The sequence below is a fragment of the Coleofasciculus sp. E2-BRE-01 genome (assembly GCF_040221695.1).
GTDB lineage: Bacteria > Cyanobacteriota > Cyanobacteriia > Cyanobacteriales > Coleofasciculaceae > Coleofasciculus.
In genome coordinates this window covers 57,672-114,604 of the sequence record NZ_JAVKEA010000146.1, presented here as the reverse complement: position 1 = coordinate 114,604, position 56,933 = coordinate 57,672, and the positions used below count along the sequence as shown (strand labels likewise).

Genomic DNA, 56,933 nt, shown 5'->3' with positions numbered 1-56,933 from the left:
AAAGTTGGCTCAGTTGTTGCTCAATAACATCGAGATCGAAAAATGTGATTCTGGCTTTTTCGGAAAATTCAACTAATACATCAATATCGCTATCGGCATTAAAGTCTTCTCTCAAAATTGAGCCAAAGAGAGAAAGCTCTACGATTTGCCAGTGTTGACATAGTTGTTTTAGGGATTCATCGGAAATGGTTATACCATGAGGAATAGGGATTTGATGAGCTACTGTGGATAACCTTGAATCATTCATAATGAATATTCCGTACTATACCGTCTTAAAAAGGACTGTAGCCAAAATCATATTTTACCGCCAAATCCATTACTCTGAGTCTTTATAACAAGTGAATCATTTTGTGACTGTAGTATTATTTTCCGCATTGTTAGGGGAGAAGGGGAGGAACCGCAAATCCTCAACGGTTGGTCATCTGGAGTTGGTGGATGAGGGGTTTGTGCAGGTGTGCGAGTTGGTGGCAGCTAATTTGTAGGGGGTTTGATGGTTGCGGTATATTTAGATGTATGTTGTCTCAATCGCCCTTTTGATGACTGGGCGCAGGAACGGGTTCGGCTAGAGGGAGACTCAGTTTTAACTATTCTGGAACGAGTTCGCACCGGAGAATGGCAACTCATTTCGAGTGAAGCGATCGCAGTGGAACTGGAAAAAGTGCGAAATCTGGAGATGATGTGTTAATGTCGGTTACGCGGGAGAAGTTTTTGCAGGATTTACAGAAAATCAGAGATATTTAGAAAATGAGGTGACAAGAAACGGGGTTTCTGACATCATCTCTATTTTTTCTGGAAGACTTAATAAGGTTTTGGATAGATTTATATTTTTCAAGGTAATATGATGAGCTGAGTAATTTCCGAAGAGATTGTTAAAGCCAGTGGATTCTCTGAACAAGAGTTGATTATCGAGTTGGTATTATTACTGTTTCAGCAGGAAAAAATTAGTTTGGGTAAGGCAGCAGAGTTACTGAATATCTCTCAGGTTAGATTTCAAAAAATTCTATCAGATAGGGGTATCAATATTCATTATGATGTGGAGGAGTTGCAGGAGGATATACAGTATTTAACGGCTAAGGGATGGCTATGATCGTTGTGAGTGAGACTTCTCCTTTAAGTGGGTTGGCGATCGCCGGTTATCTTGGGTTATTAGAACAACTCTACGGACGGGTATTGATTCCTTGTTTATTCACAAAGATTTGTCGCGGGGATGGGGTAAAATCGGAATGGTATCCTCTACCCCTTGTGTGGCTATGGATGAACAGAGATCGCAGGCTTATCTATCCCTGATTCAAGAACTCCTCGACTGTCCAGGTGAGGTATCCGGTGGAGATCGTCCAGTGATTAATGAATGTCTTTTGAAATGATGAGGTGATGGTAGATGCAAGCAATTAATATACAAATTCCCATCGAATTAATTGAGCAAGGTGAGACGGCAGTTTTGGAACAAATTGCCATGCAACTTTATGAAAATAAGATATTTACCTTTAGTCAAGCCCGTCGGTTGTTGAATTATTCCGTGTGGAACTTTCAAAAACTGTTGGGAGAAAATCATGTTGTTCGGCAATACGACCAAGATGATTTAGCAGAGGATATCGAAGCGATTCAATCAGGATTGTGGGATGGTTAAAGTCATTTGTAATGCTACGCCTTTGATTAATTTTGCAAGTATTAATCGCTTAGATATATTAAAATACCTGTTTACTGAGATAGTCATTCCCCAAGCGGTTTACTCGGAAACCGTTGAATCAGGATTTCCTAACTCTGAAACCATTGTTAATGGAATTGAAGCGGCTTGGCTTAAAGTTAAGTCGGTGCAGGAGATGCCAGAATCCATCCCTTTAGAATTAGATGCTGGGGAAAGGGAGGTGATTGCTTTAGCACTGAGCAAACAAACAACTAGGGTTGTATTGGATGAAAAAAGAGCCAGAAAAGTGGCTCAATCTTTAAAATTGAATGTGATTGGCACTTTAGGAATTTTGATTTTAGCCAAACAAAACCAGATTATCCCCAAGGTGAAACCGCTATTGGATGCAATGATGACAGAAGCCCAATACTGGGTTAATGAATCTCTGTATGACAATGTTTTGCAAGCTGTTTCTGAGGATGAAATCGAGTAGGGTGGCCCACTCTACCGATTACTCTCGGTGGGGGAAAAGAAACTGGGTTTCTAGCAGCATCTCTGTTTTTTCACAGTTTGATGTCCATAATTCTACGCTACGGCTCTTGGCTCGTTTGTCAAGCCTTCCCCACCTGAATAGTTACTGCGGATGTATTGTCGAATGACGGGCTGTAGGCTTAAATTGGATGAGGGTTCTAATAAACTGCGTCGTTTGAGAGATTGGATGGCTTTGAGAAACTCTCGATCTGAGAGGAGATTGGGGGGTTTCTGGTTGAGGTTGACTGGGGAGTCTTGGTTGGCTAACCAGTGCAGCAGGGTTTTTTCGGCGTTCCCAAGGCGTTGGTAATGGAGCTTGAGGACGGCTTCTAAGTCTCCTAAAAAGAGAGTGGGATAGGAGAGGAATTGCTGAACGCTACCGTTGAATAAATCAAGAATTGTTGAAGCGGTAAGGTTTAGCCACAAGGGATTGTTGTTATAAAGCTGAGTGAGTTCGGACCAGGTATTCGGGTCTTTGAGTTGGCGATCGCGGAGGATTTGGTTGGCGAGTTGAGGAGACCCTTGAACAGGGAGGGTTTTACAGTAGCGGGTTTCACTTTCTAAGGCGGCGATTTCGAGGGGTTGTTCCCAACTCAGCAGCAGAATACAACTTTGGTGAGAGAATGTCCCGAGTTCATGAATGAGTTGACCATAGCCTTGATACTCTCGACGGTAGGTTCCGACAAATTCACCAGGGGTTAGGGTCTCTTGCAGGTTGTCTAGGATGATCAAGCAGCGGTGATGTCTCAGATGGTCTAGGAGCGATACGTTCGGGGTGGGGGTTGCGGCGACAAACTGGCGGATGTGGTTTTGCAGGGTTTCCAGGTTAGGGAATTTGCGATGGTTGCACCAGAGGATGTGAGTAAAGTGGTCTTTTATCTGTTCGACGAGTTGTCGAGCGAGGGCGGTTTTGCCAATTCCGGATAATCCGGTGAGGGTGATGATGCGGCTGTGTTCGCTGAGTATCCAGTGTTTGAGGGTGGTGAGTTCGTCGTGACGGGTATGGAGGCGATCGTATTCGGGGGCTTGGCTGAGATCGTGGCGGGGTGTGGTGTCTGACTCGTTGCTAGTGGGCGATCGGTTGGTTGAGGTGGTTAGCTCGTTGTATAAATCGCTACAGACATTATTTATGTTATTGCCAATATGTACTGACTCTTCGTAATAAGAGAATATTCGGTTTTCGATGAGCGATCGCACATTCTTCTTTTTTACGTCTTCTTTCAGCAGTTCTGACAGCAGTTTCCATAAGTCGGACGCTGATTTCCTGACATGATCGCTCGTACAGTGGTATTCTTCAGCGATTTCCTTATATCCTTTACCTTGCCATGCTCCCTCTAAGATAGCGCGTTGCAGTGTATCTAAATGTTTTCCCGTAGCCATTAAAAGCAGGCGATCTGTCCACTGCAACGCTTCCTGAATCCCCATAGCTGCTCAATTAGGTTGTTGTTTTGTCTATCTTTGCCCCCATTTTGCCACATTCTTTACCTTTTTAGCTACAAAATATTACCTTTTGTCACAATTTTATTTTTTAGTTTGATTTAAAAGCCCCCCTAAACTTTACTTGTGGGGGTTGGCAAACGGAAAATAATTTGAGAAGATATAGGGAAGTATTTCAATCAAATTACGCTAGTAACAGCTATTCATAGACAATCCAAGATAGCTATATTTAAAAGTCTATGTAGTTAACACGTAAACGATAAGAGCAAGTTTGCTTTCCTAAAAACTAACTTGCCCTCATCAAGAGTCAGTTAAGGCTCAAAGAAAGTGGGACACTACTTTTTACCTTTGTTCTGAGCGTCAATAAAGGCGCGATCGCGACGACCAGCCTTATAACCTTCCTCACGTTTTTTGGAAGATCCATTTGCGGCGGCGCAATCACCGATACTGGTAAGCCAGTCTCCGGAAGATCCTTCACCTTTTACCCCACGGTTATAGCCTTCGTTGTATGCATTACTCATTTTACTTACCTCACTGTAGGTACGTGTTGAATGTGGTCTTGAAACTTAAAAGCGTTTTAAGCTCACACCACATTTATAGCTGGTTTCCCTAAGCAATGAAAAGATTGCAAATTTGCAACTCCTTTTATGCAAGTTTGCAACATGGTAACAATACAGGAATTTTAGAATGACTAAAGAATCAGGAAGGGCATTTCGAGAATTGTTCGAGCAAAAAGGATATAGTCGCAATAAGCTTGCAAATGAATCAGGAGTTGATTTATCAACAATAAGCAGGCTTGCCAGCGGTAAATTGCATTCAACCGGTCTGGAAAACTTAAAAAAAATAGCTCGATGTCTTCAAGTCACAGTAGATGAACTATCAGAAGTTTTTACCAACCCTAAGATATATACTTTTAAACGAACATCTAGGTTTGATGAATTTTTAGTCACTTGGGCTGCCAATGCTGATTTCTTATACAGTGCTCCTGCCTGTGCTTTTATAAGTGGTGAACACTCAGTCGTATTCGGACACCCTGCTGTCTATTTACCGTTGCCACTAAGGCTCTACATTAAATTAGAACCAAGTCATCAAATAGAAGGGATTTTTATTGATGACTTTAAATGCCCTGACCCAAAAGAGGAGATGAACATCCTAAATACAGAATTAATACAAGCTTACGGTAGTTGCTCAATTGAGTATCACAAGCAAGCATTAACATCTCTATTTTTATCAGTCATAAAACCTTTTTTGAAAAGTAAATGTGAGAGCCTAGGTTTTAGGATTAATGTACTTAGTAGTTTTCCTGTGGCTGTTGGTTTAGACTCAAGTGGTGCTTTTTCAGCTTGCATAGCAAAAGCTTTGTTTTATGAATTCATGGATATAGAAAAATTTAAGGTTTATTTTGAATTACTAGATCAAGAAAATCAAGAAGTAGCAATGCTATTAGCTTGGGCTATAGAGAACTGTTTTCATGGAGGCTGCTCAAGTGGTGCAGGTGCAGCAGTTTCATTTAATGGAAGGCTAGGGAGACATCCTATACTTTATAGCATTTCTAAGCGATCATACTTATCCCATAAACATTTGGATGGATGGAGTTCAGTAAGTATCAGTCAATCAGAACAAGGTTTTCGGCTCCTATCCAAAATTAAAAGGTTTGTTTTTGACCCAGGGGAATGTCTAGAAGGTTTACCTGACTATCCTGAACCTCCTCCTTATAATGTCACTATTCTTTATTCTGGTGTTCCGAGTCGAACAGAAGCTGTTTTGACAAGAGAGGTACGTTCTTATGTTAAAGAATCAACAGAAAGAGTGGCTCATGTGTGTAATATGTTTGATAAAACCTTTAAGGTAGGCGAAGTTCAAAGATCTCTAGCGGTACACAGATATGAAATAATAGGAAAACTTTACTTAAACACTCAATTTGATGGTGATAAATCTGAGCAAATGTCCCGCGCTTATTTTGAGATGTTGTCAGAATCACTTGGTAACATCAGTATTTCGACATTCAACTCAATTCTCTCTGACTGGTCTTCTGTTCCTAGCTTTATGAATTCCTATCAAGCTTTACTTTGTGGAATGGGTCTTTCTCACCCGACGATAGAATCTTTGATTAACCAGCTTAAGTTTTTATCTATGGAAGAACAAATACGCGAAGATCAGCTAACATCTTACCTAGGATTTAAAATAACTGGAGCAGGAAAAGGAGGAGATATTCTGGCTCTCAGTCTACTCAACAAAAGTAGACACCAAGATTTATTTCAAAAAATAACAAAAAATTGTTGTGCAATACACTTTGACTCCTGTAAATTATCCGAAACTGAATGGAATTCTCCAGTGCAAGGTGTAAGAAAAGAAAATATATCATGACTTTATAGGAACGCCAAAATATGCCAATAATTAAAATTAATAGCATCTATATATGGTATGAAACTCAAGGCTGTGATAGTTCTCCATGGGTTATTTTTAATAACGGAATTTTAATGAATGCCAAAAGTGCTTGGGAACCTCAAGTACAAGTTCTCTCTAAGCACTATCGCCTCCTCAAATATGACTTTAGAGGACAAGGAGACTCTGAGCATCCTAAGGAGGAATATACTATGGAGCTACATGCAGATGACTTAGCAGAACTAATGTCAGCTCTAAAAATTAATAAGGCTCATATAGTTGGGCTTTCTTATGGGGGTATGGTAGCCCAGACTTTTGCTGTAAGGTATCCTCAGCTATGCTCTAGTCTTATACTTGCTGGTACAACAAGTGAGGTTGGGTATAAGTTAAAGCTCATCATCAAGACTTGGTTAAATTATGCTAATAATAATGATCCGGATGGTTTTTTCAATGCAACAGTTCCTTGGTTTTTTACATCAAAAACCTTCCTAGAAAAGCCTCATGTTTTAGGGAATACAAAAACACGATATACAGGATTGGACTTTGAGGCAGTAGCAAGACTTTGCCGTAGTTTTTTATCTGTGAATTTAACAAGCCAGCTCGATACAATAAAAGTGCCAACTTGCATTGTAGTGGGTGATCAAGATTTACTAACAGAACAGATTTATACGAATATATTGCACAAAAATATTCCCATAAACGAGCTTCATATTCTTTCCTCTTCTGGTCATGTAGTATGTTGGGAACAGGTGGAAGGGTTTAACACTGTGCTTCTTGGCTTCTTACTTAAACAAACAGCTACCTGACCTTTGTCAATCAGAGCAAAAGGTCTAGATTCAGTCTGGGATTGAGCAAGCTGAAACAAAATCCAATCTTCCGGAGTTAAGCCTTGTTTTTTAGCAACGTCTAGTAAAAATTGATAGGTGTGTTTGGATAGGCTGATGGTATGTTCTGACATGGTGCAGATCTCAGTCACTAAAATTTCCTGCTTAAATTTTACCAACCTGGAGGCGCGATCGCAAAGCGTTACGGATGCAATCGTGCAAAGTCTTAAGCCCTAGGCTCCAATAATTCCTCATGCACCGCACAGGGAATTAAAATTCTGCCATAAAGCTGAGGCATTAGGCTGAGTTGCCCGACCTTCGCCAAATTGGAAATAGGTGAAGTGTTGCTGACAAAAATCATGAACACTCCGTTTCCTCTAAGGTTTTGAGGTCTTCCTGAAACTCATCAATATCATAATGAACGCAAATACCTCGCTCAGAAATTAGTTGTTGAAACTGCATCCGATGCAATCCCAATAACTCACTGGCTTTGCCCAAACTAATTTTATCTTGCTGAAACAACATCAAGACAATTTCCAACAATAGCTCATTTTCAGAAAAGCCACTAGCCTTGACTAGCTCATCGGAAATCACTAAACTCATGGTGAACTCTCCCTGGCTGAAATCTCCTGCTTAAATCTTAACAGCCCAAGGTTAACACACATTGCAATCATTTTGTAAAGACAAGTGATCTGTACATCAAAATTTTACAAAAAAGGCTGATTTTGAATCAATGTTCAGCATTTAAAACTTAGTGTCAATAAGGGATATAATCTTTGTAGTGCGAGCATCTTGCTCGCTACCCATTCCCAATTTAAATGCATGACAGCTTAACTTACCAAAGTTCAGTAATGGTGCGTTACGCTTCGCTAACGCACCCTACAATTTTCGACAATTCGGCTACAATTTGATGGTTGAAAATGGGGCAAAATCTGAGCTTATAACCCCAAATCCACCGCCACCCGATGGGCGCAAGCAAACCCAGAAAACGCCACCGCATTCAACCCTTGTCCTGGAAATGTACTATCCCCCACACAATATAATCCCGGAATCGCTGTCCGATTAAACGGCATTCCCAATAACCCCCTTAACTTGCGGCGCGGAATTGGTCCATAGGTGCCATCCTCACGCCCCAAAAACCGTCGATGACTGCGGGCAGTTCCTACTTCCATATAATCCAAGCCTGCATCTAAACCAGGGAAAATTGACTCTAATCGTTCAATAATTCGCCCAGCCGCTTCTTCCTTTTTATCCTCATACTCCTTCGCCGATAATCCCTGCCAATTCTCCATCCAACTGGGCGTAAAGGTATGCATAATATGATAGCCTTCCGGGGCTAAGTCCGGGTCAAGTAACGTCGGAATAGACACAAAAATTGTCCCCTCATCCGCTTCCATCTTGTCCCATTCTTCCAATAAAATATGGTGACATTCTGTTCCGGGTGGGAAAACCTTTGCCTCAACCCCTAAATGCAAACTCAAAAAACTGGGCGATTTCTGATACCGTTGCTGCCACTTTTCCTCACTTGCAGGCATCTGTTCTGGGGGCAGTAATTTCTCAAACGTATCCCAGCGCGTCGCATTAGATACCACCCGCTTTGCCCGATACTCTTCCCCCGTGGCTAACCGCACACCTACGGCTTTACCCTGTTCCGTTAAAATTTCGCTGACTCTGGCGGAATAGTGAATCTGTCCCCCAGCTTTCTCCAATCCTTCAACTAATTTCTGGGCAATTTCACCCACACCCCCTTTAGGATAATTAATTCCCCCATAATGGCGGTCAGAAAACACCATCCCCGCATTAATCATCGGTGTCTTATCCGCAGGTACGACTGACCAACAGTAACATTCCATATCAATAAACTGGAGTAACTGAGGGTCATGGATATAGCGACGGGCAATATCTCCAGCATTCTGGGGCAAATATTTTACCAATCCTAAACAGGCTAAAGGATGCTGGAAAAACACCCGCATCAGATAGCGAGGTTCTTCTAGAGACAGCAATTCCATCGCGTTGAGGCAATTAAATACCTTCCAGCATTCATCATAAAATTGCCGAATTCCCCGTCGTTCGTGGGGGAAACGTTCTGTCAATTCGTGTAAGAATTTCTCATAGTCTCGATGAACTTTCAGGTCTAAGCCTTCCGGTAGATGATAGTGAATCTGAACGTCATCGGGAATCGTTTCCACACCAACATTCACCGCGTCTAAGGCTTTGGTCAACAGATTTGTGGTTCCTTCAGTACCAAAACCAAAAATCATCGACGCGCCAACATCAAAGCGATACCCTTCGCGTTCAAAGTAGCCAGCACTACCACCGGGAATCAGATAGCGTTCCAGTACCAGCACCTTCGCACCCTTAGCGACTAGCTGAGTCGCCGTCACGAGTCCGCCAATACCAGAACCAATGACGATGACATCAAATACAGAGGTTTCGTTCGGAGCGTGATCCGTGGATGAGGGAGATTGAGAAGCAATAGCCATGAATGATTAGACGAGAGAGGTCTTTTATAAGTTCGAGTTTAACTTTTCTCTATTCTCCCTTCCAGATGTGCTGTTTGTGTCTCTACATGAACCCCTGCACCCCTACACCCCTGCACCCCTGCACTTCCAAAAAAAAAGAGGGTGGTTCAGGCTGCTACCGCTTGCCCGTCCCACCTACCAATCCTTAATGAGAGGAGAACACTGAGGACTACTATATCCTTGTTGAAAATTAATGTCAACACTAATGCAAATAATTGGCAATAAACGGGCAAATACAGCATTTAGCCCGGATACCATCTCGGCAGTCGGGAAAAAAAAGCATTATCATGATTCAGTTTAGGTATTCCTTCGTCGTTATCGATTAATTCGCTATGGCTCCCCAATTACGTGTTTATGTTCCCCCTCATCCCCTAATCAAGCACTGGCTTGGTGTTGCCCGTGATGCAGCGACACCCTCCCCCCTATTCAAAAGTGCGATGACGGAGTTAGGGCGCTGGCTCACCTACGAAGCGATTCGAGACTGGCTACCGACGGAAGAGTTGATGGTTCAGACTCCCCTAGCACCTTGTCCAGCCACAATGGTGAATCCAGAGACTCCTTTAGTCGTCGTGCCGATTTTACGGGCGGGATTAGCCTTATTAGAAGGGGCGCAAACCTTATTGCCCTTGGCATCCATTTACCATCTAGGCATGGTGCGCGATGAAGGAACGCTAGAAGCAAAGTGTTATTTAAATAAATTGCCCCAACAATTTGATCCGGGTACCCATATCTTAATTACCGAACCCATGCTAGCAACGGGAGGTACAATGATGTCCGCGATCGCACAACTAACTCAGCGAGGTGCTGATCCAGCCTTGATCCGGATTATCAGCGTGGTTGCGGCTCCACCCGCCTTGCAAAAGTTAGGGGGCAATTATCCCACCTTAACCATCTACACCGCCACAATTGACGAAGAATTAAGCCAGCAAGGATTTATCGTACCCGGATTAGGAGATGCAGGCGATCGCGCTTTTGGCACATGAAAGTAGGGGGAAAGCTGGGGTTGTAGAGACGTGCCATGGCACGTCTGGGAGCAGGGGGAGCAGGGGGAGCAGGGGAAGATGAGGGGTAAACGAATGACGAATGACAAATGACAAAGGACGAATGACATAAGACGAAGATGTAGGCATCTGCATCAGCCAACCGTTAATCTGGAAAAGCAGTTGCGTTTTTTATTTCAAGGGTACGAAAGGAAAAATGAGTCAGCGCGATGGTTTTACAGGCGGACTTCTGGCGGGAATCGCTATAGGGGGCGTAGTCGGTGGCGTTATCGGAGCCATACTAGCCGGACAACGCAATAGTAGTGATGAAGATGCCGATCAGTCTTTACTCAAGTCCCGCCTTTCCGAAAAGAAAGCGATGAAGGGTAAAAAGTCTCAGCTCAACTCCGAGGAGAGCATTGAAGCGGCGCGTCGCAGTTTAGAAGACAAAATTGCCCAGCTTAATACAGCGATCGATGATGTGCGCCAGCAATTGGGTCCAGTGAATGGGAGTGGGAGTACGGAACTCACCGATAGGGAAGGTTCGCTCGATTCCTAAGCCGAAATGGAGTGATATCCGTTAAACTGACTAGAAAGGCACTATCATATCCGCCCTCTAAACTTAGTAAGGAAACATTTCAATTTATGCCTACAGCACTGGTAACCGAAAGCCTCTACAATTTCCTCAATATCTATCTACTGCTGATATTTGTCCGCATTTTGTTAACCTGGTTCCCCACGGTTGAATGGATGAACCAGATTGCTGGGTTCCTCAGCCCAATTACTGACCCTTACCTGAATATTTTCCGCTCTTTCATTCCGCCGATTGGAGGTCTGGACTTATCCCCTCTGCTGGCGATTATTGCCCTGCAAGTTGTCGCTCAATTGATTGTGAGCATCTAGGCTACGGCTGGGTCAACTACGAATTGGGAGTCAACCCAATGCTATCGGCGGACTTTGCCCGTAAAACCGGAGGCTTTGAATTGTTCAAGCTGCAATGGGGTTGGCTGATTAGCCGAAACCGTAATTCGCACTTCAAAATCACTAACGCCCGGTGGGACTTCATCAATAGCGCCCAACCGGGTACGATTTTGAAAGACGGGATTATGATTGGCATCGTAGATCCGACCAAAAATGTCAGCGTTGATCACGGGTTTACCTGACTTGTTGATCGCTTTGCCAGTGATGATGTAGCAATCGGCGGCTTGGATGGAACCGGGTGTGACCAATCCTTCGGAAAACTTGGAGGAACATTCGTGATAAGACAGGTCAGACAGTTCAACCTGAACGAAGGCAAAGGCGGCAGGGGCAATGACCCAACTGATTAGCCAAAATAGACAAGCAACGGCAACGGTAGTGAACCAACCTTGAATTCGCATAACCGATAGTAATAATTATCTTAACTAAATCATTCCATTCCTCAGCATAGCGCGAATCCAGCCGCAAACTGTCCTTAATTAGGCGGCTGAATTGTCTCCTGAGAGATTATCATGCAATTATTATGCTGCACGCTATCACCAGCCATAAGCCAGTCTGCTGATTGAGCCTGTTATGAATCCAGCCGAGATTGAAGCCGTCTTGCAACTCGCCTTTATCCAATGCGAAGCGGTTTTATGTCCCTTGACAGATCAGCAGAAACAAATTTTACGGCGGGTGCTGATGGATGCGATTATGGGTCAATCCTTACAGTCTTCGGCGATAGGGGATCAGACAACGGCTAATCCTCTGGATGAACTGACTCCAGATGAGCGATCGCGCTTTTTGCAATTTGTCACGGAACAAGAACGGCTGGGTTATTCCTGGAAAATCCAACTCCTCAATGACTGGCTGCATAATCGCGAATCTTCATCCGTCCAGTTTATTCGCGATCGCTATGGACCGCAATGGCTAAATCGGGTCAAGCGGGTGCATCTGGCGCAGTATTTAGACGCACAGAACCCCACAGAAGGGTTAAAGTTAAAAATCGGCGATCGCATCGAAGTGTCTAACGGACTCTGGGAATGGGTACAAAATAATGGACCCTGTAGTCGGGAGTGGTTTCCTTGTACAGTAGTGCAGATTTCTCAGAGCATAGAGGGTGATGGTTCGGGATGCAACTGTGTCGTGCGCTTCGATAATGGCATGGAATATGAGATTCAGGGGGTTTACGAATGGAATCACTATAACTGGCGTTGGATTAACTGATTTAACGTATTTGTCCAAAACAGAAAAATCATTTTGAGTTGAGTGCATATCGAGGGGTTCAATTCTTCCCCACACCCCACACCCTACACCCTACACCCTGCCTATTTTTCACGTAGCTTATCGCCCCTGAATGGTTTCTGGAATAGCATCAAATGCTGCTGGGGTAAGAACTCTTTAGTTTCCCGCCACTGCAACCCTACCGCATTCATTTCTTTACGCGCTTGTCTCTGAGTCATTTTATGCAGCGCTTTAATCGGAATCAAGGGATTCTCCCGGCGATATTCCACCAGTACAACTCGTCCACCCGGTTTTAGCGATCGCTATTCCTCTAATCGCTACATCAATGAACATTTCTGGACTTTGTAAACATAAGTGTAACCGTCCGCTTTCCATAAGGGGTAAAAATACTTCCAGTTGATGCTTTGTAATTTTCCTTTGACTGTAGTTAAGTCAAAGACTCGACCCGCTCTCACTGTCACTCGCCCAATATGTGTCCCTTTATTCTTCCCGGTGGGGACAATGGCGCGGACAATATCCCCTGTCTTAAATCCATGAAACTCTTTGGTGCGAGTTCTCACCCTATAACTGCCATCTTTTTTCCGGCGTGGAAAACCAAATTTATCGATTTGTGCCATTTGCCGATTTCCATGTCCCGTTGCCTTGATGACCAAGGGATTAATGTTGCCAGTGATGAGATTTTCTGGAGTCGATTGTCCCACACAAGCAGCATCCAACCAATGGGTTTTTGGTAAACCCAGGCGGGTGCGGTTAAACTTTGTTGTGCCACCCGTCCCGGCTTTAACAGGTAAGCCCGTAGCCGTCAGTTGGTGATACAACGCCCATCGAGTCGAGTTGACGGCCGTAGCATCCTTGAGGGGACTTTTGGCTTGAGCTAATATCTGTTGGAGAATCTCCGGTTTCTTTTTGAGAAACTGCTCTAAAAGTTGGGTTCCTTTTTTCCGGTTACATGACTCACAAGCTAGACATAAATTAGAGATTTGATTGCTGCCTCCTTTGGATTTTGGGTAGATATGTTCAATCTGTAAGGGAACGCCAGAAGCTCCACAGTAAGCACACTTGCGCTTCCATTTGTTCAATAGATACTCCCGGACTTCGTAACCAAAAAGTTCTCCTTGTTGATACTCAATACCAGTTATTTCCGGGTTATTCAGTCGCTGAGTATCAAACCGTACGAGTTCCATTGAAATACTGGAAATTGGAGCCAACTTTCTCAACCGATTTACCCAAGTTAGAGTGGTGTCTACCCGATGTTGGAGACTAGGAGCCAACCAACCGGCGGCACGTTGGCGGTTGAATCGCGGCTTACGATATCGAGTATGACGATGGCGGCGGCTACGACGAATAGCACGACGGTCTTCAATAGAAGCTTTTATGGCAAATCCACGATGAGTCAACTCAGCCCCAAATACGACTCGCAGACCTTCTAAGATGGCTAGTCCAGTTACTTTTGAACCGGGGTCAATTTTTAGTCGATGTTCCTTAACAATGGGCTTTTTTACCTCCCGTCTCATAATAATGGTGAAGGGATACCGCTTCCACACAGCTGCCCTGCCGGAAGAAAGTAGCTTTCTGGCTTTGGCGGGATGGCAAGTATTGAGTGGTTCCTGGTTTTGATTAATTACGAAAACTCGCATAATACGAAACTCCTATTGCTAGGGTAAATTGTGCCTCGTCAATGTTATTAAGGCTTGTGAGAGCCTAAGTCACTGGCTATACCTAAATCACCTGTTTAAACCTAGACGGCTTTTAGACTATAAGCTGGCTAGCACTTATAGATTCCATGACCCTAATAACGTAGCGTTTGCTGAGACTGGCTATCCATTACTGGAATGATCGTGTTGTCCACGGTTGTCCAGTGTTAGGCGGATAGCACAATTCCACTCATCATTTCTCTAGGATAGGCAAATTCGTGATAAGCATCGACCATCAAGGCTAAATCAACGGTTTCTTCCGGTAAATTGGGGTTAGTGGTACTGCCCAAGATTGGCTCAACATTGGTCACATTGTTCTCAGTTTTCAAGAATTCGATCATATCCAGCATCTCTGGCTGAATATCCACCGCCAGCACCTTACCCTGAGAGACGAGGGGACTGATACGAAAGCTAAAATAACCTGTACCTGCACCAATATCTGCCACAATATCTATCTGTGGGTTTTAGGTTCAAGCCTTCAATCACCTGCTGTGGCTGTTCTTTCGTCTGACGGCTAGGTCGTTCTAACCAAAGGGCTTCCGTGTGTCCCATGACTTTGGCATTTGGCAGTATGGAATTATAAGCATCCCAACCTGATTGTAATGACACAACCCACGCTAAACCAACCTCAGATACCCCAACGCCGTCACGCTGACCCCCCGGCGCTATGGAGAACGGTTATTCTAAGTTCTGTGGCGATTCATTTAGTTGGCTTGGGGTTGCTGCGTCTGGCGCTATTGGGGCGCTTTCAGGATTGGCGGTTGAGTCAACGACTGATTCCCATTGAGATGATTGCGATCGCCTCAAGTGCTACCATGCCAACTCCGGCAACTCAATCTCCACCTTCTCCAGTATCCCAAAAAACACCAGCGCAGAGTCCTGAGAGTCAAGCCGAATCAGCACCAGAGACAAATCGACCGACTCAGGCGCAGGCGATCGCAAACACCACTCAGGAAACCCCTCAGCCTTCACCCACAACGGTTTCCTCGCCCAACTCACCGAACCCAACCCCAACCCCGTCGCCAACCTCCACCACCTTTGAAGGGATGGGAGAAATGCCGTCTCCTCAGCCATCCGAGGAACTTCCCAACCCGACTACGCCTAGTCCGTCTCCTACCCCATCGCCAGAGGAACCCACAGAACCCACGTCACCGGAAAATCAGTCGGGTGGGGGCTTCATTGCTTCTATTAATGGACTCAGGATTGTGAGTAGCGGGGGTGGTTCTATTATCAATCCAGACAATCCAGGCGATCGACTTGCCGAAATCCAGGAAGAGAGAAAAACCCTCTCGGTGGATGACCTCGCGTCATTAGGCATTATTCTAGAGCAACCTGTGGTTGTCAAGGTTGTTGTTTTGATCACGGATATGGGCAAAGCCGAGGTTATACCTGATAAGACCCAAGTGCAACAAGGTACACTGAGGCCAGAGCAAGCCACGAAACTCGCCAACCAGATTATTGCGGATTGGGAGTTTTCACCAACGTACATGGAGGGTAAACCCGTGTACGGATCGTACTCCCTGACCCTAGAAATTGATCCCCTGGGGAATTGAGCCGATAATTTTGGCAAAAACTTGCCAAACTTGTGCTATCGTGGTTTATACTAGAAAAGTTATGAGCGCCTGCGGGCATAGTTTAGTGGTAAAACCTCAGCCTTCCAAGCTGATGATGCGAGTTCGATTCTCGCTGCCCGCTTCTTAATATTCTCCATTAAAGAGCTATTTGTCGCCAGCTTCAGCGATTATTGTCTTGGCACAATCCAAGTGTAGCAAGGATTTCAGACATGACACTAAATGTTTAAGGGGTGACATTTAACTGTTTAATGGCCAATAACCAGTGAATTGCACACCCTCAAGCGCTACTTATAGTCTGTAGACTCTTAGTCATCACCACCCGATTATTAGCGTCAGCAATCCTTAGCAGAGGTAATGATGACACTTCGCGAAAAGTTTGGTGCTGCTGTGAGGGCTAGGCGTGAAGACTTAGGCTTTTCCCAGGAACAGCTAGCCGAGTTAGCGGGTATGCATCGAACTTACGTTGGAAGTATTGAAAGAGGTGAACGAAATATTTCCTTAGAAAATATAGTCAAGCTCTGCGAGGCTTTGCAAATCAAGCCCAGTTCTCTGATGGGTTCATTGGATGAATTCGTAAACCTCTAGATATGATTGAGTTTTGTTTGAAATCACTTAATAGCCGATCTAGGTTTGCGCCAATTGCTAATCATCGCTGTCATCGTGAAAAAGGACATGATGGAAAGTGCTTAGAATATCCCTATTTGAAAGACCTTAAAAAAAGATACAAAAAAATTGCCGATAAAATTAAGCGTGATTCAACTAATACGACAGGTGCATCATGGGCAAGCGATGATGCTGGACCAAATAGGATTTTACGCTGGGCTATGCTCCTATCTGATGAAGAATTACTGAACTATGAGTTAGACATGAGCAAACTTAGACCGGGTATTGTGGCTAAACTGAGAGAAAAAGCAGCCACTTATGAGGATTGTATGCAGGTTGCCATGAAATTAACGTGGCTAGTTTATCAAATGCCCGATTCTCCCACGCCTCCAGATGAAATACAAAGATATTTAGAAAAAGCTTTTCAAGAAATGACTCCAAGTTCGACTAAGTGTGAAGTTTGCCTACTGCCTATTTCATTTAATTTATTCTCAACAGCACAAAGAGGGAAAGCTGCGATAGAAACATGCCACAAAAATCCAAGAGTTCACAATGCCGATAATGTAGGTTTTGCCCATAGAGAATGTAATATCGCTCAGGGAACTAAGACTTTGGATGAATTCTACGCTTGGATTGAAGGCATTTTAGATAGAGCTAGGCGCTTATAGTTCTGGTTCGGGTGTGTGGAATTTTTGAAGTTCAGACAATATAGATGCCCTAGCTGAAAGGAGACGCTCAAAATTGCTGATCTCAGTGATCCACTCCTCTGTTTGAGTTGGAATGAATATTTGCAACTGCCCTAATCTTTTTCCAATGCTTCCCAGCGTTGATTGAATAAATGTTAAATTCCTCATTTGCTGAAGTATCAAAGGCATGTTAAGGATATACAGTAGTTCATAACTGTTAAAGGGAGCTTGAGTCGTAACTGTAATAATTTTAAAGTGACTTTGAATAACACTTTTGATGTTATTGGAATGAAGAATTGCTGTACGTCCAATTCGGTATCTTCCGTCTACAACCAGCAATATGTCACCCGTTTTAAGTTTTTGGTACTTAGCGTATTTTTGAAAAATTTCCTCGCTAACAGCGTTAGTCGGATCTACAGAGACTTCCCAATTCGCAATGTCAGACGTTCTAATAAAGGGAATGTTGCCAGTCCCATAGGCTTGAGAGCCGACTTCATGCCCTTTCCTAATAGCAATATAGCCACTTTTAACAAGCTCATCAAAGGATGCCAAATCAGCCTGCATCTCAAAAGCTTTTTTTTGAATACTTTTACTTAAAGAAGCATCATAAAATCTTGGTACCCAATAATATGGATTATTGACTTCACAATTCGACCAATATTTAGAACGATTTTTATCTTTAAATTCGTGAGCAATAGTAATAAAATCATCTGGATATTTTTGTCCATTTTCTAGGGTTACCCGTCCTCGACGATCATGACCGCAATGTAAAGCGACTGCAATAGGAACTTTAATAGGATATCTAGTTTTATTGTGAGATTTATCCTTAAACTTTTGAAAAAAAAGAACATTGGTTTTTGTATCTGTCCCAGGTTGAAATGTTGTACGAGGGCAGTCCAGAAGAGCTGTGATAATACCCTCTTGATAAAGATAGTCCCAAATGTATCCAGTTTGCTTGTTACCGAAAACCCCTTCGGGTAATACGATTCCTAAAACTCCACCTGGCTTAAGGATTTTTACACATAATTCAATGAACAAAATTTGTGGATCTTGATTTTTACGAACTTTGTCACTTTGAATCCAACAATTCTTAGTAGATGAAAAGTACCAGTGATGACCCAGATCATATTGTTCCAGAATACTTTCTCTAGTGACTCCAATTTTTGCCCCAAATGGAGGATTTGTTAAAACTACATCTGCATCAAATATTTTAGAGCTAAATCCAGAAGCAATTAAATGATTTATGTCGAGTGAATCTGTTGTAAATATTGAGTAGTTATTGGGTGCAATAATTTCTAGAGTAGCTGTTGCAAGTCTTGAGATATCTTTATCCTTATCTAGACCAACTAACGAATAGTGACTATCTGACAAGAGTGTTTCAGCTGTAGTCTCGATCCAATAATTGTAAGTTTCTGATAGGAAGCTGCCCGTGCCACAAGCCGGATCGACAACTTTACTATATGGTTTCGGGTCGGCAATGCTTACCATGGTTTTCACTAAGCTTCTAGGAGTAAAGAACTGCCCTTTATCTCCTCTCAGTTTTGGTCCGATAAGGGCTTGAAAAGCCTCACCAATAATATAGGAAGGTGACTCAACTAAATTAATATTTGATAAAACTTTGAAACTGCTTTTAATTGATGAATCTCCAAGACTAAATCTGTCAGATTCATCCATGGCGGATGGATAGTTCTTCCGAAGTTCTGGTAAAAGCAACTCGTTCGCTGTACCTTTACCCTCCATATAAGTATCTAATATATTGGTAACGTTTCCTTTGTCAATTAGTAGTTTACAAAGAAGAATTTTTGATATGTCCTCAATGATACGTTCAGCACGGCTAGATGAGCTATTGGAATAGAGATGGTAGTAAAGCTTCTTAAAGGTCAAATAATAGCTATCTTTGTCAGAGTCGAAAGAGAAAAGCAAAATTTGCTCATATTTTACCGTTTTTGCCATTTGTACTACCTGCAACTCCCCAATGAACACTATGAGTATATTCGCACAATGTGTTGTATGCAAGCAATAGGCTGTGAAGCGTGCGGCATCAAGAAACTATACAGTGACGAATATGCTGTTGATCAGTAGTCGGATAAAAGTAAACGGTACGCTGATTAACTTGTGTAAAAGTACGCGATCGCTAAATTAAATATAGAACGATGAACCTAAAGCCATCCCCACCCATCCTCGATCGCCTCCTTGATCGCCTACGCCAAGCCCTCCCCGAACTCAAACAACGCTACGGGATTACCCAACACGGCATGAAATGCTTATTCGGCTAGGAAATTCGTTAGAATTGCCCCATATAAGGCAGTATGGTCTTATCTACTCTAGCTCATCTAACAATGGCTTGACTCGTTCGGGGGGAATGGAGCCACGATAAGCACCACAATAATACATACTCAACACTGCTTTGTACGCCCAGTGAGTCGGCGATACATCTGTAAACGGATTGGGTAACGTATCAGCGCGGTTGTTGGCACAAGCTTCTAATAGTTGCTCACGATTAACCTGTTCTTGGGATGATTGAACAGGTTGGGCGTTTTGGGCTTTTACCGGAACAACAAAACTGGTACTTGCCACAAGGGTTAGCACTGTCAAAAGTCTGAGTTTCATCGTGTTTGGTGGTGTGTGCTTGTCGTTCGTTTATTCAGCGACAATTTCAGACAGCCGATAAGGTTTTGGTAAATTCAATTGTCTGAAATTACGCTTATTTTTTCTCCACAAGCCGACGCACCAACATTGCTAATTGTTCTGCACTATCCGTCACCGCTAACGATGCCGCTTTTTCTGCCATTTGCTGGAGAATGTCCGGAGATTTGAGCAAATAAGATACCTTACTTTCGAGTAATTCGGGGGTGAGTTCAGATTGAGGAAAAACCAGAGCCGCCCCTTTTTGGGCAAAACTAGCCGCATTAAAGCTTTGGTGATCTTCTGCGGCGTAAGGATAAGGAATTAAAATAGCAGGGGTTCCGGTTATCGCCAATTCTGTTAACGAACCTGCACCCGCCCGACTAATCGCTAAATTCGCCCGTTGCAGTAGCGCTGCCATGTTGGTGTAAAATGGCAGTTCAATATAGTGGGGATGCTCTAAGGTGGAAGCCTCTGGGTCTTTTTCCCCGGTTAAATGGACTATCCACGCGCCCATTTCAAACCAAGTCTTGGCGCATTGACGCACGAGTTGATTCACACTCACCGCCCCTTGGGAACCGCCAACCACGACAATTAAGGGTACATCGTCAGGAATCGGTAAGTCTAACGGCTGAGGCTTATAGAAATCAGCCCGAACAGGTGTACCAACGGTGACGGTTTGGGCTTTGGGTAAATACTTGGAGGCGGCGTCAAATCCGAGCGCTACCTGATCACAGAAGGGACTCAGCCAGCGGGTGACTTTTCCGGGAATAGCGTTGGATTCATGTAAAATGACAGGCAATCCCTGTAACCGTGCTGCGATGATCGCAGGTCCGGCAATATAACCGCCTGTGGTAAACAGAGCATCAAATTGCCGAGTTTGGATCAGTCGCTGCACCTGCCGGATGGAACCCACGAGACGCCCAAAAACGCGAACCGTATTTAGTCCCAAGGGTTTCTGAAAGCCTTCAACCGAAATCGTGTGCAGGGGATAGTGTTGGGGAATCACCGATTGTTCCACCCGGTTCGGTACGCCCAGCCACTCAATTTGATACTCTGGTAACTGTTGAGCTAACGCCAGCGCCGGAAATAAGTGTCCTCCTGTGCCACTGGCAGCAATCAATAAGCGAATTGGAGTGTCAGCCAAGGTCGTTGTTCCTCCTAAAGGCGACTGTTATGTCGAGTTAAAATCGAAAATTGGCAGTAAATTGGCGAATATACCATCTTATCTGTCCAATTGGAAGCCAATTTCTTTATATAAACTATTTCCTACGATGCCCCTAATGCACAATCCGGTCAATATGTTTCGTCGCGTTTCCCGTTCCTTGAGCGTACTTTTCACGGGATATAGAAAACCTCTCTCCAAACCTCTCTCCGGCAAGGAGAGAGGCTTTGAATTCTCCCCAAGGTATGAAAAGTCAGGTTCCTTGAGTGCGAAAACCAAGGCGTATTCCCTGAACGGGTCAATGATTTTGCTCTTCGCCCTGGGTTTAACCCTGGGATGGGCAACGGCAGCAAAAGCCGAAGATCCCGCAACCGCCCCACCTCAGCTCAAAGAACTCCTGGCGCAAATCGATGCAGCCGCAAATCGCCGGGATGTGGAGGGTGTGATGCAGTTCTATAGCCAGGATTTCAAACATTCTGACGGTTTGACTCACGCTCAGATGGAGGAAGCCCTGAAGCAACTGTGGGAACGCTATCCTCAATTGACGTATCGCACCGAGTTACAGTCTTGGGACAATCAAGGGGATGGGATTGTAGCGGAGACAGTCACCACCGTAACCGGAACTCAGCCCAACAACGGTACAATGGTGAAACTCGAATCCATGTTGCGATCGCGCCAACGTTACGAAAATCAACAAATCGTCTCCTCGGAAATTTTGGCAGAACGTTCCCAACTGACATCTGGCGTCAATCCTCCCAACCTGCAAGTGATTTTACCGGAACAGGTGCGTATTGGTCAGTCGTTTAACTTTGATGCGATCGTCCAAGAACCCCTAGGGGATAATCTACTATTGGGAACAGCCTTAGAAGAACCGATTAATGGCGATCGCTACAGCCAACCCAGTGACTTGGAATTGGATTTACTATCCGCAGGCGGAATTTTTAAAGTGGGACGAGCGCCCTTAACTCCCCAGGATCGCTGGATTTCAGCCGTTTTGATTCGGGGTGATGGGATGACGATGATTACTCGACGCTTAAATGTGGTTGATCGGTAATTTGTCATTCGTCATTTGTCATTCGTCATTTGTCATTTGTCAGGGAACAGGGAACAGGCAATAGGCAATAGGCAATAGGCAATAGGCAATGGGCAATAGGCAATAGGTAAGGTAGAGTTTTGAGTTAACTTACTCATCTCCCCCAGCTTCCAGACGTTCCACCGGAACGTCTCTACAACCCCAGCTCCCTCAGCTCCCCCAGCTCCCCCATCTCCCCTTGCTCGCCCATTTTGGAGAACCAACGGTGCATCTAAAAAATCTGTTACCGAACTATATCAATGGCAAATGGTGTCCCTCCAGCGCCACGGAATCGCTTCATGTGGTTAATCCGGCTACGGTTGATGTTTTAGCCCAAGTTCCTTTGTCGCCTCAAGATGATGTAGATACGGCGGTGGAGGCGGCGGCGGTTGCTTTCTCCGATTGGCGGCGGATTCCCCCGCCAACCCGAGTCCAATATCTGTTTAAACTTAAGGTTTTATTAGACGAGAATTTGGACGAATTAGCCCACACGATTACCCTGGAATGCGGGAAAACCCTAAAGGAGTCAAAAGCTGAATTACGACGGGCAATTGAAAATGTGGAAGTCGCCTGTGGGATTCCGATGCTGATGCAGGGATACAACCTGGAAGATGTGGCGCGGGGGATTGATGAAATCATGATTCGTCAACCTGTGGGAGTCATAGCGATTATTGCGCCGTTCAATTTTCCAGGGATGATTCCCTTCTGGTTTCTACCTTATGCGATCGCCTGCGGGAATACCTGTATCGTTAAACCTTCGGAAAAAGTCCCGTTGACGATGCAAAAGGTGTTTGAGTTGTTAGAAGCCACGGGATTACCGAAAGGGGTAGTAAATCTGGTGAATGGGGCAAAAACCGTCGTGGATGCGATTTTAGAACACCCCACGATTCGCGCCATTAGTTTTGTCGGATCATCCCCGGTGGCACAGTATGTATACAGCAAAGGCGCTGCTCACGGTAAGCGGGTGCAATGTCAGGGTGGGGCAAAAAATCCCCTAATTGTCCTCCCGGATGCAGATATGGAAATGACAACTCGAATTGCTGCCGATAGTGCCTTTGGCTGTGCGGGACAACGGTGTCTGGCGGCGTCTGTGGCGGTTACCGTGGGGGAAGCACGGCATAGTTTTACCGATGCGATCGCGTCTGCGGCTCAAACTCGTGTCGTTGGCTATGGATTGGATGAAGGGGTGGAAATGGGACCGGTGATTAGCCGTGACAGTCAAACCCGAATTGAGGGATTGATTCAACAGGGCGCTGAAGAAGGCGCAAAGGTATTAGTAGATGGGCGCAAGGTGAAGATTTCCGGCTATGAGCAAGGGAATTTCATTCGACCCACAATTCTGGAAAATGTCAACCCTGATAGTTCTCTATCTCAAACGGAAATATTTGGTCCGGTGTTAAGTCTAATGCATCTGGACACCATTGAAGACGCGATCGCATTAGTTAACGGGGGTCAATGGGGGAATATGGCGTGTTTATTTACTACCAGTGGTGCTGCCGCGCGACAGTTTCGGTATGAAGCCGAAGCGGGGAATATTGGCATTAATATTGGCGTAGCCGCACCGATGGCATTCTTTCCCTTTAGTGGTTGGAAAAATAGTTTTTATGGCGATTTACATGGACAGGGGCGACAAGCTGTGGAGTTTTTTACTCAAACAAAAGTTGTGGTAGAACGCTGGTTTAAAGATTGGTCACGTCAGTTTTAAAGGAACCTTAAATTAATCATTATCGAACTCTATGTTAAACCGCCTTGGGTTTTAACCCAAGGCTCAAAGCTCAAGTCAGCTAAAGCTGACTGGGAGTATGTCAGGTTTACACAATAATCTTTACGTTAACCTGCTCGCGTTGGGTTTCGTTGCTCAACCCAACCTACAAAGGTGACATGCTCCCAAGCTGACTGACATAAGAGAATGAGTTGATGGGAGTTGATTATTGAGGATAATAACCATGAATAAAGACGAAATTCTGGAAGAAATCCATAAGTACAGAGAGGAGTAATTCGATCATTGCTGTCAATCGATAGATTGATCTCCTTGAAGCTAACAAAACGAATTGGAAGTAACTCCAACCAGCCTTGACTACTGCCTCTATTTTAGAGTAGCCAATAGTCGCGGTTATGCTTTATTCACTCTGAGGCGTCATGAGGAGGTAAAAGTTATGGCAACAACCGGGTTTCTGGGATGTGGAACAAAAACGATCACCAGGATTCTAAAGCGAACGGCTTCACCGCTTGCATCCTTTGAAAATCACTGTCCCTAGAAACAATAGTCAGTTGGTTTCGTAAGGCGATCGCAGCAATCCACAAGTCATTTTCCCCAATCCCTAAATTTTCAATCCGGGTTTTTCTGCGCTTGTTCTTTTCTTGGGGGCCAAAACGCTCTAATATTTCCGCCTTAAATTGAGCATAAATATCAGCAGTTTCTTCATCAATAAAATAGACATTAATATCTTCTAGAAACACCTTAACCTGAGCCAAGTTCCTAGCTTTTTGTCCAGAATTATACGCCATATAAAGCAGTTCTGCTTGTACAATCACGCAAGTCGCGACCTGTGCTTCCCCGACTTCAACAATGCGGTTGATGACCGTTGAATCTCCCTGAATAAACCGACTACAAGCGTTTGTATCTAGCAGATACACCATTAAAACTCCAGAGGGCGACGAGTCTCATAAACCATATTTAGACAATCCTCTAGGTCATCACCAGACCAAGTTCCGGCGTGTCTGAGGAAAGAGCGACCAGAACCGGAACGAAAGCGGAGAGGGCTTGTTGGAGATGGGGACTGAGTTGGGTCAAAAAGAACAGTAACCCGCACTTGACATCCAGCTAAAGCATCAGAATGGCTGACAATCTCTTCCCAAGTTCCCTCAATTTCTAGCCGTTTTGCTGTCATAGAATGTCCTGCTCAATATTACGATTAAATTCATTATAGGCTGCTTCCGCTTCTGATAATCAGACGCTGGAACTGTGGGACGTAGCGACGGGGAAAGAGTTAGTCACGTTTACTGGCGATGGTGCGATGAATTCCTGTGCAGTTGCTGCTGATGGGGTGACGGTGGTGGCGGGGGATAGGTCGGAGCGGATGTATTTTCTGTGGTTGGAGGGGTTGAGGGGTTGAGAAACTGGGTTTCTTAACCCGATTGGGGTGAGGAGACAAAGGGCTTGTTTGGCAAGCTCATCCTCACCGCAGATATTCAATCCTCGTTGAGTTTATCATGGAGGGTGATAAAATCTCGAAGCGGGATAAATTGAGGAAAATTACCGATGCAAATTACCATCGACCTACCGCCAGACCTCGAACAAGACCTCATCCATCAAGCCACACAATCTAATATTCCCCTGCCTACTTTAATTGTGCAAGTGTTACGCCGCACCATACAAACGCCACCCATTTCAGTGTCCCAATGGCCAGAGGCGATTTTGTCTTATCAAGGAATCCCTGATTTCCCCGCTTTCGAGTCCTATCGGGATGAACTGCTTCCCCCTCGCGAACCGGAAATTTTCTAATGCAATACCTCCTTGATACCTGTGTCATCAGTGACTTCATCAAAGGCGAACCAGGTACTCAAAGCAGAATCACGCAAACGATCCGTTATCGGTTATTTTTTCAATTAAACCCCGTTTCCTCAAAGACTGTACCGCCTTCAAAAAATCAGAATCAGACAACGCTAACTCGGCAGGTTTATCGGAAATGTCTGCCGCGTTTTGGTTCGCTAACCACAGCGTTACCATTTTCTCAGATTCAGATAACCGTTGATACTGTGCCTGCAATCTGGGTTCTAAGTCTCCCAGAAAGAGAGTGGGATAGGATAAGAAGCGATGAATGCTACCGTTAAATAAATCTTGGATGGTAGAGTTTCCAGAAGGCAAAATATTAGATACAGCACAACAGGAGCTAGACATGACACTCAATGAACTCTTGCAAGCCAAAACGGTGCATCACTGTATCTTCAGATTGCTTAATATCGTCAATTGAGAAGGAGAAGCATAAAATTACAGCAGCAGTTGCATTGAAAACTCGTCACACTAATTTGTCTGAGTTACCTGAGAATGCCAAGCTACTTGCAAAAGTTAAAGCCTGGGATTTTAGCCCAGAAATGCGGCGGTTTCAAAAAGAGTATCCTAATCTTCATTCCAGAGAAACTCCGATGGGTAATACTAAGATTTCCGCCTGATTTTACTATCATTATCCTGATCGCAAAGGTAACAGTTCTTCTTCTCTCACCAGTGCGGCAGCATAAGCGATCGCAGAGCGTTCCTTTTTGGCAATTCATCTTCAACTATACTCAAAAGAGTTAGTTGGAAAGGATGTCAATTGATGTCAAACATTTATATACTTGCGCCAAACGATTGGTTAGGGATAGGACTTAGACTCGGTACTGCCTTACTCGCGGGAGGAATTATCGGCTTTGAACGGGAAATTAAAGATAAACCCGCCGGATTTAGAACCCATATCCTAGTTAGCTTTGGTTCTGCATTCTTTGCCTTGATACCCATATTAATTGGTGTTGCTGAACAAAGTGCAGACGCACTTCCTCGCGTGATTCAAGGCATTATCGGTGGCATAGGATTTTTAGGTGCAGGAGTAATCGTACAAGAATCTCAGCCGCAGCGACAAGGATATAGAATTCGGGGACTGACTACGGCGGCGGCGGTTTGGGTGTCATCAGGGTTGGGAGTTGCGGCGGGCTGTGGGTTATGGGGTTTGAGTTTAATTTCTGCTCTATTCATTTTACTGATTTTGAGACTGTTTAAAAAAATTGAGCCGAGTAGCTAAAGTATTGATTGAGTCAGAGCAGTTGGTGAATTGTAGGGGCGGGTTTAGGGACTCAATTTAGATATCTACCAATAAATATTCAACAAAACCCGCCCTCTCCACTGGTTATCAATGCATTGAAAATAAGGGACTAAAACATTCCGTCAAAGCCCCAAACTGATGACCCCATATTTTCATCATCGGTTCCTAGTATGATTCCTCCGGCTGTACCCGGTACGAGTTCAATCGCTTCTACTTTGTGATAATTTAAATGATAAATAGGAACCAATGCCTGATTTTGATGAAATACGATACGGTTATCCTGTAAACTAAAACCACCCGCCACGTAAACGGCAGATTGGAAGGGTCCATCGTTACCATTATCTGAAGCCGAGGTAATGTAAACAATACCAGCCGAATCAACCTTGAGATCAGAAATATGGCGAACATTACTCTCTGGAAACGGGACGGTTAAACGGGCTGAACCTTGAGGCGTAATCTCATTAGTTTCCAAGTCCAAAACTCCCCAGTACAGGACTCCGGGTTCTTCATCTTTACCCCGATGCGTCCAAACCGCGAGTAACTTATCATCAAGTTGTTGCAAGGCAAATCCTTCTAGGTTAGTTCCTTCCGGCAAATTGGGCAAATTAAATACATTTAAAACAGACACATTCTGAAGATTGCCATTGAGCCGGAAATGATAGACTGTTCCCGAACTGGTTAACGCCATAAATGTGGGTTCTGATTGTCCAGGAACAGCCGTGAGTGCTTCTAAATCTACAGGTAAGGGTTGGTTTGACCAGTTGATTGGACTATATTCAGGCGCTTGTTCGCCGATAACCGTGATCATCGCCAGACGCCCTTCCCCTACCCCTTTATTATCATGAACGATGAGAAATGAGGTGGAACCCTCTTGCTGTTCTAGGAATGCCATGCCACTAATCCCAAACAGGATACTACCACGCACAGGACGCCAGGGTTGTGCCTGAACGGGTTTGGCAAATGGCGCAACCGTTAGGGTAACGCCTAAAATTAGGGTTAGAGCTAGGATGTGGATGATTTGCATTTCAACCATTATGGCAGAAATTCATGACCCGCTCAATCTCCTTTGGCGTCTATCCTGAGAAAGAATAACCGCTCAAGCTTCTGGAAAGATATGCAATTAGTCATAGGAAGCAAGTCACTCTCTTGATAGATTCCACAACGACTATTTAGGGCGATTATGAATTAGGGCAATAGGTAAAACGCCATAAACAACGTTTTCCAACAACCTATATCTAACCATCAACGAGTTAGATAGCTTAGTCTGCTGTGAGCAAGATAAGCAGGCACTTTCGTTCTATAGATAGGAATAATACATGTTAAATCAAGGAGACTCTGTCCCCTTATGGACTAAACGAACAGGGAATTACTTAGGAGCGATCGCATTCGCTCTAGCCGCTTTGCTGCTTCCTGGCTGCACTACTGATAACGAGGAAATTCAGGAAGGAAAAACCAACGTTACTACCGAGGACGTTGCTGAAAATACCGAAGACATCATCGGAAAAGAGGTCACGATTAGAAATATTGTCGAACAAAAAGTGGGTGACTTTGGCTATCTCGTACAGGCGGAGGAGTTGGGCGACGAATCCATTCTGATTCTAGATCTTACAGAAGCTCCCTTCCAGCTTCCAGAGGAGCAAGAGATGCCGATTCAAGTAACGGGTGAAGTCGCGCAATTAGTAATTGCCGATGTCGAAACCGAATACGGTGTAGAGTTAGGTGACGAATATGTCGAGTATGAAGATCAACCTGTTATTATCGCTGAATCCCTCGCCCTTGCACCGACTCCTCAAGACTTAGCGGAAGCACCCGCAGGCTATTTCGACAAAGTTATTGCTGTCGAGGGTAATGTTAGAGATATTTACTCTCCCAGTTCAATCTCTCTATTTGAAGATGGTTGGGTAGATGATATCGGCGTTTTAGTGATTGGTGTCAATCGCAATCTTAAAGCTGAGGATAGCGTTGTTCAAGAAGGCGAAAGAGTCACCGTGACGGGTGTAGCGCGTCAGTTTGATCCGAAGCTGTTGCAAGATTCTGACCTCGGTTGGGACGCAGAAAAGATTAAGGAGTTTGGGTCTAGATATATAGACAGACCCGTTATTGTAGCCGAAGATATTTTTCCTTCTGCTGTCGATAACAAATAATAAGTTTGTCCTGAAGGATAAAGTGTGACATTAGTTGTTATACTTCTGACTTCATCCGGATAGCTTTAGTCAAAACCAAAACAAAGGGCTGAATCAAGCCTAACGTTGTTTAATTTATTCAAAGGAAACAGTAATGTTAGAAAAAGAAAAGTTTGTACCCGAAACCCGTGACTACAAACGTGTTGTTGGTATTTTCCCCAAGCGCGAAGATCTGCAAGATACGATTCAGGCGCTCAAGGATGCGAATTTTGATATGGAGAGAGTCTCTCTCCTAGCACGGAATATCGAAGAGGTGGAAGGTGCCAAGGAAATTACCGAAAGACAAGGGAATGAAGCCAAAGAAGGAGCCGGTATAGGTGCGACTACGGGTACTCTTCTTGGTGGTGTCGGTGGCTTCTTGATTGGCGTCGGTGTACTGGCGATTCCTGGTGTTGGTCCAATCCTCGCCGCCGGAGCCGAGATAGGGGCGTTAGGATCAACCTTAGCTGGAGCTGGAGTTGGTGCAGCAACAGGCGGTATTGTTGGCGCTTTGATTGGTCTGGGTATTCCGGAAGAGAAAGCCAAGGTGTACAATGAGCGCGTCAAAGCTGGCGACTATTTGTTGATGGTTAGCGGAAGCGAGGAGAAAGTAGAACATGCTGCCTCAATTATGCGCGATCGCCATGCAGAAGAATTAGAAATCTTTGAGGCACCTGAACAGGTTGAACATGAGCATGAAGAAAACGTTCATCTGAAAGAAGAGCATGTACATGTACAAGAAAAGCCTGTGTCAACGGTTAAGCAGCCAAGGACAAATGATCGAGAAGTTGTTGAAGCTCACGATCTAGAAGGCGATAAAGATCCGGACGTTGTTATTGTTGATAAGCGTAACAAAGTTCGATAAGTCAGCTCAATAGTCTTACCAACCTAACCCCTCCCCGCCACGGGGAGGGGCTTTGATGCTGCTGACAGGTGAGTGAGCAAGATGCTCATACTACAAGGATTGCGTGAGTAAACTCTGATCAATATCCTGTACCTTGGCACAACCACTCAACGCCATTGCCACATCCAACTCATCCCGCAACAACTCTAAGACATGCTGTACGCCAGCTTCTCCCGCCACCGCTAATCCCCACAACACCGGACGCCCCACTAACACCGCTTTCGCCCCTAATGCTAAGGCTTTGAGGACATCTGTGCCACGGCGAATCCCTCCATCCATGAGGACATCAACCTTATCGCCGACAGCCGCAACAACATCAGGAAGCGCATCAATTGACGCGATCGCACTATCTAATTGTCTACCTCCATGATTGGAGACAATCACCGCCTTTGCCCCATGTTCTACTGCCCGCAGTGCATCATCGCCGCGTAAAATCCCTTTAACAATAATTGGTAAATTTGTCAAGGACTGCAACCATTCCAAATCCTGCCATGTCAAGCCAGGATCAAGCTGTTGGACAAAATAGGCAAATAATCCCGATTCGCCAACAATTTCCGGAATATCGCGATGGACTAAATTCGCCAACTGCATCCCCATGGGTAAGGTAAACTGATTGCGCTTATCGTTTTCTCGACACCCTAAAACAGGCGCATCGACGGTGAGACAAAGGGCGCTATACCCGGCGGCTTCCGCCCGTTCAACTAAGTCTTGAGTCAAAGCGCGATCGCGATGGACATAGAGTTGAAACCATAATGGAGAATGACTATCCGTCTGAGAGTCTGACTGCACCTGTTTAGATGTCAATGCCACCTCTTCTAACGGTTGAGTAGACATGGTACTCAATACCATCGCTGAACCCACGTTAGCCGCTACCTTCGTCGTCACGATTTCCCCTTCTGGATGAGCTAAACATTGAAATGCCATCGGTGCAATTAGAATGGGTAGGGAAAGAGATTGCCCTAAAACCGTTGTACTTAAATCTCGCTGACTGACATCAACTAACATCCGAGGACGAAGTTTTAATTTCTCAAACGCTGTCCGATTATCGCGTAAGGTTACTTCATCCCAAGCGCCACTGGCGTAATAATCTAGCGCCATGCGAGATAACTGCTGATGGGCTAATGATTCGTACTCGAAAAGGTTAATCGGTTGAGTCATATTAGAAGGGAACAGGTAGATGAGGGAGATGGGGGAGATGAGGGAGATGGGGGAGATGAGGGAGATGAGGGAGATGAGGGAGATGAGGGAGATGGGGGAGATGGGGGAGATGGGGTAGATGGGGTAGATAGGGGAGATTATGTAGGGGCGGGTTTCACGACTATCGTTTGAAATGGTGCGTTACGCTTTGCTAACGCACCCTACACCCGCCCCGACTAAATGACAAATGACAAATGACAAATGACAAATGACAAATGACAATTCTTACCAAACACGCCAAATTTTAATCGTTTTATCACAACTCCCACTCGCCAAGGTTTGTCCATCGAGGCTAAATACCACAACTTGAACGGTGTCCGTATGTCCTTCGAGAATACAACATGCTTGTGCAGTTGCAACATTCCAAATTCTAATCGTGTTATCACCACCGCAACTGGCGAGGAGACGCCCATCGGGACTAAAGGCGAGGGAACGCACCTGGGGAAAATTCCCTTGAATTAGGGCGGTTTGCGTCAGGGTGCGAATATCCCATAACCGAATCGTTGCGTCTGAACTGCCACTAGCTAGAATCATACTATCAGGACTAAACGCGATCGCATCAACGGAATTGATATGTCCGGCTAGAGTCCCCAGCCTTTGCCAGTGGGGAACATACCACAGTTTAATGGTTCGATACCCACTTCCACTCGCCAAGATTTGTCCATCGGGACTAAAGGCGACACAATTAAATCCACTGGAACGACTCGATAAAACCTGTATCGTTTTCAACGTTTGACTCTGGCAAATCCGAATTTTGTTATCTCTACCGCAACTTGCCAAAAGACGTTTCTTCGGGTTAAATGCGACTGAATCAACGCCACCGTTATGACTTTTGACACTAACCAATTGTTTTCCGGTTTGTACCTGCCATAACCTTAGAGTGGCATCCCGACTTCCACTGACTAGATATTTTCCATCGGGGCTAAATGCCAGACAGGTTATTTCTTTACTATGCTTCCCAGAAAACCAGCCACCAAATGTACGAATTTCCCATGCCATACTCACTTGCCACAGTTTAATCGTTTTATCAACACTACCACTTGCCAGACTTTTTTTATCGGGGCTGAAGGTTATAGTGGAGATTCTATCCGAATGACCCTGAATTGTATTGACTAGCGAAGCATTAACGTTTAGGGGTTGCGATGGAAGGGTTGGTTGAGTCGTTGTCTGACTTGTTCCCAAGTGATGGAAATCTTGGAGAACTTGCTCAACCGATTGATATCGCTGTTTCATCACCGGATCGATCATTTTGTCCAGAAGTTCAGCCAAGTTTTGACTGATGGGGTTATTGACTAAATACTGTCGCCAGATAAACCCACTTTCTAGCGGTTCATATAAATCAAAGGGCTGCATCTGGGTTAACAAGTGAATGCAAGTAACGCCCAAACTATAGATATCGCTAGCAAAGACAGCTTTACCAAAGGTTTGTTCAGGTGCAGCATATCCAGCAGAACCAATGCTTGTTCCTGTTTTCGCTAATATTGTCCAAGTAGCATACTTCGCCGCCCCGAAATCCACGAGAACTAATTTATTGTCGCGACGCCGCCGAATAATATTCTCCGGTTTAATATCTCGATGGATAACGTTTCCTTGGTGAACAAATTGCAGTACGGGGAGTAAGTCACTCAGCAGAGAGCGAATCTGAGCCTCTGAAAATGCACCGAGTTGCGCTAACTCTTGATTCAGATTCTCTCCATCAATAAATTCCTGGACAATGTACTGACAATTATTTTGCTCAAAATAGGCTAAGAATTCCGGGATTTGGGAATGGTTGCCTAATTCTTTTAAGCGTTCGGCTTCTTGGTGAAATAATTGGGCAGCTTTCGGGGAATTGTTTTGTCCTTGAGGATAAAATTGTTTGATGGCGCAGTAAGGGGTTGAAGGGTGAGATTTATCCTCTGCTAAAAGTGTTCTCCCTAATCCCCCAGCACCTAGAAGTCGCAGCGGACGATATCGTTCTGCTAGGATAAGTTTTGTGCCACAGGTTTGGCAGAAGTTTTGAGTTGTTGAGTTTTCTGGCTTTGGGCAGTTTGGATTAATACAGTAGCTCAAGGGTATAAAGGTTTGTCATTGGTCATTTGTCATTGGTCATTCGTCGTAACGGATATTGAGTCCCTAAGTAGGTTGGGTAGAGTGAAGTCGAAACCCAACAAATGTTTCCAAGCTTTTCAATTAATTATAGATTATTACAAAATAGTTGTGTTTTGCAAACAGATTACCCTTCCTTTCTCTTCCCCAATTTATGCTAATCCGATGATTAATCTATTTCGCCGACTGCATAGAAGAGGATTCGCTGTGTTGATCCAAACTAATCTCACCCGCACCAAATGCGACAACCATCAACAATCCGCCCATTAAGCCTAAATTCTTGAAAAAGGCATTTTCTTCTTCAGGAAACTGGGTGTGAAAAATCAAGGTAGCGGGAATTAAAAAGCCAATCAATAATAAAGCTCCCCAACGGGCTTTATAGCCCAATAAAACCGAGAGTCCGCCACCAAGTAATACAATGATAGTCGGAACGAGAACGATACCCGCAAAAGGAATTCCGCTAGCAGCCATATACTCTTGAGTGCCAGCGAAACCGAAAATTTTACTAATCCCCGACTTGATAAAAATAGCGGAGAGAAAAATCCGAGCGACTAAAGGGAGGTACTTTTGCATAGCGGTTCCTGTGTTGATGGATAACTGTTCTACCCTTCAGGGTATAAGGTTCTGGAAGTCTAGAGACGCCTAGCCTAAGCGTAGCAGTTACTGGAGTGCGATCGCGCTTTAGCTTCCAGGGTACGCTAAGATGCATGGCAATGCCTGATTTCCCGTTAGACCCCAAAACCCTCGACATACCGTAGGGTGGGTTGAGCGAAGTCGAAACCCACCAGCCCTAAGTCAGCACCATTCATCCTCAGATAAGTACCTGGACATAAATTCTGTACCCTGTACCAAGAAATGCTAACAACCCTCAAACCCTTACTCTTGCCTGTGACACACCGAGCGTGTTACCGAGCGTGTTACTGAGCGAAGCCGAAGTAAGTCGAGGTAAGTCGAGGTGTTCCCTATTCTCAACCGTTAACTTTACTTTTATCCGACTACTTACCTGATTATTGGCAAACCTAATATTCAACATTAATAATGAGTAAAATTAGAGTCGTTTTAATTGAAGACCATGAACTCACTCGTATAGGTTTCCGAACCGCTTTACAAGAGAGTCAAGAGATTGAATGGGTGGGTGAAGCCGCCAATGGTGCTGATGGGTTAAGCTTACTGGAAACAGTTAAACCGGATATTGGGATTGTTGACATTGGACTTCCTGACATGGATGGCATCGAGTTAACTCGACGCTTTCAAAAGATTAACCAGAATCATCCCGATTATTCGACAAAAATTTTAATCTTAACTTTAGAGGAAAACGAAGAAGCAGTTATGGCGGCATTAGCAGCCGGAGCGAGTTCCTATTGCATGAAAACGATTGATTTTGAGCAGCTATTAAATGCGATTAAACGGACTCATAGAGGCGATGTTTGGCTTGATCCCGGAATTGCTAAAATTGTTCTAAAACATAGCAGTTTAACTCAGGCTCAACCTGAGATAGCACCCCCCCAAGAACCAGTACCGATTCAGGATTATATTAGCAAACCCAGTCAACTGATAGCGGCTTGTCCTTTAACTGAACAGGAGTTAGCGGTTTTGCAGTTCATTATTGAAGGGTATGATAATGAGGTAATTGCTAAACGGTTAGATATTCCAGCGGGAACAGTTCAACACTATGTCCAAAATGTTTTGGATAAACTGCGTGGTGATGATCGTACTCAATCAGCAGTGCAGGCGTTTCGTTCTGGGTTGATGTAGTGTCAGAATCTGAACAGGTGCTTCACTGCGTCGATAAAAGTAACATTAAAATGCAAGGGTTTAAGTCTTTATCAGTTCAAAACCAGGCAAAATAGCGAGCGAGACGCTCGCACTACGGCGATTCTCTGAAAGCCTTTTGCCTTTTGTCTCCCCCCATCACAACACTTATTCAACAATCCCAACTTAAGGTTAATGGCACTGAAATAAGCATCAGGGAATCGCCGAAACCTTTGATATACCCTAGTAGGCTGGCAAGCTTAAAGTTGTGGGTAAAATTTTTCGGGATCGCTACTCTCATAAGGGTTTGAGAAAATACTTGACCACCGTTTTAAGCTTGCCAAGCTAGTAGTAGCGTGGCAAGGTTAAAATTGTGGGTAAGAGTTATGGAATACATCCATGAGTAATCCCAATCTCAAGTATCGCATCAAACTGACGGCAGAGCAACGCCAAGAACTGCTAGAGGTTGCCAAAAACTAATCATCTTCTAATTTTAACAACAGCTCATCAATTTGTTTAATCCGCTTTTGTACCACGACTTCAGACAAAATTCGCTTCCGTAGGGCGTCTGTTAATGCTCCTTTTTCTGCCAAAAGTAATTGCCGACGAATGGCTTCTAGTTTCGTGCGATCGCTCCGATTTTCGGGTGAATGTTCGGGACGTTGGTTATAGATTTCTCGCAAGGTTCTATCAGCGGTGGCGACTCGCAGTTGATAGGAGGCTCGCATTTCTTCGTAAATTGATTTCGGTAATACTCCAGTTTTCAGGAGACTCGCTAATTCATCCTGTGCCGCTTTAGCGGTCATCAATTGAGCTTGCAATTCCTCAATTTGCTGATAGGATTCTGACCGATAGGATAACTTCAAATGCCGTACCACCCATGGTAAACTTAACCCCTGTCCCACCAAGGAAACCAAAACAATCCCCAAAACAATCGCCAGCAGCGTCTCTCGTCCGGGTAAATCAGCAGGTAGACTCAAGGCTAAGGCGGTGGAGAGGGAACCTTTAATATTACCTGCCAAAAGGATATGTCGCCAACGCATCGGAATTGGTTTATCAAAAAAACGGACGAAGGCTAACAACGGATAAACGGTGAGTAGACGCCCCACTTGATAGGCAATGAAGGCTAAAAGGATAGCGGGTAAGGTTTGCCAAATGGTAATAATGTTTATCTCTAAGCCAATCAGCAAGAAAATAAACGTATTCACGCCAAACCCAGCATATTCCCAGAAGCTAAATAAGGTCACTTGATTCGAGGCGGATGTTACCTGAGAATGCTCAAAATTACCCACAATAAGTCCAGCGATGACGACAGCAACCACACCGGATACATGTAACAACTCTCCCGCTTGGAATGCGCCTAAAGCCAGAGCCACGGTGAGCAATAGTCCGCCCAAGGGATCTTCCGTTTGGCTCAATAATCCAACACTCAGATATCCTAACGCCGCGCCGACTAAAGCACCGCCAATTAACACGAATAAAAATTCTTGAATCACATCCAGCGCGGATAAGGCTCCTGTTTCATGAATCGTCAAAATTAGGCTAAATAAAACCAACGCGACATCATCATTGAGCAGGCTTTCTCCCTCAACCAGAGTTACCAGTCGGTGAGGAACCGAAACCTCTTTAAATACAGCAATGACTAAAGCCGTATCGGTAATGGATAAAATCACACCCACCATCGCAGCGGGTATCCAATCAATCCCTAATTCAAGTCTCAATAGAACTGAAGTAATTCCCGAACAGATCAATACACCGGGTCCTGCGAGTAAAGCAATCGGTTTAATTGTGCTGCGGAGGCGGGAAATATCAGTATTAATTGCCGCTTCAAACAGGAGAATCGGTAAAAATAGATTAAAAATTAGCGCCGAATCCAAGCCGATGCGACTGGGTAAGAGTTCCGTAATCGCTAATCCGGCTAACACTAACCCCGTAATATACGGGATACGGAATCGCCGCGAAATCAACGCCACGGCGGTGGCGACGAGTAACAGAATAATCAGGAAACTGACAACTTCTGCCACATTCCCATTACTCTCGCCGACGGGAACCGCCAGGAGGATGCGATCGCTAAACCATTGCCCAGGGTTTGTGAGTGTTAACCTAGTGATGCTATTCGTGATCAATGAATTCACTCTTGGCTCAATCCCGTATCTTTCATGTAACTTAACAGCCAATTCGCCATCGTAGCTCGACGAGTCTGTCTCGGACCAAATTCGCCAATTTTATAGCCTTTAAATCCTAATTCTTCTTTCAATAACTGTTTATTTTCCTTGGGAATTGAACGAGTGAGTTTAGTGGTGGCGGGACGACTCTCGATAAAGTTGGGGGGTTCTGGATAATTCTCATACCAGTCTGGAGGTACGTTGGTACAATCCCATTGGCTTGTTTCTGGGTCATAGCGATACCCCAAATAATGCCAGACAAGCTGATTTACGGTATCATCATCTAGTTCTTCGTTCAAGATTTGCCAAAGGGTTTCGGTATTGAGTGGAGGAATTTGAGGCATCAGTTTAACAGTTTTGAGTTTTGGGTTTTGAATGTGTAGGGGCGGGTTTGACGACTATCCTTTCTGGGCTTACCCAAATGCGACTAAACCCGCCCCAACTTGACCCTTCGCTTTTCGGGCATGGTTTTGAGCGGCTATTTGGCGCTAGCCATTGATGATAATATTACCTCAAAACCTGTTCTTCTGGAATCGGATAGTGTTGAGTGTAGAGAAATAACCGGGTACGTCTGGTGGTGAGTTAATCCTAAGCCGAAGGTTTGGCTAACAGGACTTGTGCGTACCTGATACCGATTTAACCAATAAGGTAGAAGACAAGAGATGCACTCCCATTGATGTATAATCATATCAGCAATATTGTCTCTTTTGCAAATTTGTTACTTTTCCATCAAATGGCTAACTCAGAAAATGCAATTATTGAAGATTATTTAAACTGTCGCCAGCAGGTTCTATCTGAACTGTCTTCTCAGGAGTTATGGAATGCTTGCAACACTGATAGCGAGGATAATCCTCTGTTTTTTGTGGCTCCCACTAGATCTTCATATTTTGCTTGGGGAGATATATCTTTAAAGCAATTTAATAAAACCACTCATAGCTTTACTCTTTTGAAAACTGAAATTCTATACTTAATCCCCTTACCCCCAGCTTTTCGTGTCAATTCTTATGAGGCTGGTTATCCTGATCCGCTAACTGGCTATCAACCTACTAAATTAGAAAGATATGAGTGGACTTTAGAATTAGCAAAGGTTATAGATTCATGGCTAATAGCTGCTGTTGTGTATGAATCAAATTTGCTTGCAACAGAAGCTCGATTAGATGTCATGCATAAAATCCTTGAAAAATCTAGTTTATTTGAATTATGTAGCACATTAAATTTTAGTAATTTAGATTGTGAGTTAACCTGGAGTAACAGAACTGAATATTCTTCGCTTCAAACAGAAAGATTGAGTAAAAGCAAAAAAACACATCCAGACAAAAGTTTTATTGATGAAGACGAAATACCCAATAAACCAATTGAATTAATGAATGGCATAAGCCAAGTCTTGAAAAGTTATGATTTATGGAACACCTGTAATACTTATGAAAGAGGGGAAGACTTGTTGTTTATACCAACTATAGAAGATAGCAGTGCTTTTAACTGGTATCTACTTGACATAGAGCAAGATATTACTATTCTTCAGGAACTCACAGAAATGCTGCCCGGGTTTATAGAAGTTCCATGCCCTCCTGCATTTAAACCTAATCAAGAGCAAAGCAATTCTTATCCCACAGTAGGTTATCAACCGAGTGTAAAAGAAAGATATGACTGGACGCTCGATTTAGCTAAAAGACTTGATGCTTGGCTGTTGGCAACTATCTTCTATGGCATAAATTCTCTTTCCCGAGAAGATAAGCTTAAAACAATAAATCAAATCAATACTATAGGAACAATAGTAGAACTTAGCCTTCCTGGTGAATTTGATGAAGACGAATGTAGATTAAATTGGTAATCTTGACAAGAGGTGTAAATTAAAACTTAATGATTAGATATATTTCGTTGATAAACTATTTTAAACTTCTTGAATTAACAAATAGAATATCCCTATTTAGGGTACAATAGTACAGTTGGAGATTATTGGTTGTGAACAGCAAAAAATGGTATCGACAAATAAGGGAAAAAATAAATCAAAAAAGCTAGTAAAACCTTTCTTAAAGTGGGCGGGAGGGAAAAGACAGCTAGTTCCAGTAATTCGAGAAAACCATTTACCTAAGAATTACAACCCAAATCGGCATACCTACTATGAGCCTTTTGTGGGTGGAGGAGCGCTCCTCTTTGCCCTGCAACCCAAAAAAGCTGTGATTAATGATTGTAATGCAGAACTGATGAATTGTTATAAAGTGATCAGAGACTCGTTAGATGAACTCATTAATGATTTAGATAATCATGAAAATGAAAAAAATTACTATTATGCGGTTAGAGATTGGGATCGTGATAAAAGTTTTGAAAATAAGACTTCAGTCGAGCGAGCTTCAAGAATTATATTTTTGAACAAGACCTGTTACAATGGTTTATTTAGAGTGAATTCTAAAGGTCAGTTTAATGTGCCTTTTGGTAGATACAAAAAACCGAATATTTTAGAAGAAGCTGTGTTAAAAGCCGTCAGCCAATATTTGAACACCAACCAAATAGAACTGTTAAATCTAGATTTTAAAGACGCTGTTCAAGGAGCAGATAAAGGAGATTTTATTTATTTTGATCCACCTTATGATCCCATTTCTGATAGCGCTTCATTTACAGGCTACGATGTGAATAAATTTAATCGAGATGAACAAAGGAGATTAAAAGAAACAGTTGATGAGTTGAACCGTCGAGGTTGTAAATTTTTACTCAGTAATGCTTACACGGATTTTATTGTCGATTTGTACCGTGACTACAACCAAACTAGAGTATCTGCGATTAGAGCGATAAACTCGAATCCCAGTAAAAGAGGTAGAGTGGATGAAATTTTGGTAAAAAATTATGAATAACTCACAAGAAAAAATTGAAAAAACGAAGAACGATGTAGCTTGGGAAAAAATATTTCAAGACTATTCAGTTTTGGACAAAATCTCTCAAGACGGTTCCTTTGAAATAGACTCTGCTACAATAAATCAGTTTAGAGAAAGTCGGTTAATGGCAAAATTTGACCACTCTATTAACCGACCGAAGATTTTTAAAGACAACAATCTCTCTATACTACCTGTTTCTAGGAATAAATATAAAATTGGATATTTTGATGCCTATTTAAAAGTTAATTATGATTCGGGTTCAGAACCAATTGAGGTTGAACCCACCGAACTAGAAACTATAGACTATACAAATTTATCTTCAGAAAGCTCGGTGTTAAGTTGTGCTTTTAATACAGGTATTATAGCTGATTTACTAGATGACGGAGAAGTCCATTATACAGTTTCAGGTAGAATGTCCACAGGTGATTTCTGTTTTTTTATCAAAAATACTTTAAATGAAGATGCTTATAATATGTTTGTTACAAAGTCTCAATGTGAAATCGATGCAGGGTTTGAAAGCAATAACTACTTTTTAATAGTAGAAGCCAAAATAGGTGAAGTCAAAGATTTTTTAATTAGACAACTTTATTATCCATATAGGCTTTGGTCAAACAAAATAAACAAAAAGGTAGTGCCTATCTTAATAACATATTCTAATTCAACCCGTATATTTAGTTGCTTTATATATAATTTTACTGATGAGTTAAGATATAATTCTATAAGGTTAGTAGAAAAAAAGGACTACATGATGACACCTGAATGCATAACATCAGAAGATATATCAGAAATTTTCAAGTCTATTGTTTTAGTTGCTGAACCCGCAGGCATACCCTTTCCGCAAGCCAATGAATTTGATAGAATTGTAGATTTACTTTCCCTTTTGCTAAACAGAGAATTAACTAAGGACGAAATTACAATTAATTACGAATTTGATGCAAGACAGACTAACTACTACACAGATGCGGTTCGATATCTGGGATTAGCGGATAAAGATAGAGATCCAAGCACCAAAGAAGTAACCCTTTACCTAACGACGGAAGGTAAGGATATTTTGACAAAAATATACAAAGCAAAAATATACTCGTTAGTTAGAAAAATTTTAGAACATGAGGTTTTTTATAAAACCTTTGAATTGACCCTAGAAACTGGAGATATTCCTCAAAAAAATGAAGTATGTAAAATTATGTTAGACTGTGGGATAGACCTGAGTCAAACAACCAGGGAAAGGCGCTCCAGCACGGTTCGTGGATGGATAGATTGGATATTGAAATTGACGTCTGACGTTTGACATTGCGAAGTATTCGCGACGGCAATTTAGCCGTCGAACCGAAAAATCTGGGCGCAAATGCTTCGCCCCTACGAATGTTATGAATGCGTAAATTTTGGCTATTGCTAACTGCGGTTTGCTACTTGGTGTTGACAAAAATTTCAATGTTATTCATAAAAGTAAGGTGGGCATTGCCCACCCTACGGAGATGCGATCGCGGATTGGATGGCTTACTGCCAGACAAACACTTTGGCTTCGTATCCGCCAAGGTCAAGGGTTAAAGTGTTATTGCTGGCTTCCACCTCATAGTTACCTGTCCACTCGTGCCAAATTCCATTCTCCGGAAAGTTGGAAAGAGTATATCCAGTGAGGAAATTATCAGAAAAATTGGCAACGACAGCAACACGAGATCCTTCACCATTCCAGCGCACATACGCTAGAACTTTGGCGTCTGCATCTTCAAAGAAGAAATTAATGTTCTCTGCATAGAGAGCCTGATTGTTTTTTCGCAGTCCGATTAACCCTTTATAGTAGTCGCACAACCCGCGATTATAATCATTACTCAGTAGTTGCCAATCAATCTTTCTGGATTCGATGGATTTCGGCTGATATTCCCCGAACTCTTCACCCATCCACAGTAAGGGAATACCGACTGCTGTCATTAACAAAACTGCCCCTAACTTGAGCCGTTTGAAAGCTTCTGCATCAAAGATTTCCCGATTGGCTAACTCAACCATCAGGCGTTCGTGATCGTGGTTAGTTAGGTAATTTACAACATTAGTCGCTCCCAAGTAGCCTTGACGCTTACAATCAATTACATCCTTAAGGGATTCTAACTCAAACCTGTCACCACAGATGTGAGGTTTAACGGTGTGGTAAAAGCTATCATGCCAGCAACCATCCATCGGTCCATCAACATTGGTGATGCTAGGATTTTCGGGGATGTATTCAGCCACGTTGTAAAATGGCTTTGCCTCTGCCGTTTTTTTAGTCTCTTGGACAATCCAATGCATAAAATCGTAGCTAGCCATTTGTCGCGCAGCGTCGTAGCGAATGCCATCAATATGATATTCAGTGATCCAGAAACGAACCACATCACCGATAAACTTCCGCGCTGGGTAAGTCTCTAGCTTTTCGTCATAATGTTCGTAGTTGAATTCGGGTCCCCAGTTGTTATCTGGGTCACGGGGAGAGTGATGATACCAGTAATCGTGGTCAATTTGAGTGAGAGGGCTTTCCGATTCTGAGTGGTTGTAAATCCCGTCCATGATTACCCGAATTCCTTTGCCATGACACTCATCGATCAGATGTTTCAATTCATCTGTCGAACCATAGCTGGACTCAGTAGCAAAGAAGTAGCGAGGATTGTACCCCCAACTGTAGTCACCGGGATATTCTTTGATAGGCATTAACTCAATGGCGTTAATTCCCAATTCCACCAGATAATCTAACTTTTCAATAACATGCTGGTAATTCCCCCGTGGATAGGGGTCATCTTCGCCACCGGAGAAGTCACCGACATGCATTTCATAGATGACTAATTCATGGTCAGGAGGTAGGGGTTTATCATCATGCATCCAAACGTAAGTATCAACGATGCGTTGTCCATCTTTGATCCGCACGACGCAGTTTTGAGTCGGATCTTCAATATCGGTAGCGTAGGGATCATTGACCTCTACCCATTGATCAGCTTCAAAAAACCAAGATTTGGATTGAACCCGGAATTTGTATTTATAAATACCATCTTCAAGTTCAACGGACGTGCGAAAATACCCCTGCTTATCTTTCTCCATGGGAATTTCTTCCCAATTGGAGAAACAGCTAACCAATGATGCTCCTTCGTTGTAAGGAGCAAACAAAGCAAATTCAATGGGAGCAGCCATTTATTTGACCCCCTTAGGGCAAAATAAGGATTGTTTAAAGATGATGCTTATCGTAAGCGGTATTTTCCAGAGATAGCTATCTAGCGGAAGATAGATCTTACAGTCTCTTGGTCATTGTTGTCTCTTATCGTCTTCAATTTAACCTTGATGGGTTGGCAATTTGCTCGTCTAGCTCACGACACTTTTCAAGATGCTCGCATTATCCGTCAGTTAAAGGTTGCCAAACTACTTGCTCCTCTTGTCGTGGACGTGAGGATTGGTCTCTCGCACTAGGAGTTCCCCCATTCGATACACCCGACTGGAGGATATATTTTATCGAAGTCTTAAGTAGTATAAACAAGTGAGGACAGATTTAGCCCTCCAGGGGCGGCATTGCCTGATGGTTCTCACGATCTGAACCAGTACTCTAACGATGGACTGTCGCGTAAAATCCGAGTAATTCCATCATCAGAACACAACTATGGCATCTTCTGACTCCCAAACCCCCATTCCCAAGTCTTCAAACCCAGAGTGGGAATCCGAGGATTCTATCATCTCCGACGCCGACCAACCCCTAAGAAAATCCCCAAACAAGCCTAAATTATGGCTAGGGTTGTTACTCACCCTGTTAGTTTTCGGTGGTGGGGGTTGGGCGGCTTGGCGTTTTTTACTGCAAAATAACTCACCGCCAACGTCTCAGCAACCTCAAGCCACCCCGGTAAAACTGGAGCAAGTGGAATCAAGTACCCTGGAAGACAGTTCTTTATTTGTGAGTACATTAGAGGCGGAACAAAAGGTGGAATTGCGACCTGAAACCGCTGGTAGAATTACTCGAATCGTTGCTTCATCAGGCGATCGCGTGAATGCTGGAGATATAATTCTACAACTGAAGCCAGAACGCAGTGAAGCCGAACTCAGAAGTGCGATCGCGAATGTTAATGCACAAACGGCTACCCTGAATAATGCACAAGCCGAAGTCAGAGCCGCCCAAGCCGATATTGCCCGTCTCAAAGCGGAAGTGGGACGCCAAGCGGCTGAATTGCAAAGCCGAGAAGCGGATTTAGAACTAGCACGAGTCAACTATCAACGCGCCGAACAGTTGGTGTCTCAGGGGGTTCAACCCAGACAAGAGTTAGATGATAAAACACGCGATCGCAATCAAGCCATTGCAGCCCGTGACGCCGCCGCCCAAGCCTTAGCCGCCTCGAGGGAAGCCCTGAATGTGGCACAACAACGAGTCCAAGCCGCCCAAGCCACGGAAGCTAGAGTCGCTGCGAACCTGTCTAGCGCGAGGGCGGATGTGGAGGTTAAGCAAGAAGAGTTGCAATTTAATCGCGTTGTTGCTCCCATTGATGGGGTGGTTGGGGATATTCCGGTCAAAGTGGGAGACTATGTAAATGTGGGCGATACCCTCACCACCATTACTCAAAACCAAACCTTAGAAGTTGAAATTCCCATTGACGAACAGGACAAAGAGAGGATGCGTCAGGGACTCACCGTGGAGCTACGAAACCAAGGTATTCCGGAAACTGAACCTGCGATCGCGACAGGGCGGATTAACTTTATTTCACCGCAAGTGGATAAAGATACTCAAACCCTCTTGACAAAAGCCACATTTTCTAATCCAAATGGTCGCCTATACGATCAACAGAAAGTGGATGCACGAGTCATCTGGGAAAAACGTCCGGGTGTGTTAATTCCCGTCAATGCTGTATCGCGTCTGGCGGGGAAACCTTTTGTCTTTGTCGCCCAACCGCCAGAGGAAGCCAAACCGGGCGCACCTGAACTCATCGCCAAGCAACGACCAGTAAAATTAGGTGATATTCAAGGGAATCGATACCAAGTTATCGAGGGTATAGAACCTGGCGATAGAATCGTTGTCTCCGGTATCCTTAATTTATCTGATGGCGCTGCGATTATTCCAGATTCTTAGTTATTGGTCTTATGTCATTGGTCATTCGTCCTTTGTTTTTTCCCTGTGCATCTAGAAGGGCGGGTTTAGTCAAATTGTCACTGTGTAGCCATAAGTTATCGGTAAAACCCGCCCCTACATCCCTGTTGCCTGTTCCCCATTTCCTATTCCCTGTTCCCTGTTCCCTGTTCCCTGTTCCCTATTCCCCATTCCCCATTCCCTATTCCCTATTCCCTAAAAAATGTTTGTCGAATTTTTTATTAAACGACCTGTATTTACAACTGTTTGCTCCCTGATCATCTTACTCATTGGAGCAATTAGTATTCCCACGTTACCTGTTGCCCAATATCCCGATATTAGTCCCAAACAAGTTAGTGTCCAAGCCAACTATAACGGTGCCGATGCTCAAACCGTGGAAAATGCGGTGACGACTATCTTGGAACGGGCAATTAATGGTGTGGATGGGATGCGCTACATGACCTCCAGTAGTAGCAATGATGGCACCAGTTCGATCAATATCACCTTTGCCCCAGACAAAGATCAAGATATTGCAGCAGTTGATGTCCAAAATCGCGTGTCTTTAGCTGAACCCCAATTGCCAGAATCTGTACTCCAAACCGGGGTCACGGTAAATAAGGAATCTAATAACTTCCTGATGGGATTTGGTTTATATTCAGAAAATGGTGAGTACGATAATCTCTTTTTAAGTAACTACGCTGACCTGTATTTGGTAGACGCCCTAAAACGAGTGAATGGGGTGGGAAATGTACAAATTTTTGGCGAACGTACTTATGCGATGCGCCTTTGGCTTGACCCCCTGCGTCTGGCGAGTCGGAATCTGACGGCGCAAGATGTGGTTGATGCATTGCGGGAACAGAATATCCAGGTGGGTGCAGGGCGTATCGGTCAACCCCCCGCGCCAGAGGGACAGCAATATCAAATTGATTTACGGGCAATTAGCCGATTGGAAACGGTTTCAGACTTTGAGGAACTGATTTTAGCCACCAATGAAGATGGCACGCTGATTAAACTTAACGATGTGGGACGTGTGGAATTAGGGGCGCAAAGTTATGGCACGTTCCTGCGATTTCGGGCAAATGAAGCGGTTGGATTAGGGATTATTGCCGTTCCTGGAAGTAACGCTTTAGAGGTAGCGGATGCGGTGAAAGCGGAAATGGCAAAATTGGCGACGGAGTTCCCGGTGGGGATGACTTATGATATTGGATTTGATACCACCGATTATGTGAACCAGTCCCTCTCGGAAGTGGTGTTCACCCTGTTTAAAGCCGTGGGATTGGTGGTGTTGGTTATTTTTGTTTTCTTACAGGATTGGCGCACCACGATTATTCCAGCGATTACGATTCCTGTGTCTCTAATTGGTACGTTTGCCTTTGTCAAGATTTTTGATTTTTCGATTAATAGTTTGACCTTATTTGGGTTGACGCTAGCCACGGGGATGGTGGTGGATGATGCGATTGTGGTGGTTGAAGATATCACCACCAAGATTCAACGGGGAGGGATTAAATCTCGACAAGCGGCGATTATTTCCATGCGGGAATTGGTGGGAGCAATTATTGCCACGTCATTGGTGTTAATGGCGGTGTTTATTCCCGTGGCATTCTTTCCCGGAACAACGGGGGCATTATATCGACAATTTGCGCTAACTATTGCCTTTTCAATTGCCGTTTCCACGTTTATGGCGCTGACGCTGACGCCAACCCTGTCTGGCTTAATCTTGCGGCAAAAACCAGAGGCGACGGGGTTTTGGGGTCACTTATTTGACGGATTTAATCGGTTCTTAGAGGGGATGCAGCAGCGATATCGGCGATTTCTGATTATCCTGACTCGCGTGAAAACCCTGGTGATTGTGGCGTTTATTGGTTTATTAGCACTAACGGTGTGGGTTTACGATAGTGTGCCATCCGCGTTTCTCCCGGATGAAGACCAAGGCTATTTTATGACGATTGTCCAAGGACCGGAGGGTTCGTCACTCAACTACACCCATGATGTGATTGAGCAGATTGAAGATATTATTCTACCCCTGGATGAAGTGCGAGCCACGTTTGCGGTGGGAGGATTCGGCTTTAGTGGGAACACGGCGAATAGCGCGATCGTTTTTACCACGCTGAAACCTTGGTCAGAACGAACTGATCCCTCTCAATCTGCTGAAGCTGTGATTAATAAAGTCCAGGGTGCGTTGTTTGGAATTAAAGAAGCCAGAGTGTTTCCGGTGAATCCTCCCTCAATTCGCGGCTTGGGGAGTTTCGGTGGGTTCCAATTTCAACTCCAAGACCGCCGAGGTAATTTTAGCTTAGATTCGCTAATTGCAAATATGGGCAAATTGCTCGGTGCTGGCAATCAGAATCCCCAGTTGCAGGCGGTGTTTAGTACTTATGCGGCGAATACACCCCAGTTACAGATTGAGGTGAACCGCAATCGGGCGAAGGCGTTGGAGGTGGATATTGATGATATTTTTGAGACGTTGCAGACCTATTTGGGGTCGCGTTATGTGAATGACTTTACCCTGGAACGGCGCACCTATCGGGTTTATGTCCAAGCTGACGCCCAATTCCGCTCAAATCCGGAGGATATTAATCAACTTTATGTGCGTTCCGAACGAGATGAGATGATTCCTCTGGGGAATTTAGTCACGGTTACGCAAACGACAGGGGCGCAAACCATTAATCACTATAACTTGTTCCGCTCGATTGAGATTAATGGGTCAGCCGCGTCGGGAGTCAGTTCCGGAGACGCGATTCAAGCTATGGAAGAAGTCGCCGCCGAGGTATTACCGCCGGGATTAGGCTATGAATGGTCTGGATTATCGCTGGAGGAAATCCAGTCTGGAGGTCAAGCGACGATTATTTTCGGCTTTGGCTTGGTCTTTGTGTTCTTGGTGTTGGCGGCTCAATATGAAAGTTATATCGACCCGATTATTATTCTATTGGCGGTTCCTCTGGCTATCTTAGGGGCGCTAATGGCGCAATCGTTGCGGGGTTTACCGAATGATGTTTATTGTCAGATTGGCTTGGTGATGCTGATTGGTTTAGCCAGTAAGAACTCGATTCTAATTGTAGAATTTGCCAACCAGCTACGAGACCAAGGGTTGACGCTGAGGAAAGCGGCGATTGAGGCGGCGCAGCAGCGTTTGCGACCGATTTTAATGACGGCGATTTCTACATTGTTTGGGATTTTTCCCCTCGTCATCGCCACGGGTGCGGGGTCAGGAAGCCGTCAATCCCTGGGAACGGCGGTGTTCGGGGGAATGTTCGTCGCCACGTTCCTGAGTCTGTTTGTGGTTCCTATCCTCTATATTGTGATCAAATCGGGGAGCGATCGCTTATTTAATTCCCCTGGCAAAAACCAGAAGACACCGGAGTCACAAGAGCTTGAGCCGAAACCTGAAGTAACAATGCGGTAATATTGATTAAAGGAATGCCGCAGAATTCATCAAAAACTATGAACGAAAATTAGGCAATGTTAACAAAGCCATAATTTTGTTGCAAAAATTGACTTAATAACCCCAGCTTCCCTAATCTTTGGTAAAGGTAAACGTAGAATACATCAGAGCACTACAGCTTTTTCAGTTTAGGTTAGGGAAAACGATGAATATTAAGCGAATTATTTTTTCCAGCGTTATCACTGGTATTGCGGGTGTAATTTTAGGAATCGGGGTGGCTGAAATTAATCATGCGGATCAGCGACCCAATGCCATGTATCAATATGCAACAATTGGCGGGGTGATGGGATTAGCCGTGGGTGCAGGTCAACAGACGCTGCGAGAATTAGAGCAATTGTCAGAAGAGTCATAGAGTATCGGTTCAGTCACGTTGACAAAGCTTATCGCCAGGGATTATCACCAGGGAGGCAAAGCCATTGAAGATATCGAGAAAGCGTTTAACATCGTCGAGAACAAGACACGGTAGCCGTCAACGTCCGATAAAAGTTTAGGATTGGATCTCCGATGTAGTAAAATGTAGCCTATAGAGATGTTGCTGGCAAGGTTTCTACAGTCCCCAATTCCCAAACCTTAATTATGTCCAACCCTTTTTTACTCAGCCGCGTCCTTTTACAGTTTAACTCGTCAGACGAAGATCTAATTAATGAACTCTCAGCCGCTACATTTACACCGGATGGTAGTTTGTGGCTGGGTGCTGATGAAGGGATCAATGTGGAACGCCTCTCGCTGATCGAACCTTGTGTTTTTGGCAATCACCAATCCTATTGTCTCGCCGATTTCATTGAATTGTTTAATCAAGATGATGAAATCGATATTGAAGGAATTGATTATGCCGACAATTATCTTTGGATCACGGGTTCCCACAGCACCAAACGCGGCAAACCTAAGGGGAAAAATGTAGAAAAAGACATCCAACGCCTTGCCACGATTAAAACCGATGTGAATCGATATTTACTTGCTCGTATTCCCATCGTGAATGGCGAATTATTAAAGGTATCATCTCTCCCGGATAATCCGGAAGAAAAATTGACAGCCGCCTGTTTACAAAAGACAGACGCGAGTAATAGTCTCATAGATGCCTTAATCGAGGATATTCACTTAGGTCCCTTTGTCACCCATCCCTTACCCAGTAAGGATAATGGCTTAGATATCGAAGGATTAGCCGTGCGCGGCGATCGCGTGTTTTTGGGCTGTCGGGGTCCGGTTCTCCGGGGTTGGGCAGTTATCATCGAAATTAAAGTGGCTGAATCTGCACCCGGTATCTTAACCCTACAGGACATTGGGGACAACGGGAAACGCTATCTCAAGCACTTTATCGATCTCAATGGTTTAGGAGTGCGGGAACTCTGTTGGCGAGGAGACGATTTGCTGATTCTGGCTGGACCAACAATGGACTTAGAAGGCGCTATCCGGGTATTCCGCCTCACGTCTATTTTAGACCGTTCAGCCGATAGTATCACCGGGCAAGCCAAAGGAGAGTTAGAACGCCTGTTTGACTTACCGTTTATTCCAGGATACGATCGCGCCGAAGGTTTAGCCTTGTTTCCCTGCTTAGGAGAATCGGATGCGCTGTTAATTGTTTACGATTCCCCTAATCCCATTCGCCAAATTGAACCCAGTGCGATTTACGGAGACGTTTTTAGTGGAAACCTTTTCGGCTAATCGTGCTAAATACATTAAGATGCTCTAGATTTATGCCATAGGGTTTCCTGAACTTGACTCATCTCTTCCCGAACTTTTAGGTAACGACAGGGAATACTATCGATTACACCCATTGCGGTTTCCCCATTGCCATAAAGTTCGACTTGAGCTTGGGGAGGGGCTTCAAAGAATAAACGTTCTTGGGGAAAGATAATTCGTTCAAATCTCCAATTTGAAATATTAGTAATCCTAGCAATTAAAGTTTTGCCCGTTCCATTGATATAGTAACAAAGCATGAGATTACGACTGTCATTGAGCCGAGAGTATAATAGTTGAGTCATCATCAATAACCTCAGTAACGTTATCAGTTGGTCAAAATTCTTACTCAGAAGCAGGATAAAGGATTAACAAAACGCTTTATCCCAAAGTTTGACTTAAGAAGACTAGCGCAGCGCGGTTTCATTATGATGTCCGGCAAATTACCCATAATAAAAAAGCCTAAAACTCTTACTATTACAGCATTGCTATTATGGGCAATTAACAGGACTTGATCCAGCTTATCTTATGAAAAGGCTGGGGCAAAAAGATGGGTAGAGTTCCAAGGCAAGGTATAGAATTGAACATTGGGCAGGGACGCGGGAGGATGCCAGTCTGATTGAGTGTGTAGAATATACTCTATTCCCCAATGAGCATACGTTTCAACCCGCAAACGCAGTTCTAAAGAATGGTAAGGGATTTTCGTTGGCACAGAACCGTTCGCCGTTGTGTTTACCTGAGTATAGGTTTCAGGAATAGCCGCCATCACGTAGTCAACCAGTCGTTGACGTACATCGGGCTGGGCAAATAGTTCGTTATAGGGTTCATCACCATAAACTGCCAACGCATTGTCAATTTCTTCATTCACCAATTGCAGTCCCAAGTCTACAACCGCTTTAGACAGTGATTTAGACATCGTTTATTTCCTCAACTTGATGGCTTACCTGCTGAGATCAGAATGGATCTGTCGTCCACGGAAACACTGAAATTCAAGGACATCGAGTCAAAAAGGGAAATATCCCTGTGGGTCATTGCTCGATGAACATTACTGACTTTACAGGTTAAACGTAAAAAAATTGGGGAATGACACTCAAGGTAACTTAGTGCTTTTCTAAAGAAAAGATTAAGAAAAGGGTTTCAACCGATAACCAACGCTATGAACCGTCTCAATCAAATCATCGGGCGCTCCCACCGCTTTGAGTTTGTGACGCAAGCTCTTAATGTGGGCTTTAACGGTATCTTCAAAAGGGGTTGCCTCTGATGTCCACAAATGCTCAATGATGAACTCACGGTTGATGATACGCTGACTATTTCGCAAAAACAACTCTAGGCAGGAATACTCTTTCGGGGTTAAATGTACAGGCTGTTGATTATAGGTTACTTCGTGACAGCTCGGATCAAGCTGTAATCGCTCCCACTCTAGCACTGGCGGTACTGAACATCCTCCCCGTCGCAACAGCGCTCGAATGCGAGCTAATAGTTCTGGCAAATCAACGGGTTTGACCACATAGTCATCAGCGCCTGCATCTAAACTGTTCACCTTATCCGTGCTGGTGTCAAGGGCTGTGATCATTAGGATTGAGCCGTGATAGCCACTAGACCGCAGACGCCGACACAAACTGATACCATCTAACTTAGGGAGCATGACATCTAGCAAAATTAAGTCATAATAGAAACTTGTAATTTGTCGCCATCCGGCTTCCCCATCATTGACAACATCAACATCATAATTTTGATCGACCAGCGCCTCTGTGAGCGCTTCTGCGAGCGCGATATCGTCTTCTACCAACAAGATTTTCATAGCCAATTGATTGAATAAATCGGTAAGCCAACTCAAGTAGATATAGCCGATGCGCTATATCTTAATTTCTACTTTACCAGCCTTAACATTGGCTCTACTCATCCTCTAAAGCATCGATTCAGTAATCACAGTTAACTAATCGGACGAGTGACGTAGCTTGCTTCTTGTCGGGAGCGAGCATAACCAATGAAAAATGATCAATGACAAGTAACAAATGACACATTCTATCCAACCCAAAAATCTGCTTGCTGGTTTGGGTTTAGCATTACTGATTCTCAGTAGTCCGATCGCGGTTTACGTATGGCGGTTAATGGGATTCGCTTCCCCGGCAGATCTGGCGCATCCTCTGTTGTTAATCACCATCACTAACGGTTTCAGCATACTGCTACTAATTGGCATCTACTATCGCTTCTGGGTGCGACTGAGCCAACTGGAACAAGACAATGACAACAGCAGATTCTTGTCTCCAGAGATTCGCGATCGCCAGCAAACTGAGTTGCAAGAACAGAACTTTGTTTCCGTAATTCTCGATACCGCTAATGCCTTAATTACCGTTCTGGATAAACAGGGACGAATTATCAGATTTAATCATACCTGTGAACGACTAACCGGCTACTCCTTTGACGAAGTAAAGGGAAAGTATATTTGGGATTTGTTTTTAATTCCTGAAGACATTGAATCGGTAAAAACCATTATTAAAGAACTCCAAGCCTATCACTTTCCCAACGAGCATAAAAATTACTGGATTACACGAGATGGCACTCGTCGCCTAATTTCCTGGTATAGTACAGTCCTGCTGGATGACAATCGTTCCGTCAAGTATTTCATCGGTATTGGTATTGATATCACCGAACGCCAGCAAGCCGAACAAATGCGTCGCAAACTCGAACGCCAGCAAGAACTGAGCCAACTCCAGCTACGCTTTTTTTCATTAGTGTCCCATGAATTTCGCACCCCCTTGAGTACGATTTTAGCCTCCGTTCAACTTCTACAACTTTGCCCGAATAAATTTCCTCCTGATAAAAAACTCAGAAACCTGCAACGTATTGAAAGTGCGGCTCAACGTCTGCGGCAAATGTTAGATAATATTCTCACGATTAATCGTGCTGAAACGGGACAATTGGAGTTCCAGCCGACGCGGGTGAATGTCGAACAGCTTTGTCAAGGAATTTTAGCGGAGATACCGTTTAATCCAGACCATCAGTATTTGCTAAATTTTGTGAGGACAGTAGACTGTAGCCATGCCTATTTAGATGAAAAGCTGCTGCGTTTAATTTTGACAAATTTACTCACGAATGCGATTAAATATTCTCCGCCAGGTGGTACGATTGATTTACAATTAACTTGTACGTCAACTGAGGTGATATTTCAAGTCCGCGATCGGGGAATTGGTATTCCGGCTGATGATATTACCCATATATTTGAACCCTTCCACCGGGGAAAAAATATTGATAGTATTCCGGGTTCAGGATTAGGCTTAACGGTTGCCAAAACTTGTGTTATCGTACATGGTGGCAATATTAGTGTGACCAGTGAACCGGGAGTTGGCACAACGTTTACGGTAACAATTCCTTGCAAAGTCATAAGTCAAGTGTAGGGGCAAGTTTAGACACTGTAGGGGCGGGTTTAGACACTCAAGTAAGCTTGTCACCGATAAGGGTTCAACAAAACCCGCCCTTATTCATAAGTCAATAAATAGAAAATTGGGTATAAATTGAGTGTACGAGTGATGAGCAAAAAGCAGAAAAAAAACTATTTTGCTATCACCAACGCTGCTAAGATAAGGCTGATCATCTTATTTTTCCTATTGGTAAGTTTAGGAATTTGGACAGGGTTGACGTTTTCGGAACCGACGAGTCCCCAACAGGCAGCCGCTCAAGTTAAGCTGCTAGAAGCTATTTATACTCAGGGGAATTATATCGAGGCGGGGATTTGGATCGCGATCGCACTCGGATTTGGCGTCCGAATCATTCGTCGTTCGGGAACAGAGCGATATCAAGCACTCATGGCGTTTCTCACCTTCTTTTTCTTTGGACTATCGGATATCATCGAAGTACAGACAGGAGCCTGGTGGCGTCCTTGGTGGTTATTTGTGTGGAAAAGTCTATGTGTATTTTCCATGGCAGCGTTGCTGATTAATTACCTGCGATCGCGCTCTGATTCACGCTGATGTTGAGTGGATGTGCAGGGGTAGTGGAGATGTTCCAGTGGAACATATCGAAGCTGGGGGAGATGAGGGCGGGTTTTGAACAAATATTTAGTCATCAATAGCGAAAAGAAAATCCCTAAACCCGCCCCTACACAAAACCAGACCCCTTGAGCCAAGCGAAGGGTTAAAACCAGGTTCCCTACCAACGAAGTGAAGGATCAAAACTTCACCAATCCCCCGCAAACGATAAAATAGCAAGTGTAACCAATAATTTGGGGCGTGCTATGAATCAGCCAGTGCCAGGGAATCCCAAAGCCAACTCTGATTCTGATCAATCGATGACCACGGGTGATCCAGGTTTACGATCCTTTGCTGACCGTCTTGCTAAGAATTTGGCACGGGATACACTAATTCAAGGAACGACTGACTATCTGCGAAACGTGTTAGCCGTCGATCGGGTGGTTCTCTATTATTTCTATTACGAGTGGAAAGGTCAAGTCACCTTCGAGTCATTGAGTTCTCCCAACTACTCCATCTTCGGCTCGACTGGCGGCGATGAATGCTTTAATGACGAGTATGCCGAGTTATATTATGCAGGACGAGTAAGAGCGATCGCAGATATTGAAACCGAACCCATCGATCCCTGTCACCGCGACTTTTTGCGTAGCCTTAAAATACGTGCCAATTTAGTGGTGCCGATCCTTACACCGCGACGCTTATGGGGATTACTCGCGGCTCATCATTGTCAAGATACCCATCCTTGGTCCCCGTCTGACATTGAAGCCATGAAAAAAGCTGCCCAAACCCTAGCGACGGTTCCAGCAATTCGAGATAGCTAGAGATCGATGAAACTCAAAGTCCTAGTTCTAGCGCTAACAACTCTTACCGCAGTCATCGGTACAGCAGATTGGGCTGCAGATTTTCCCCTGAGTCGCTCCCTGTTGTCACAGTGGCAATGGGGCGGCTCGGGGCAGTCACAAACCCTGCTCAAAGACCGTATTTTAGATGAAGGGGAAACAGAAGCCGCATTTCGGGCGCGGAGTTTGGCGATTCGGGAAAAGGTGGCAGCGGCGGATTTAGAAGGATTGGATACCTGGTGGCGTACTCGCACCATTAGTGATCCCCATAAATACTTACTTCCAGTTATTCTTGCCCGCCTCAGCTTAGGGGAACAATACGATCGCCAGCAAATCTGGGATATACTCTTGGGTTTAGATGAAGGAAAACCGGATCTCTATCACTTTCGCAGCCCCTACGATATTCGCATCTTCTTCTTATTCCGAGATACCATGCCCAAAGCGGTACAAGACTCTTACCGTAGTATGGTGGATTCGCCGCGTGTACGAGAGTGGCTGGAACAGGGTACAGAAAATCATCAGTTCATGCAGCGTATTTCCGGTTTAGCGCTGATGGATGGAAGTGGTTTCCCTACGCCTCTCCCAGCGACGGCGGCGACAAATGAGGCTTGGTTAAGGGCAGAATTGAATAAGTTCCTGACAATTGGACAGGGAGAGTTTCATTCTTCGACCTATTATGGGTATGCGATCGCAGGTTTGCTGAATCTCTATGATTTTGCTGATACTCCCGAATTGCGCCAGTTGGCGAAAGCCGCATTAGACTGGTACGCCGTCAATATGGCGGTGCGCTTCAGTTGGGGAACCGCAGGTGGTGCGGAAAGTCGCGGGTTTGATCGGGGGACGTGGGATGATAGTGGTTTGAATAAACTACCCAGACCTGCTAAGAGCTGAGGTCTGGGTTTTTAGTAGCCCTAAAGTCATCGAACAAGCTAAGCTGAACATACTCGATAGTTCGGCTTAGCTTGCACGATAACTCCGTGCCTCCAGGCTGGTTTATAGACAGCCCCACAAGTGCAATATTATTGGCTCCATTAAAGTCGGCATCTCCATGCCAACCACAATCCCCACACCTGAAAGTCTTGCCACTACGGTAAGACTTTCCTTTTACCGGGTGAATGTGTAGGCAATTGTGACACATTTGGGAGGTGTAGGCAGGGGGGATTGGGATAACTTGAACACCAGCGCCAATAGCTTTGTACTCAATGAACATTCGCAGTTGGTAGAATGCCCATGAATTTGAGCGTCTACGCTCCGCCTTGCTTCTGGGTTGCTCGTTGGTTCTTTCCCTAATTCCCGTAAGGTCTTCTATAGCAATAGAGGCACTATACTCAACCGCTCGTCTAACCACCGATTTGGAAATGTTGTGATTGAGCCATTGTTGATAACGTCTCTCCCTCCCCGACAGCCGTTTCAAAACTTCCCGGCATCTACGCCGAGTTGTTCTTGTGCCTTTCGAGGCTTTTTTCTGGAGAGACGCCCTAACTTTATAAAACTTATCTCGTACTGACTGAATGTGCTTACCGTCCCACTTTTTGCCCTCTGATGTAACTGCAATGTCTCGGCGTCCCAAGTCAATACCTATCACCTTGTCTTTCACGGATGAGTCGGGAGCTTCGTCTTTAATTTGGATGTGCAGGTAGAACTGACCATCGCGATGCTTGCACAGTTGAGCAGAAGTCGGGTTTCTCCCTTTGAGTTTTCCCCTTTGGTAGTTGCCGACTTTTAATTCAACTCGCTCTCTACCGTGAGTAGTTGCAAGGCTTACCGTCCAATCCTGTTCTCGGAAGCGAAACAAGTCTTTGTCACAGTCGATGCTGCTTGGGGCAAATCTTTTAACAGGTTTACCTTTCTGCTTGGCTACCTTGCGGTTGGCAGCTACACGCGCACAAGCCCTAACTGCCATGTTTGCCACCAAGTTGAATTTTTTCTTGATGGTTTGGTAGACCAAGGACTGGATAGCAATTTTGTTGGTCAGCTTAGGGTTTGTTTTTTCGTTCACGTAGTTACAAGCGTCCGCAAACGCCTGAAGAGTTGCCTCTAAGAAGGCAACTTGTTCAGGAGAGGGTTGGAGCTTTACAACTATTGTGAGA

General features: G+C 44.3%; 59 protein-coding genes, 1 tRNA gene and 5 pseudogenes (2 of these 65 cut by a window edge). 37 read left to right on the top strand and 28 right to left on the bottom strand.

All coding sequences use genetic code 11. From position 1 onward, the window contains the following. Positions 1–247, bottom strand: partial view of a nucleotidyltransferase family protein gene (locus RIG66_RS18275; protein ID WP_446380185.1) — the 5' portion only. It extends 68 nt beyond the left edge of the window; the window shows 247 of its 315 coding nt (coding positions 1–247); its start codon is at positions 245–247; its stop codon lies off the left edge, out of view. Positions 248–350: 103 nt separating this feature from the next. Here RIG66_RS18275 and RIG66_RS18270 point away from each other — a divergent pair, with 103 nt between their 5' ends. From RIG66_RS18270 to RIG66_RS18245, 6 genes and pseudogenes are all read left to right on the top strand, one after another. Beyond that, complete coding sequence (locus RIG66_RS18270) at positions 351–482, top strand: hypothetical protein (protein ID WP_446380184.1); 132 nt, start codon at positions 351–353, stop codon at positions 480–482. A gap of 8 nt (positions 483–490) precedes the next feature. Beyond that, positions 491–673, top strand: a pseudogene (locus RIG66_RS18265) (hypothetical protein); the annotation flags it as partial. A 192-nt stretch (positions 674–865) separates the two neighbouring features. Next, positions 866–1,087, top strand: a complete 222-nt coding sequence (locus tag RIG66_RS18260; protein WP_446380193.1) for a UPF0175 family protein — start codon at positions 866–868, stop codon at positions 1,085–1,087. Between the two features lie 136 nt (positions 1,088–1,223). Beyond that, complete coding sequence (locus RIG66_RS18255) at positions 1,224–1,364, top strand: hypothetical protein (protein ID WP_446380183.1); 141 nt, start codon at positions 1,224–1,226, stop codon at positions 1,362–1,364. Between the two features lie 14 nt (positions 1,365–1,378). Next, positions 1,379–1,627 carry a UPF0175 family protein gene (locus RIG66_RS18250; RefSeq protein ID WP_446380182.1) on the top strand — a complete coding sequence of 83 codons (249 nt, stop codon included), beginning with the start codon at positions 1,379–1,381 and terminating at the stop codon, positions 1,625–1,627. Then, positions 1,620–2,117 carry a DUF3368 domain-containing protein gene (locus tag RIG66_RS18245; protein ID WP_446380181.1) on the top strand — a complete coding sequence of 166 codons (498 nt, stop codon included), beginning with the start codon at positions 1,620–1,622 and terminating at the stop codon, positions 2,115–2,117. The genes RIG66_RS18250 and RIG66_RS18245 overlap by 8 nt, the downstream gene beginning before the upstream one ends. Positions 2,118–2,209: 92 nt before the next feature. Here RIG66_RS18245 and RIG66_RS18240 read toward each other — a convergent pair whose 3' ends face one another. Next, a complete protein-coding gene (locus tag RIG66_RS18240) occupies positions 2,210–3,580 on the bottom strand; it encodes an AAA family ATPase (RefSeq protein ID WP_446380180.1) in 1,371 nt (456 codons plus the stop codon). A gap of 347 nt (positions 3,581–3,927) precedes the next feature. Then, positions 3,928–4,113, bottom strand: a complete 186-nt coding sequence (locus RIG66_RS18235) for a hypothetical protein (protein ID WP_446380179.1) — start codon at positions 4,111–4,113, stop codon at positions 3,928–3,930. A gap of 166 nt (positions 4,114–4,279) precedes the next feature. Between RIG66_RS18235 and RIG66_RS18230 the strand changes: the two genes are divergently transcribed. Next, positions 4,280–5,959, top strand: coding sequence for a helix-turn-helix domain-containing protein (locus RIG66_RS18230; RefSeq protein WP_446380178.1), 1,680 nt, complete (start codon positions 4,280–4,282; stop codon positions 5,957–5,959). A gap of 20 nt (positions 5,960–5,979) precedes the next feature. After that, positions 5,980–6,783 (top strand): alpha/beta fold hydrolase, encoded by an 804-nt coding sequence (locus tag RIG66_RS18225; protein WP_446380177.1) that lies wholly within the window; start codon positions 5,980–5,982, stop codon positions 6,781–6,783. A gap of 375 nt (positions 6,784–7,158) precedes the next feature. Here the strand turns inward: RIG66_RS18225 and RIG66_RS18220 are convergent, their stop codons facing one another. Then, positions 7,159–7,404, bottom strand: a complete 246-nt coding sequence (locus RIG66_RS18220; RefSeq protein ID WP_446380176.1) for a UPF0175 family protein — start codon at positions 7,402–7,404, stop codon at positions 7,159–7,161. A 335-nt stretch (positions 7,405–7,739) separates the two neighbouring features. Continuing rightward, complete coding sequence (crtH, locus tag RIG66_RS18215) at positions 7,740–9,284, bottom strand: carotenoid isomerase (protein ID WP_446380175.1); 1,545 nt, start codon at positions 9,282–9,284, stop codon at positions 7,740–7,742. 371 nt (positions 9,285–9,655) lie between these two features. On the opposite strand from crtH, the gene upp reads away from it, so the two are divergent. The 3 genes from upp (at position 9,656) to RIG66_RS18200 (ending at position 11,206) form a co-directional block, all read left to right on the top strand. Next, on the top strand, positions 9,656–10,306 hold the full coding sequence (gene upp, locus RIG66_RS18210; protein ID WP_446380174.1) for a uracil phosphoribosyltransferase: 651 nt from the start codon (positions 9,656–9,658) through the stop codon (positions 10,304–10,306). A gap of 214 nt (positions 10,307–10,520) precedes the next feature. Next, positions 10,521–10,862 carry a hypothetical protein gene (locus RIG66_RS18205; protein WP_446380173.1) on the top strand — a complete coding sequence of 114 codons (342 nt, stop codon included), beginning with the start codon at positions 10,521–10,523 and terminating at the stop codon, positions 10,860–10,862. Positions 10,863–10,948: 86 nt separating this feature from the next. After that, positions 10,949–11,206: a YggT family protein gene (locus tag RIG66_RS18200; RefSeq protein WP_446380172.1), complete on the top strand. Its 258-nt coding sequence runs from the start codon at positions 10,949–10,951 to the stop codon at positions 11,204–11,206. Positions 11,207–11,247: 41 nt separating this feature from the next. Here RIG66_RS18200 and RIG66_RS18195 read toward each other — a convergent pair whose 3' ends face one another. Then, complete coding sequence (locus tag RIG66_RS18195; RefSeq protein WP_446380171.1) at positions 11,248–11,682, bottom strand: hypothetical protein; 435 nt, start codon at positions 11,680–11,682, stop codon at positions 11,248–11,250. 172 nt (positions 11,683–11,854) lie between these two features. Here RIG66_RS18195 and RIG66_RS18190 point away from each other — a divergent pair, with 172 nt between their 5' ends. Continuing rightward, positions 11,855–12,487 (top strand): hypothetical protein, encoded by a 633-nt coding sequence (locus RIG66_RS18190; RefSeq protein ID WP_446380170.1) that lies wholly within the window; start codon positions 11,855–11,857, stop codon positions 12,485–12,487. 101 nt (positions 12,488–12,588) lie between these two features. Here RIG66_RS18190 and RIG66_RS18185 read toward each other — a convergent pair. The 3 genes and pseudogenes from RIG66_RS18185 to RIG66_RS18175 all read right to left on the bottom strand — a co-directional run. Next, positions 12,589–12,807, bottom strand: a pseudogene (locus RIG66_RS18185) (SAM-dependent methyltransferase); the annotation flags it as partial. Between the two features lie 15 nt (positions 12,808–12,822). Continuing rightward, positions 12,823–14,142 carry an RNA-guided endonuclease IscB gene (gene iscB / locus RIG66_RS18180; protein WP_446380169.1) on the bottom strand — a complete coding sequence of 440 codons (1,320 nt, stop codon included), beginning with the start codon at positions 14,140–14,142 and terminating at the stop codon, positions 12,823–12,825. A gap of 236 nt (positions 14,143–14,378) precedes the next feature. Then, a pseudogene (locus tag RIG66_RS18175) lies at positions 14,379–14,760 on the bottom strand (class I SAM-dependent methyltransferase); the annotation flags it as partial. 41 nt (positions 14,761–14,801) lie between these two features. On the opposite strand from RIG66_RS18175, the gene RIG66_RS18170 reads away from it, so the two are divergent. The 4 genes from RIG66_RS18170 (at position 14,802) to RIG66_RS18155 (ending at position 17,044) form a co-directional block, all read left to right on the top strand. Further along, positions 14,802–15,752, top strand: a complete 951-nt coding sequence (locus RIG66_RS18170) for a hypothetical protein (protein WP_446380168.1) — start codon at positions 14,802–14,804, stop codon at positions 15,750–15,752. A gap of 71 nt (positions 15,753–15,823) precedes the next feature. Further along, positions 15,824–15,894: transfer RNA gene (locus tag RIG66_RS18165), tRNA-Gly, on the top strand. 236 nt (positions 15,895–16,130) lie between these two features. Next, positions 16,131–16,358 carry a helix-turn-helix domain-containing protein gene (locus tag RIG66_RS18160; RefSeq protein ID WP_446380192.1) on the top strand — a complete coding sequence of 76 codons (228 nt, stop codon included), beginning with the start codon at positions 16,131–16,133 and terminating at the stop codon, positions 16,356–16,358. A 2-nt stretch (positions 16,359–16,360) separates the two neighbouring features. Next, entirely contained in the window at positions 16,361–17,044 is a 684-nt protein-coding gene (locus RIG66_RS18155) for a hypothetical protein (protein WP_446380167.1), read from the top strand. Here the strand turns inward: RIG66_RS18155 and RIG66_RS18150 are convergent. Continuing rightward, complete coding sequence (locus RIG66_RS18150) at positions 17,039–19,015, bottom strand: N-6 DNA methylase (RefSeq protein ID WP_446380166.1); 1,977 nt, start codon at positions 19,013–19,015, stop codon at positions 17,039–17,041. The two genes, RIG66_RS18155 and RIG66_RS18150, sit on opposite strands and share 6 nt — an antisense overlap. A 200-nt stretch (positions 19,016–19,215) precedes the next feature. Here RIG66_RS18150 and RIG66_RS18145 point away from each other — a divergent pair, with 200 nt between their 5' ends. Continuing rightward, complete coding sequence (locus tag RIG66_RS18145; protein WP_446380165.1) at positions 19,216–19,338, top strand: hypothetical protein; 123 nt, start codon at positions 19,216–19,218, stop codon at positions 19,336–19,338. 43 nt (positions 19,339–19,381) lie between these two features. On the opposite strand, the gene RIG66_RS18140 is transcribed toward RIG66_RS18145, so the two are convergent. Together RIG66_RS18140 and murG are read right to left on the bottom strand one after the other, a co-directional pair. Next, a complete protein-coding gene (locus RIG66_RS18140) occupies positions 19,382–19,672 on the bottom strand; it encodes an S-layer protein (RefSeq protein ID WP_446380164.1) in 291 nt (96 codons plus the stop codon). A gap of 94 nt (positions 19,673–19,766) precedes the next feature. Further along, the gene (murG, locus tag RIG66_RS18135; RefSeq protein WP_446380163.1) at positions 19,767–20,834 is read right to left on the bottom strand and encodes an undecaprenyldiphospho-muramoylpentapeptide beta-N-acetylglucosaminyltransferase; all 1,068 of its coding nucleotides are present in this window, start codon (positions 20,832–20,834) and stop codon (positions 19,767–19,769) included. Between murG and RIG66_RS18130 the strand changes: the two genes are divergently transcribed. Beyond that, the gene (locus RIG66_RS18130) at positions 20,824–21,906 is read left to right on the top strand and encodes a YybH family protein (protein ID WP_446380162.1); all 1,083 of its coding nucleotides are present in this window, start codon (positions 20,824–20,826) and stop codon (positions 21,904–21,906) included. The two genes, murG and RIG66_RS18130, sit on opposite strands and share 11 nt — an antisense overlap. A gap of 32 nt (positions 21,907–21,938) precedes the next feature. On the opposite strand, the gene RIG66_RS18125 is transcribed toward RIG66_RS18130, so the two are convergent. Further along, complete coding sequence (locus RIG66_RS18125) at positions 21,939–22,148, bottom strand: hypothetical protein (protein ID WP_446380161.1); 210 nt, start codon at positions 22,146–22,148, stop codon at positions 21,939–21,941. Between the two features lie 2 nt (positions 22,149–22,150). Here RIG66_RS18125 and RIG66_RS18120 point away from each other — a divergent pair, with 2 nt between their 5' ends. Further along, complete coding sequence (locus RIG66_RS18120; protein WP_446380160.1) at positions 22,151–23,629, top strand: CoA-acylating methylmalonate-semialdehyde dehydrogenase; 1,479 nt, start codon at positions 22,151–22,153, stop codon at positions 23,627–23,629. 290 nt (positions 23,630–23,919) lie between these two features. Here RIG66_RS18120 and RIG66_RS18115 read toward each other — a convergent pair. The 3 genes and pseudogenes from RIG66_RS18115 to RIG66_RS18105 all read right to left on the bottom strand — a co-directional run. Continuing rightward, positions 23,920–24,006: pseudogene (locus tag RIG66_RS18115) on the bottom strand (ACP S-malonyltransferase); the annotation flags it as partial. A gap of 114 nt (positions 24,007–24,120) precedes the next feature. Next, positions 24,121–24,564, bottom strand: a complete 444-nt coding sequence (locus RIG66_RS18110; RefSeq protein WP_446380159.1) for a type II toxin-antitoxin system VapC family toxin — start codon at positions 24,562–24,564, stop codon at positions 24,121–24,123. Continuing rightward, positions 24,564–24,815, bottom strand: coding sequence for a hypothetical protein (locus tag RIG66_RS18105; protein WP_446380158.1), 252 nt, complete (start codon positions 24,813–24,815; stop codon positions 24,564–24,566). Before RIG66_RS18105 ends, RIG66_RS18110 begins: the two co-directional genes overlap by 1 nt. 371 nt (positions 24,816–25,186) lie before the next feature. Here RIG66_RS18105 and RIG66_RS18100 point away from each other — a divergent pair, with 371 nt between their 5' ends. Then, on the top strand, positions 25,187–25,429 hold the full coding sequence (locus RIG66_RS18100; protein ID WP_446380157.1) for a hypothetical protein: 243 nt from the start codon (positions 25,187–25,189) through the stop codon (positions 25,427–25,429). A 69-nt stretch (positions 25,430–25,498) separates the two neighbouring features. Here RIG66_RS18100 and RIG66_RS18095 read toward each other — a convergent pair. Beyond that, positions 25,499–25,777: pseudogene (locus tag RIG66_RS18095) on the bottom strand (AAA family ATPase); the annotation flags it as partial. Between the two features lie 155 nt (positions 25,778–25,932). Here RIG66_RS18095 and RIG66_RS18090 point away from each other — a divergent pair. Together RIG66_RS18090 and RIG66_RS18085 are read left to right on the top strand one after the other, a co-directional pair. Continuing rightward, positions 25,933–26,097 (top strand): hypothetical protein, encoded by a 165-nt coding sequence (locus tag RIG66_RS18090; protein WP_446380156.1) that lies wholly within the window; start codon positions 25,933–25,935, stop codon positions 26,095–26,097. Between the two features lie 143 nt (positions 26,098–26,240). Continuing rightward, a complete protein-coding gene (locus RIG66_RS18085; protein ID WP_446380155.1) occupies positions 26,241–26,699 on the top strand; it encodes an MgtC/SapB family protein in 459 nt (152 codons plus the stop codon). A gap of 130 nt (positions 26,700–26,829) precedes the next feature. On the opposite strand, the gene RIG66_RS18080 is transcribed toward RIG66_RS18085, so the two are convergent. Then, positions 26,830–27,744: a hypothetical protein gene (locus RIG66_RS18080; protein ID WP_446380154.1), complete on the bottom strand. Its 915-nt coding sequence runs from the start codon at positions 27,742–27,744 to the stop codon at positions 26,830–26,832. Between the two features lie 292 nt (positions 27,745–28,036). Here RIG66_RS18080 and RIG66_RS18075 point away from each other — a divergent pair, with 292 nt between their 5' ends. Further along, positions 28,037–28,864 (top strand): hypothetical protein, encoded by an 828-nt coding sequence (locus tag RIG66_RS18075; protein WP_446380153.1) that lies wholly within the window; start codon positions 28,037–28,039, stop codon positions 28,862–28,864. A gap of 133 nt (positions 28,865–28,997) precedes the next feature. Then, complete coding sequence (locus RIG66_RS18070) at positions 28,998–29,747, top strand: histidine kinase (protein WP_446380152.1); 750 nt, start codon at positions 28,998–29,000, stop codon at positions 29,745–29,747. 90 nt (positions 29,748–29,837) lie between these two features. On the opposite strand, the gene RIG66_RS18065 is transcribed toward RIG66_RS18070, so the two are convergent. Next, positions 29,838–30,944 (bottom strand): alpha-hydroxy acid oxidase, encoded by a 1,107-nt coding sequence (locus RIG66_RS18065; protein ID WP_446380151.1) that lies wholly within the window; start codon positions 30,942–30,944, stop codon positions 29,838–29,840. On the opposite strand from RIG66_RS18065, the gene RIG66_RS18060 reads away from it, so the two are divergent. Beyond that, positions 30,936–31,115 carry a hypothetical protein gene (locus tag RIG66_RS18060; RefSeq protein WP_446380150.1) on the top strand — a complete coding sequence of 60 codons (180 nt, stop codon included), beginning with the start codon at positions 30,936–30,938 and terminating at the stop codon, positions 31,113–31,115. The two genes, RIG66_RS18065 and RIG66_RS18060, sit on opposite strands and share 9 nt — an antisense overlap. A 93-nt stretch (positions 31,116–31,208) precedes the next feature. Here the strand turns inward: RIG66_RS18060 and RIG66_RS18055 are convergent, their stop codons facing one another. Both RIG66_RS18055 and RIG66_RS18050 read right to left on the bottom strand, forming a co-directional pair. Continuing rightward, a complete protein-coding gene (locus RIG66_RS18055; protein ID WP_446380149.1) occupies positions 31,209–33,035 on the bottom strand; it encodes a protein kinase domain-containing protein in 1,827 nt (608 codons plus the stop codon). 210 nt (positions 33,036–33,245) lie between these two features. Continuing rightward, complete coding sequence (locus RIG66_RS18050) at positions 33,246–33,644, bottom strand: DoxX family protein (RefSeq protein WP_446380148.1); 399 nt, start codon at positions 33,642–33,644, stop codon at positions 33,246–33,248. A 465-nt stretch (positions 33,645–34,109) separates the two neighbouring features. Between RIG66_RS18050 and RIG66_RS18045 the strand changes: the two genes are divergently transcribed. Continuing rightward, positions 34,110–34,826, top strand: a complete 717-nt coding sequence (locus RIG66_RS18045; RefSeq protein WP_446380147.1) for a response regulator — start codon at positions 34,110–34,112, stop codon at positions 34,824–34,826. 473 nt (positions 34,827–35,299) lie between these two features. Here RIG66_RS18045 and RIG66_RS18040 read toward each other — a convergent pair whose 3' ends face one another. Further along, positions 35,300–36,880, bottom strand: a complete 1,581-nt coding sequence (locus RIG66_RS18040) for a cation:proton antiporter (RefSeq protein WP_446380191.1) — start codon at positions 36,878–36,880, stop codon at positions 35,300–35,302. A gap of 74 nt (positions 36,881–36,954) precedes the next feature. Continuing rightward, on the bottom strand, positions 36,955–37,332 hold the full coding sequence (locus RIG66_RS18035; protein WP_446380146.1) for a DUF1823 family protein: 378 nt from the start codon (positions 37,330–37,332) through the stop codon (positions 36,955–36,957). A 389-nt stretch (positions 37,333–37,721) separates the two neighbouring features. On the opposite strand from RIG66_RS18035, the gene RIG66_RS18030 reads away from it, so the two are divergent. The 3 genes from RIG66_RS18030 (at position 37,722) to RIG66_RS18020 (ending at position 41,146) form a co-directional block, all read left to right on the top strand. After that, a complete protein-coding gene (locus RIG66_RS18030; protein ID WP_446380145.1) occupies positions 37,722–38,819 on the top strand; it encodes an alfin in 1,098 nt (365 codons plus the stop codon). 145 nt (positions 38,820–38,964) lie between these two features. Then, positions 38,965–39,837 (top strand): DNA adenine methylase, encoded by an 873-nt coding sequence (locus RIG66_RS18025; protein ID WP_446380190.1) that lies wholly within the window; start codon positions 38,965–38,967, stop codon positions 39,835–39,837. Beyond that, positions 39,830–41,146: a type II restriction enzyme gene (locus tag RIG66_RS18020; protein ID WP_446380144.1), complete on the top strand. Its 1,317-nt coding sequence runs from the start codon at positions 39,830–39,832 to the stop codon at positions 41,144–41,146. Before RIG66_RS18025 ends, RIG66_RS18020 begins: the two co-directional genes overlap by 8 nt. Positions 41,147–41,355: 209 nt before the next feature. Here RIG66_RS18020 and RIG66_RS18015 read toward each other — a convergent pair whose 3' ends face one another. Beyond that, a complete protein-coding gene (locus tag RIG66_RS18015; protein ID WP_446380143.1) occupies positions 41,356–43,008 on the bottom strand; it encodes an alpha-amylase family glycosyl hydrolase in 1,653 nt (550 codons plus the stop codon). Positions 43,009–43,468: 460 nt separating this feature from the next. Here RIG66_RS18015 and RIG66_RS18010 point away from each other — a divergent pair, with 460 nt between their 5' ends. The 4 genes from RIG66_RS18010 (at position 43,469) to RIG66_RS17995 (ending at position 50,021) form a co-directional block, all read left to right on the top strand. Next, the gene (locus RIG66_RS18010; RefSeq protein ID WP_446380142.1) at positions 43,469–44,920 is read left to right on the top strand and encodes an efflux RND transporter periplasmic adaptor subunit; all 1,452 of its coding nucleotides are present in this window, start codon (positions 43,469–43,471) and stop codon (positions 44,918–44,920) included. 220 nt (positions 44,921–45,140) lie between these two features. After that, positions 45,141–48,320 carry an efflux RND transporter permease subunit gene (locus RIG66_RS18005; protein ID WP_446380141.1) on the top strand — a complete coding sequence of 1,060 codons (3,180 nt, stop codon included), beginning with the start codon at positions 45,141–45,143 and terminating at the stop codon, positions 48,318–48,320. Between the two features lie 184 nt (positions 48,321–48,504). Then, the gene (locus tag RIG66_RS18000) at positions 48,505–48,711 is read left to right on the top strand and encodes a hypothetical protein (RefSeq protein WP_446380140.1); all 207 of its coding nucleotides are present in this window, start codon (positions 48,505–48,507) and stop codon (positions 48,709–48,711) included. A 224-nt stretch (positions 48,712–48,935) separates the two neighbouring features. Further along, positions 48,936–50,021 carry a DUF3616 domain-containing protein gene (locus RIG66_RS17995; RefSeq protein ID WP_446380139.1) on the top strand — a complete coding sequence of 362 codons (1,086 nt, stop codon included), beginning with the start codon at positions 48,936–48,938 and terminating at the stop codon, positions 50,019–50,021. A 14-nt stretch (positions 50,022–50,035) separates the two neighbouring features. On the opposite strand, the gene RIG66_RS17990 is transcribed toward RIG66_RS17995, so the two are convergent. The 3 genes from RIG66_RS17990 to RIG66_RS17980 all read right to left on the bottom strand — a co-directional run bounded on the left by RIG66_RS17990 (position 50,036) and on the right by RIG66_RS17980 (position 51,837). Then, on the bottom strand, positions 50,036–50,344 hold the full coding sequence (locus RIG66_RS17990; protein WP_446380138.1) for a DUF1830 domain-containing protein: 309 nt from the start codon (positions 50,342–50,344) through the stop codon (positions 50,036–50,038). 218 nt (positions 50,345–50,562) lie between these two features. Next, positions 50,563–50,952 carry a hypothetical protein gene (locus tag RIG66_RS17985; RefSeq protein WP_446380137.1) on the bottom strand — a complete coding sequence of 130 codons (390 nt, stop codon included), beginning with the start codon at positions 50,950–50,952 and terminating at the stop codon, positions 50,563–50,565. Between the two features lie 207 nt (positions 50,953–51,159). Continuing rightward, positions 51,160–51,837, bottom strand: coding sequence for a response regulator transcription factor (locus RIG66_RS17980; RefSeq protein WP_446380136.1), 678 nt, complete (start codon positions 51,835–51,837; stop codon positions 51,160–51,162). Positions 51,838–52,051: 214 nt separating this feature from the next. On the opposite strand from RIG66_RS17980, the gene RIG66_RS17975 reads away from it, so the two are divergent. From RIG66_RS17975 to RIG66_RS17960, 4 genes are all read left to right on the top strand, one after another. Next, positions 52,052–53,434, top strand: coding sequence for a PAS domain-containing sensor histidine kinase (locus RIG66_RS17975; RefSeq protein ID WP_446380135.1), 1,383 nt, complete (start codon positions 52,052–52,054; stop codon positions 53,432–53,434). Between the two features lie 132 nt (positions 53,435–53,566). Beyond that, positions 53,567–54,007 (top strand): hypothetical protein, encoded by a 441-nt coding sequence (locus RIG66_RS17970; protein WP_446380134.1) that lies wholly within the window; start codon positions 53,567–53,569, stop codon positions 54,005–54,007. Positions 54,008–54,270: 263 nt separating this feature from the next. Next, complete coding sequence (locus tag RIG66_RS17965; RefSeq protein ID WP_446380133.1) at positions 54,271–54,825, top strand: GAF domain-containing protein; 555 nt, start codon at positions 54,271–54,273, stop codon at positions 54,823–54,825. A 6-nt stretch (positions 54,826–54,831) separates the two neighbouring features. Further along, positions 54,832–55,734, top strand: coding sequence for a hypothetical protein (locus RIG66_RS17960; protein ID WP_446380132.1), 903 nt, complete (start codon positions 54,832–54,834; stop codon positions 55,732–55,734). On the opposite strand, the gene RIG66_RS17955 is transcribed toward RIG66_RS17960, so the two are convergent. Further along, positions 55,724–56,933, bottom strand: partial view of an RNA-guided endonuclease InsQ/TnpB family protein gene (locus RIG66_RS17955; protein ID WP_446380131.1) — the 3' portion only. Its footprint extends 74 nt past the window's final position; only the last 1,210 of its 1,284 coding nucleotides appear in the window; its start codon lies beyond the right edge, outside the window — the gene reads right to left on this strand; it ends in the stop codon at positions 55,724–55,726. The genes RIG66_RS17960 and RIG66_RS17955 overlap by 11 nt on opposite strands.

Coding starts and splice junctions, on each gene's coding strand:
- RIG66_RS18030 (WP_446380145.1), top strand. CDS start 37,722: ATGGCTAACTCAGAAAATGCAATTATTGAAGATTATTTAAACTGTCGC.
- RIG66_RS18200 (WP_446380172.1), top strand. CDS start 10,949: ATGCCTACAGCACTGGTAACCGAAAGCCTCTACAATTTCCTCAATATC.
- RIG66_RS18155 (WP_446380167.1), top strand. CDS start 16,361: ATGATTGAGTTTTGTTTGAAATCACTTAATAGCCGATCTAGGTTTGCG.
- crtH (WP_446380175.1), bottom strand. CDS start 9,284: ATGGCTATTGCTTCTCAATCTCCCTCATCCACGGATCACGCTCCGAAC.
- RIG66_RS18205 (WP_446380173.1), top strand. CDS start 10,521: ATGAGTCAGCGCGATGGTTTTACAGGCGGACTTCTGGCGGGAATCGCT.
- RIG66_RS18025 (WP_446380190.1), top strand. CDS start 38,965: ATGGTATCGACAAATAAGGGAAAAAATAAATCAAAAAAGCTAGTAAAA.
- RIG66_RS18235 (WP_446380179.1), bottom strand. CDS start 4,113: ATGAGTAATGCATACAACGAAGGCTATAACCGTGGGGTAAAAGGTGAA.
- RIG66_RS18035 (WP_446380146.1), bottom strand. CDS start 37,332: ATGCCTCAAATTCCTCCACTCAATACCGAAACCCTTTGGCAAATCTTG.
- RIG66_RS18105 (WP_446380158.1), bottom strand. CDS start 24,815: ATGACAGCAAAACGGCTAGAAATTGAGGGAACTTGGGAAGAGATTGTC.
- RIG66_RS18240 (WP_446380180.1), bottom strand. CDS start 3,580: ATGGGGATTCAGGAAGCGTTGCAGTGGACAGATCGCCTGCTTTTAATG.
- RIG66_RS18065 (WP_446380151.1), bottom strand. CDS start 30,944: ATGACTCAACCGATTAACCTTTTCGAGTACGAATCATTAGCCCATCAG.
- RIG66_RS18100 (WP_446380157.1), top strand. CDS start 25,187: ATGCAAATTACCATCGACCTACCGCCAGACCTCGAACAAGACCTCATC.
- RIG66_RS17970 (WP_446380134.1), top strand. CDS start 53,567: ATGAGCAAAAAGCAGAAAAAAAACTATTTTGCTATCACCAACGCTGCT.
- RIG66_RS17995 (WP_446380139.1), top strand. CDS start 48,936: ATGTCCAACCCTTTTTTACTCAGCCGCGTCCTTTTACAGTTTAACTCG.
- RIG66_RS17985 (WP_446380137.1), bottom strand. CDS start 50,952: ATGTCTAAATCACTGTCTAAAGCGGTTGTAGACTTGGGACTGCAATTG.
- RIG66_RS18255 (WP_446380183.1), top strand. CDS start 1,224: ATGGTATCCTCTACCCCTTGTGTGGCTATGGATGAACAGAGATCGCAG.
- RIG66_RS17990 (WP_446380138.1), bottom strand. CDS start 50,344: ATGATGACTCAACTATTATACTCTCGGCTCAATGACAGTCGTAATCTC.
- RIG66_RS18020 (WP_446380144.1), top strand. CDS start 39,830: ATGAATAACTCACAAGAAAAAATTGAAAAAACGAAGAACGATGTAGCT.
- RIG66_RS18170 (WP_446380168.1), top strand. CDS start 14,802: ATGACACAACCCACGCTAAACCAACCTCAGATACCCCAACGCCGTCAC.
- RIG66_RS18195 (WP_446380171.1), bottom strand. CDS start 11,682: ATGCGAATTCAAGGTTGGTTCACTACCGTTGCCGTTGCTTGTCTATTT.
- RIG66_RS18005 (WP_446380141.1), top strand. CDS start 45,141: ATGTTTGTCGAATTTTTTATTAAACGACCTGTATTTACAACTGTTTGC.
- RIG66_RS18225 (WP_446380177.1), top strand. CDS start 5,980: ATGCCAATAATTAAAATTAATAGCATCTATATATGGTATGAAACTCAA.
- RIG66_RS18010 (WP_446380142.1), top strand. CDS start 43,469: ATGGCATCTTCTGACTCCCAAACCCCCATTCCCAAGTCTTCAAACCCA.
- RIG66_RS18070 (WP_446380152.1), top strand. CDS start 28,998: ATGTTAGAAAAAGAAAAGTTTGTACCCGAAACCCGTGACTACAAACGT.
- RIG66_RS18045 (WP_446380147.1), top strand. CDS start 34,110: ATGAGTAAAATTAGAGTCGTTTTAATTGAAGACCATGAACTCACTCGT.
- RIG66_RS17975 (WP_446380135.1), top strand. CDS start 52,052: ATGACACATTCTATCCAACCCAAAAATCTGCTTGCTGGTTTGGGTTTA.
- upp (WP_446380174.1), top strand. CDS start 9,656: ATGGCTCCCCAATTACGTGTTTATGTTCCCCCTCATCCCCTAATCAAG.
- RIG66_RS18140 (WP_446380164.1), bottom strand. CDS start 19,672: ATGAAACTCAGACTTTTGACAGTGCTAACCCTTGTGGCAAGTACCAGT.
- RIG66_RS18220 (WP_446380176.1), bottom strand. CDS start 7,404: ATGAGTTTAGTGATTTCCGATGAGCTAGTCAAGGCTAGTGGCTTTTCT.
- RIG66_RS18075 (WP_446380153.1), top strand. CDS start 28,037: ATGTTAAATCAAGGAGACTCTGTCCCCTTATGGACTAAACGAACAGGG.
- RIG66_RS18150 (WP_446380166.1), bottom strand. CDS start 19,015: ATGGCAAAAACGGTAAAATATGAGCAAATTTTGCTTTTCTCTTTCGAC.
- RIG66_RS18015 (WP_446380143.1), bottom strand. CDS start 43,008: ATGGCTGCTCCCATTGAATTTGCTTTGTTTGCTCCTTACAACGAAGGA.
- RIG66_RS17965 (WP_446380133.1), top strand. CDS start 54,271: ATGAATCAGCCAGTGCCAGGGAATCCCAAAGCCAACTCTGATTCTGAT.
- iscB (WP_446380169.1), bottom strand. CDS start 14,142: ATGCGAGTTTTCGTAATTAATCAAAACCAGGAACCACTCAATACTTGC.
- RIG66_RS18110 (WP_446380159.1), bottom strand. CDS start 24,564: ATGGTGTATCTGCTAGATACAAACGCTTGTAGTCGGTTTATTCAGGGA.
- RIG66_RS18230 (WP_446380178.1), top strand. CDS start 4,280: ATGACTAAAGAATCAGGAAGGGCATTTCGAGAATTGTTCGAGCAAAAA.
- RIG66_RS18000 (WP_446380140.1), top strand. CDS start 48,505: ATGAATATTAAGCGAATTATTTTTTCCAGCGTTATCACTGGTATTGCG.
- RIG66_RS18085 (WP_446380155.1), top strand. CDS start 26,241: ATGTCAAACATTTATATACTTGCGCCAAACGATTGGTTAGGGATAGGA.
- RIG66_RS18190 (WP_446380170.1), top strand. CDS start 11,855: ATGAATCCAGCCGAGATTGAAGCCGTCTTGCAACTCGCCTTTATCCAA.
- RIG66_RS18245 (WP_446380181.1), top strand. CDS start 1,620: ATGGTTAAAGTCATTTGTAATGCTACGCCTTTGATTAATTTTGCAAGT.
- RIG66_RS18050 (WP_446380148.1), bottom strand. CDS start 33,644: ATGCAAAAGTACCTCCCTTTAGTCGCTCGGATTTTTCTCTCCGCTATT.
- RIG66_RS18080 (WP_446380154.1), bottom strand. CDS start 27,744: ATGCAAATCATCCACATCCTAGCTCTAACCCTAATTTTAGGCGTTACC.
- RIG66_RS18250 (WP_446380182.1), top strand. CDS start 1,379: ATGCAAGCAATTAATATACAAATTCCCATCGAATTAATTGAGCAAGGT.
- RIG66_RS17980 (WP_446380136.1), bottom strand. CDS start 51,837: ATGAAAATCTTGTTGGTAGAAGACGATATCGCGCTCGCAGAAGCGCTC.
- RIG66_RS18160 (WP_446380192.1), top strand. CDS start 16,131: ATGACACTTCGCGAAAAGTTTGGTGCTGCTGTGAGGGCTAGGCGTGAA.
- RIG66_RS17960 (WP_446380132.1), top strand. CDS start 54,832: ATGAAACTCAAAGTCCTAGTTCTAGCGCTAACAACTCTTACCGCAGTC.
- RIG66_RS18145 (WP_446380165.1), top strand. CDS start 19,216: ATGAACCTAAAGCCATCCCCACCCATCCTCGATCGCCTCCTTGATCGC.